The sequence below is a fragment of the Patulibacter brassicae genome (assembly GCF_033949425.1).
GTDB classification, from domain to species: domain Bacteria; phylum Actinomycetota; class Thermoleophilia; order Solirubrobacterales; family Solirubrobacteraceae; genus Patulibacter; species Patulibacter brassicae.
In genome coordinates, this window is record NZ_JAXAVX010000015.1 from 1 (window position 1) to 56,247 (window position 56,247).

At 76.0% G+C, this 56,247-nt stretch carries 50 protein-coding genes, 1 pseudogene and 1 riboswitch (1 of these 52 only partly in view); of the genes and pseudogenes, 30 read left to right on the plus strand and 21 right to left on the minus strand.

The features are described from left to right. Positions 1-584, plus strand: a pseudogene (locus SK069_RS17910) (hypothetical protein); the annotation flags it as partial. Between the two features lie 112 nt (positions 585-696). Here SK069_RS17910 and SK069_RS17915 read toward each other — a convergent pair. Then, positions 697-2,175: a P-loop NTPase family protein gene (locus SK069_RS17915; RefSeq protein WP_319955628.1), complete on the minus strand. Its 1,479-nt coding sequence runs from the start codon at positions 2,173-2,175 to the stop codon at positions 697-699. Positions 2,176-2,263: 88 nt separating this feature from the next. Between SK069_RS17915 and SK069_RS17920 the strand changes: the two genes are divergently transcribed. Both SK069_RS17920 and SK069_RS17925 read left to right on the plus strand, forming a co-directional pair. Next, entirely contained in the window at positions 2,264-3,451 is a 1,188-nt protein-coding gene (locus tag SK069_RS17920) for a glycosyltransferase family 4 protein (RefSeq protein WP_319955629.1), read from the plus strand. Next, positions 3,448-4,353 (plus strand): glycosyltransferase family 2 protein, encoded by a 906-nt coding sequence (locus SK069_RS17925; protein WP_319955630.1) that lies wholly within the window; start codon positions 3,448-3,450, stop codon positions 4,351-4,353. The genes SK069_RS17920 and SK069_RS17925 overlap by 4 nt, the downstream gene beginning before the upstream one ends. 34 nt (positions 4,354-4,387) lie before the next feature. On the opposite strand, the gene SK069_RS17930 is transcribed toward SK069_RS17925, so the two are convergent. Then, positions 4,388-5,500 carry a glycosyltransferase gene (locus SK069_RS17930; protein WP_319955631.1) on the minus strand — a complete coding sequence of 371 codons (1,113 nt, stop codon included), beginning with the start codon at positions 5,498-5,500 and terminating at the stop codon, positions 4,388-4,390. 262 nt (positions 5,501-5,762) lie between these two features. Here SK069_RS17930 and SK069_RS17935 point away from each other — a divergent pair, with 262 nt between their 5' ends. From SK069_RS17935 to SK069_RS17955, 5 genes are read left to right on the plus strand one after another with little or no spacing between them, the layout of a single operon-like run. Continuing rightward, the gene (locus tag SK069_RS17935) at positions 5,763-7,322 is read left to right on the plus strand and encodes a hypothetical protein (RefSeq protein ID WP_319955632.1); all 1,560 of its coding nucleotides are present in this window, start codon (positions 5,763-5,765) and stop codon (positions 7,320-7,322) included. 3 nt (positions 7,323-7,325) lie between these two features. Beyond that, positions 7,326-8,756 carry a hypothetical protein gene (locus SK069_RS17940; RefSeq protein WP_319955633.1) on the plus strand — a complete coding sequence of 477 codons (1,431 nt, stop codon included), beginning with the start codon at positions 7,326-7,328 and terminating at the stop codon, positions 8,754-8,756. Beyond that, complete coding sequence (locus SK069_RS17945) at positions 8,753-9,577, plus strand: class I SAM-dependent methyltransferase (RefSeq protein WP_319955634.1); 825 nt, start codon at positions 8,753-8,755, stop codon at positions 9,575-9,577. Before SK069_RS17940 ends, SK069_RS17945 begins: the two co-directional genes overlap by 4 nt. Before the next feature lie 13 nt (positions 9,578-9,590). After that, on the plus strand, positions 9,591-10,742 hold the full coding sequence (locus SK069_RS17950) for a UDP-galactopyranose mutase (RefSeq protein WP_319955635.1): 1,152 nt from the start codon (positions 9,591-9,593) through the stop codon (positions 10,740-10,742). Next, positions 10,739-11,626: a class I SAM-dependent methyltransferase gene (locus tag SK069_RS17955; protein WP_319955636.1), complete on the plus strand. Its 888-nt coding sequence runs from the start codon at positions 10,739-10,741 to the stop codon at positions 11,624-11,626. Before SK069_RS17950 ends, SK069_RS17955 begins: the two co-directional genes overlap by 4 nt. A 94-nt stretch (positions 11,627-11,720) precedes the next feature. Here the strand turns inward: SK069_RS17955 and SK069_RS17960 are convergent, their stop codons facing one another. Then, positions 11,721-12,677, minus strand: coding sequence for an LpxL/LpxP family acyltransferase (locus SK069_RS17960; protein WP_319955637.1), 957 nt, complete (start codon positions 12,675-12,677; stop codon positions 11,721-11,723). 31 nt (positions 12,678-12,708) lie between these two features. Between SK069_RS17960 and SK069_RS17965 the strand changes: the two genes are divergently transcribed. Together SK069_RS17965 and SK069_RS17970 are read left to right on the plus strand one after the other, a co-directional pair. After that, positions 12,709-13,614: a glycosyltransferase family 2 protein gene (locus tag SK069_RS17965; RefSeq protein ID WP_319955638.1), complete on the plus strand. Its 906-nt coding sequence runs from the start codon at positions 12,709-12,711 to the stop codon at positions 13,612-13,614. After that, on the plus strand, positions 13,611-14,234 hold the full coding sequence (locus SK069_RS17970; RefSeq protein ID WP_319955639.1) for a hypothetical protein: 624 nt from the start codon (positions 13,611-13,613) through the stop codon (positions 14,232-14,234). The genes SK069_RS17965 and SK069_RS17970 overlap by 4 nt, the downstream gene beginning before the upstream one ends. 52 nt (positions 14,235-14,286) lie before the next feature. On the opposite strand, the gene SK069_RS17975 is transcribed toward SK069_RS17970, so the two are convergent. The 3 genes from SK069_RS17975 to SK069_RS17985 are packed head-to-tail and all read right to left on the minus strand — an operon-like array spanning position 14,287 to position 17,556. Further along, positions 14,287-15,381 (minus strand): glycosyltransferase, encoded by a 1,095-nt coding sequence (locus tag SK069_RS17975; protein WP_319955640.1) that lies wholly within the window; start codon positions 15,379-15,381, stop codon positions 14,287-14,289. Beyond that, positions 15,378-16,637, minus strand: a complete 1,260-nt coding sequence (locus SK069_RS17980; protein WP_319955641.1) for a glycosyltransferase — start codon at positions 16,635-16,637, stop codon at positions 15,378-15,380. The genes SK069_RS17975 and SK069_RS17980 overlap by 4 nt, the downstream gene beginning before the upstream one ends. Positions 16,638-16,674: 37 nt before the next feature. Next, positions 16,675-17,556: a beta-1,6-N-acetylglucosaminyltransferase gene (locus tag SK069_RS17985; protein WP_319955642.1), complete on the minus strand. Its 882-nt coding sequence runs from the start codon at positions 17,554-17,556 to the stop codon at positions 16,675-16,677. 23 nt (positions 17,557-17,579) lie between these two features. Here SK069_RS17985 and SK069_RS17990 point away from each other — a divergent pair, with 23 nt between their 5' ends. The 3 genes from SK069_RS17990 to SK069_RS18000 are packed head-to-tail and all read left to right on the plus strand — an operon-like array spanning position 17,580 to position 20,862. Next, the gene (locus SK069_RS17990; protein ID WP_319955643.1) at positions 17,580-17,834 is read left to right on the plus strand and encodes a hypothetical protein; all 255 of its coding nucleotides are present in this window, start codon (positions 17,580-17,582) and stop codon (positions 17,832-17,834) included. Continuing rightward, positions 17,831-18,601, plus strand: a complete 771-nt coding sequence (locus SK069_RS17995) for a hypothetical protein (protein WP_319955644.1) — start codon at positions 17,831-17,833, stop codon at positions 18,599-18,601. Before SK069_RS17990 ends, SK069_RS17995 begins: the two co-directional genes overlap by 4 nt. Continuing rightward, positions 18,598-20,862: an oligosaccharide flippase family protein gene (locus SK069_RS18000; RefSeq protein ID WP_319955645.1), complete on the plus strand. Its 2,265-nt coding sequence runs from the start codon at positions 18,598-18,600 to the stop codon at positions 20,860-20,862. The genes SK069_RS17995 and SK069_RS18000 overlap by 4 nt, the downstream gene beginning before the upstream one ends. A 46-nt stretch (positions 20,863-20,908) precedes the next feature. Here the strand turns inward: SK069_RS18000 and SK069_RS18005 are convergent, their stop codons facing one another. Continuing rightward, positions 20,909-21,823 (minus strand): FkbM family methyltransferase, encoded by a 915-nt coding sequence (locus tag SK069_RS18005; protein ID WP_319955646.1) that lies wholly within the window; start codon positions 21,821-21,823, stop codon positions 20,909-20,911. A gap of 58 nt (positions 21,824-21,881) precedes the next feature. Between SK069_RS18005 and SK069_RS18010 the strand changes: the two genes are divergently transcribed. Continuing rightward, complete coding sequence (locus tag SK069_RS18010; RefSeq protein WP_319955647.1) at positions 21,882-23,150, plus strand: glycosyltransferase; 1,269 nt, start codon at positions 21,882-21,884, stop codon at positions 23,148-23,150. Between the two features lie 51 nt (positions 23,151-23,201). On the opposite strand, the gene SK069_RS18015 is transcribed toward SK069_RS18010, so the two are convergent. The 7 genes from SK069_RS18015 to SK069_RS18045 all read right to left on the minus strand — a co-directional run bounded on the left by SK069_RS18015 (position 23,202) and on the right by SK069_RS18045 (position 30,738). Continuing rightward, positions 23,202-24,125 (minus strand): class I SAM-dependent methyltransferase, encoded by a 924-nt coding sequence (locus SK069_RS18015; protein WP_319955648.1) that lies wholly within the window; start codon positions 24,123-24,125, stop codon positions 23,202-23,204. A 70-nt stretch (positions 24,126-24,195) separates the two neighbouring features. Then, a complete protein-coding gene (gene aroC / locus SK069_RS18020; RefSeq protein ID WP_319955649.1) occupies positions 24,196-25,401 on the minus strand; it encodes a chorismate synthase in 1,206 nt (401 codons plus the stop codon). A 71-nt stretch (positions 25,402-25,472) separates the two neighbouring features. Next, positions 25,473-26,375: a hypothetical protein gene (locus SK069_RS18025; protein WP_319955650.1), complete on the minus strand. Its 903-nt coding sequence runs from the start codon at positions 26,373-26,375 to the stop codon at positions 25,473-25,475. After that, positions 26,372-27,142, minus strand: coding sequence for a type II secretion system protein GspM (gene gspM / locus SK069_RS18030; RefSeq protein WP_319955651.1), 771 nt, complete (start codon positions 27,140-27,142; stop codon positions 26,372-26,374). The genes SK069_RS18025 and gspM overlap by 4 nt, the downstream gene beginning before the upstream one ends. Then, a complete protein-coding gene (locus tag SK069_RS18035) occupies positions 27,139-27,888 on the minus strand; it encodes a PilN domain-containing protein (RefSeq protein ID WP_319955652.1) in 750 nt (249 codons plus the stop codon). The genes gspM and SK069_RS18035 overlap by 4 nt, the downstream gene beginning before the upstream one ends. Before the next feature lies 1 nt (position 27,889). After that, positions 27,890-28,972 carry a pilus assembly protein PilM gene (gene pilM, locus SK069_RS18040; protein WP_319955653.1) on the minus strand — a complete coding sequence of 361 codons (1,083 nt, stop codon included), beginning with the start codon at positions 28,970-28,972 and terminating at the stop codon, positions 27,890-27,892. Positions 28,973-29,982: 1,010 nt separating this feature from the next. Then, entirely contained in the window at positions 29,983-30,738 is a 756-nt protein-coding gene (locus tag SK069_RS18045) for a prepilin peptidase (protein WP_319955654.1), read from the minus strand. Positions 30,739-31,340: 602 nt separating this feature from the next. Here SK069_RS18045 and SK069_RS18050 point away from each other — a divergent pair. Next, a complete protein-coding gene (locus tag SK069_RS18050) occupies positions 31,341-31,889 on the plus strand; it encodes a hypothetical protein (RefSeq protein ID WP_319955655.1) in 549 nt (182 codons plus the stop codon). 19 nt (positions 31,890-31,908) lie between these two features. Here SK069_RS18050 and SK069_RS18055 read toward each other — a convergent pair whose 3' ends face one another. Together SK069_RS18055 and SK069_RS18060 are read right to left on the minus strand one after the other, a co-directional pair. Next, complete coding sequence (locus SK069_RS18055; protein ID WP_319955656.1) at positions 31,909-33,297, minus strand: hypothetical protein; 1,389 nt, start codon at positions 33,295-33,297, stop codon at positions 31,909-31,911. 78 nt (positions 33,298-33,375) lie between these two features. Then, on the minus strand, positions 33,376-33,846 hold the full coding sequence (locus SK069_RS18060) for a type IV pilin protein (protein ID WP_319955688.1): 471 nt from the start codon (positions 33,844-33,846) through the stop codon (positions 33,376-33,378). Between the two features lie 93 nt (positions 33,847-33,939). Next, positions 33,940-34,021, minus strand: a riboswitch (cyclic di-GMP riboswitch). 114 nt (positions 34,022-34,135) lie between these two features. Between SK069_RS18060 and SK069_RS18065 the strand changes: the two genes are divergently transcribed. The 7 genes from SK069_RS18065 to SK069_RS18095 all read left to right on the plus strand — a co-directional run bounded on the left by SK069_RS18065 (position 34,136) and on the right by SK069_RS18095 (position 42,601). Next, entirely contained in the window at positions 34,136-35,074 is a 939-nt protein-coding gene (locus tag SK069_RS18065; RefSeq protein ID WP_319955657.1) for a prepilin-type N-terminal cleavage/methylation domain-containing protein, read from the plus strand. Continuing rightward, entirely contained in the window at positions 35,071-35,724 is a 654-nt protein-coding gene (locus SK069_RS18070) for a PulJ/GspJ family protein (protein ID WP_319955658.1), read from the plus strand. The genes SK069_RS18065 and SK069_RS18070 overlap by 4 nt, the downstream gene beginning before the upstream one ends. After that, positions 35,721-37,880 carry a hypothetical protein gene (locus SK069_RS18075; RefSeq protein WP_319955659.1) on the plus strand — a complete coding sequence of 720 codons (2,160 nt, stop codon included), beginning with the start codon at positions 35,721-35,723 and terminating at the stop codon, positions 37,878-37,880. The genes SK069_RS18070 and SK069_RS18075 overlap by 4 nt, the downstream gene beginning before the upstream one ends. A gap of 130 nt (positions 37,881-38,010) precedes the next feature. Continuing rightward, positions 38,011-39,069, plus strand: coding sequence for a type IV pilus modification PilV family protein (locus tag SK069_RS18080; RefSeq protein WP_319955660.1), 1,059 nt, complete (start codon positions 38,011-38,013; stop codon positions 39,067-39,069). Next, complete coding sequence (locus SK069_RS18085) at positions 39,066-39,743, plus strand: PulJ/GspJ family protein (protein ID WP_319955661.1); 678 nt, start codon at positions 39,066-39,068, stop codon at positions 39,741-39,743. Before SK069_RS18080 ends, SK069_RS18085 begins: the two co-directional genes overlap by 4 nt. A 26-nt stretch (positions 39,744-39,769) precedes the next feature. Further along, positions 39,770-42,016 (plus strand): hypothetical protein, encoded by a 2,247-nt coding sequence (locus tag SK069_RS18090; protein ID WP_319955662.1) that lies wholly within the window; start codon positions 39,770-39,772, stop codon positions 42,014-42,016. A gap of 102 nt (positions 42,017-42,118) precedes the next feature. Beyond that, positions 42,119-42,601: a hypothetical protein gene (locus SK069_RS18095; protein WP_319955663.1), complete on the plus strand. Its 483-nt coding sequence runs from the start codon at positions 42,119-42,121 to the stop codon at positions 42,599-42,601. 36 nt (positions 42,602-42,637) lie between these two features. Here the strand turns inward: SK069_RS18095 and SK069_RS18100 are convergent, their stop codons facing one another. Further along, positions 42,638-42,856, minus strand: coding sequence for a hypothetical protein (locus SK069_RS18100; protein ID WP_319955664.1), 219 nt, complete (start codon positions 42,854-42,856; stop codon positions 42,638-42,640). A gap of 109 nt (positions 42,857-42,965) precedes the next feature. On the opposite strand from SK069_RS18100, the gene gluQRS reads away from it, so the two are divergent. The 3 genes from gluQRS to SK069_RS18115 all read left to right on the plus strand — a co-directional run bounded on the left by gluQRS (position 42,966) and on the right by SK069_RS18115 (position 45,564). Then, the gene (gluQRS, locus tag SK069_RS18105) at positions 42,966-43,898 is read left to right on the plus strand and encodes a tRNA glutamyl-Q(34) synthetase GluQRS (RefSeq protein WP_319955665.1); all 933 of its coding nucleotides are present in this window, start codon (positions 42,966-42,968) and stop codon (positions 43,896-43,898) included. Between the two features lie 77 nt (positions 43,899-43,975). Further along, positions 43,976-44,386, plus strand: a complete 411-nt coding sequence (locus SK069_RS18110; RefSeq protein ID WP_319955666.1) for a hypothetical protein — start codon at positions 43,976-43,978, stop codon at positions 44,384-44,386. Positions 44,387-44,397: 11 nt separating this feature from the next. Next, positions 44,398-45,564: a ribonuclease D gene (locus SK069_RS18115; RefSeq protein WP_319955667.1), complete on the plus strand. Its 1,167-nt coding sequence runs from the start codon at positions 44,398-44,400 to the stop codon at positions 45,562-45,564. 139 nt (positions 45,565-45,703) lie between these two features. Here SK069_RS18115 and SK069_RS18120 read toward each other — a convergent pair whose 3' ends face one another. Together SK069_RS18120 and SK069_RS18125 are read right to left on the minus strand one after the other, a co-directional pair. After that, a complete protein-coding gene (locus SK069_RS18120; RefSeq protein ID WP_319955668.1) occupies positions 45,704-46,498 on the minus strand; it encodes a hypothetical protein in 795 nt (264 codons plus the stop codon). Between the two features lie 71 nt (positions 46,499-46,569). After that, positions 46,570-48,384, minus strand: a complete 1,815-nt coding sequence (locus tag SK069_RS18125) for a phosphatidylglycerol lysyltransferase domain-containing protein (RefSeq protein WP_319955669.1) — start codon at positions 48,382-48,384, stop codon at positions 46,570-46,572. A gap of 205 nt (positions 48,385-48,589) precedes the next feature. Here SK069_RS18125 and bioB point away from each other — a divergent pair, with 205 nt between their 5' ends. The 3 genes from bioB to bioD all read left to right on the plus strand — a co-directional run bounded on the left by bioB (position 48,590) and on the right by bioD (position 51,780). Next, on the plus strand, positions 48,590-49,792 hold the full coding sequence (gene bioB / locus SK069_RS18130) for a biotin synthase BioB (protein WP_319955670.1): 1,203 nt from the start codon (positions 48,590-48,592) through the stop codon (positions 49,790-49,792). Between the two features lie 72 nt (positions 49,793-49,864). Further along, positions 49,865-51,088 (plus strand): aminotransferase class I/II-fold pyridoxal phosphate-dependent enzyme, encoded by a 1,224-nt coding sequence (locus SK069_RS18135; protein WP_319955671.1) that lies wholly within the window; start codon positions 49,865-49,867, stop codon positions 51,086-51,088. Continuing rightward, positions 51,085-51,780: a dethiobiotin synthase gene (bioD, locus tag SK069_RS18140; RefSeq protein WP_319955672.1), complete on the plus strand. Its 696-nt coding sequence runs from the start codon at positions 51,085-51,087 to the stop codon at positions 51,778-51,780. The genes SK069_RS18135 and bioD overlap by 4 nt, the downstream gene beginning before the upstream one ends. 10 nt (positions 51,781-51,790) lie before the next feature. On the opposite strand, the gene SK069_RS18145 is transcribed toward bioD, so the two are convergent. Continuing rightward, entirely contained in the window at positions 51,791-52,432 is a 642-nt protein-coding gene (locus SK069_RS18145) for a TetR/AcrR family transcriptional regulator (RefSeq protein ID WP_319955673.1), read from the minus strand. A gap of 51 nt (positions 52,433-52,483) precedes the next feature. On the opposite strand from SK069_RS18145, the gene SK069_RS18150 reads away from it, so the two are divergent. Then, positions 52,484-53,989 (plus strand): flavin-containing monooxygenase, encoded by a 1,506-nt coding sequence (locus SK069_RS18150; protein ID WP_319955674.1) that lies wholly within the window; start codon positions 52,484-52,486, stop codon positions 53,987-53,989. Then, positions 53,986-54,906, plus strand: coding sequence for an oxygenase MpaB family protein (locus tag SK069_RS18155; protein WP_319955675.1), 921 nt, complete (start codon positions 53,986-53,988; stop codon positions 54,904-54,906). Before SK069_RS18150 ends, SK069_RS18155 begins: the two co-directional genes overlap by 4 nt. A 118-nt stretch (positions 54,907-55,024) precedes the next feature. Here the strand turns inward: SK069_RS18155 and SK069_RS18160 are convergent, their stop codons facing one another. After that, on the minus strand, positions 55,025-56,247 hold the 3' portion of the coding sequence (locus tag SK069_RS18160) for an adenosylmethionine--8-amino-7-oxononanoate transaminase (RefSeq protein WP_319955676.1). 127 nt of this gene lie beyond the right edge of the window; the window shows 1,223 of its 1,350 coding nt (coding positions 128-1,350); its start codon lies beyond the right edge, outside the window; the stop codon is at positions 55,025-55,027.

Below are 56,247 nucleotides of genomic sequence, written 5' to 3' on the forward strand. Positions count from 1 at the left end.
GCGCGCAGGCCGCCGAGGACGCGCCGACGGTGGCCGACGCCGCGGCGACGCCCGGCGACGCCTCGTCGGCCGTGTCCGGACCCTCGTCCGACGACGCGTCCCTCGGCGACGCCGTGCCGCCGGCGCCCGGCGACGGCTCGACGGCCGCGAGCGACGCCGCCCGGCCGAGCGCCGCGCCCGCCACGACGACCGGCGGGGGCGGTGACCACGCCGACCAGGCGGCCGCGGACCGCGCGACGCGCCCGTCGCCCGCGGCCTCGACCTGGCGTCCGCTCGTCGCGTCCGCCCAGGGACCCGCCACGACATCGGCCTCCGGCGACGTGGTGCCGCCCTCGGACCCGGCGCCCGCGGCGTCCACGGACCCCGCGAGCGGACCCGGCGACGCCCCGGAGGGATCCGAGCGCGCAGCCGAGCCCGTCGGCGACCGGGCCCCCGCGGCCCGCGACGGGGAGGCGCCCGGGAGCGACCGCGGTCCCGCTCCGGGACGCGCGGACGAGGCGCCGGGCGACGCGACCGCGACCGGCGACGACGCCGGTCCGGCGCCCGCCGCGGGCGGCTGGGCGCCCCTGCGCGAGGACCGCTGAGGTCCCGGGTCCGCGCGCCGATCGAGCACCGAGACCCGGGCCGCGCCCACCGACCGCTGAGGGCGCGCGCCGGTCGGCCACCGCGGCCCGGCCGCGCGCGGTCGCGCCCCGGTCAGTCCCCGCGCGGCGCCAGGCCGGCGGGGTCGCTCTCGCTCGTGACCGCGGTGGCCACGACGCCGATGCCCGTGCGCCCGTTGCGCCGCGCGAGGTCGACGGCGGCGTCGAGCGCGGCACCGGACGTCTGGCCCGGGCGGGCGCAGACGAGCACGACGTCGGCCTCGTCGAGCAGGAGCCCGGCGTCGGCCGACGTCAGGAGCGAGGGCGCGTCGGCGATCGCCAGGTCGTAGCCGTCGCGCATGAACGCGAGCATCTCGCGGACGGCGTCCAGCGCGCCGGGCGCGACCTCGGTGGTCGCGGTCCCGGCCACGACGACGACGAGGTCGCCCCCGCGCGCGGTCGCCTCGGCCGCCCGACCGGCGACGTCGTCGACCGCGACGCGCTGGAGGACCTCGGCGGGGGTCGCGTCGCCCGCCAGGTGATCGGCGAGGCCCGGTCGCTCCTGCAGGCCGAGGCGATCGGCTTGGACCGGGCGCCGCACGTCGAACTCCACGAGCACGACGCGCAGGCCCCCGCGGGCGGCGGCGAGCGCGAGCCCGGCGGCGGTCACCGACTTGCCGACCGCCGGCTCGGCGCTCGTCACGAGGACGAGGCCGGGGGTGCCCTCGACGAGGTCGTCGAGGTTCCGGCGCAGGAGGCGGAAGCCGTCGAGGTCGCGGTCGGCGAGCCGCAGCGGCGCCGAGCGCCGGCGACCGAGCTTCGGGAGGAACGGCACGGCGCCCACGAGCGGGGCCGGGAGGCCCTGCAGCTCGGGGACGGCGGTCACGATCCCGGCGTCGCGTCCGCGCCGGCGCCGGCGCGCGGTCAGGGCCACGAGCGTCCCGAGGAGCAGGCCGACGAGCGCGCCCACCGCCCCGCCGACGGCGGCGAACGTGGCGCTCGACGTGCGGTCGACCGTGCGCAGGGTGCCGAGCTCGAGGATCTGGAGCGGGACCGTGAGCCGCGCGGCCGAGCGGAGGGCCGAGATCTGCGCCCGCTGCTCGGGCGACGGGCGTCGCCCGGCCTCGGCGGCGAGGCTCTCGGCGTTGCGGCGCAGGTCGGCGCGGGTGTCGTCGATGACCTGCCGCCGCACCGCGAGCGCGAGCGCCCGCGACCAGGCCGCGGCCTGCGCCCCGCGCTCGGCGCGCGCCACGACCATCAGGACGCCGCGCCCCGCGAGGACGCGGGTGGTCACCGCCCCGTCGGGCACACGGCCGACCTGCGCCTGGACGGCGCTCAGCACCGACGCGCGCCGCGTCACGGCCGCGGCGGCCGTGGCGAGGCCGTCGGGCGTCGTGGCGCCCGTCGAGGCCGCGTCCTCGGTCGCCGCGCTCGATGGACGGGCGAGCAGCTGGGAGGTCGCCTCGTGCTCCTCCGCCCGCGACTCGCCGATGACGAGCCCGGCGGCGGCGCCCACGAGGGCCAGGACGAGGCAGGCCAGGAGCGGCGGGAGCCAGCCCCGTGAACGGGCGCCGGCGGCGGAGGTCTGAGGCATCGCGGCCGCGACGGTACCACGGGCCTCCGGCGACGAAGCACCACGCGATTCACCGTCGCGGGCGAGGACCTGGGCTACCCTCCCGCCCGTGACGAGCACGGCAGCGGCTGCGGGGCAACCACCGACGGGGCACGTGACGTTCGTCGCGTCGCACGTGGCGCCGACGGGTGGCATGGAACGCGCGGTCTACGAGATCGCCGAGCGGATGGCCGGCCGCGGGTGGCACGTGACGGTCATCGCGCGGGCCTGCGCCGTGACCCCGGGGCCGAACGTCGCCTTCCACCGGATCCGCTCCCCCTCGCGGCCCGCGACGCTCGCCCTGCCGCTGAGCTACGTCCTCGGCTCGCGGCTCGTCAAGCGCCACGCGCGGGGCGCGATCCACACCGTGAACCCCGTGATCTGGCAGCGCGCCGAGGTGCACCAGGCCCAGTTCTGCCTCGCCGCCTACCGCGCGAACGTCGGGATCCCCCGCCGGCGACGGTCGTGGATCACCCACCGGATCAACGAGTTCCTCGCCACCCGCTTCGGCCTGGCGGTGGAGCGCCGCGCCCTGCGCAGCTCCGGCGCCCACCTCGTGGCGCCCGCCTCGCGGGGGCTGCAGCGGGAGATCGAGCAGTTCTACCCGCGCCCGAGCGAGACGATGACCGTCGTCACCAACGGGGTCGACCCCGACCGCTTCAGGCCGGACGCCGACGCGCGGGCCCGCAACCGCGCCGCGCTCGGGATCGCCGACGACGCGCCGGTCGCGGTCTTCGTCGGCGGGGACTGGGGACGGAAGAACCTCGCGACGGCGATCGAGGCGGTCGGCGAGGCCCCCGACTGGCACCTGCTCGTCGTCGGCCGCGGCGACCAGCCGAGCTACGAGCGGCTCGCGGGCGAGCACGGGGCCGGCGACCGCGTGCACTTCGTCGGGCACGTCCCGGACCCGGAGGCGTGGCTCGCCGCCGGCGACGCGTTGCTGGCGCCCTCCTCCTACGAGGCGTTCTCCCTGGCGATGCTCGAGGGCGCGTCGGCCGGGCTCGTGCTGCTGACCGCGCCGATCAACGGCGCCGAGGACCTCGTCGAGCCGGACGTCAACGGCTGGCTCCTGCCGATCGAGCCGGCCGCGTTCGGCGCGCGCCTGCGCGAGCTCAGCGGCGACCGCGACCGGCTGCGGGAGATGGGCGCCGCGGCGCGTCGCACCGCCCTGACCTACAGCTGGGACCGGATCGCGGACCAGTTCGAGGCGCTGTACCGCGCCTCGGGGGCCGCCGACCGCGCGGACGCCGGCCGGTGAGCGACGCCGCGCCCGCCGGGCTGTCGGCGACGGTCGTCATCGTCACGAAGGACCGCGTCGACCAGCTCCAGACGGCGGTGGCGAGCGCCGTCGCGCAGCGCGGGCCGGTCGACGTGCTCGTGATCGACGACGGCTCCTCCGACGACACGACGGAGCGCATCCGGGCCCGGTTCCCCGAGGTCGCGGTGCACCGCCGCGACGCCTCCGCGGGCCTCGTGGCCCGCCGCAACGAGGCCGCCGAGCTCGCCACGGGCGACGTCCTCGTGTCGATCGACGACGACGCGCGGTTCTCGACCCCCGACGTCGTCGCCCAGACGCTGCGCGACTTCGCCGACCCGCGCGTGGGCGCCGTGGCGGTCCCCTACGTCGAGGCCGCGCAGGGCCCGGAGGTCCGTCAGCGCGCACCCGAGGACGACGGCGTCTGGACGACCGCCTCGTTCCGCGGCACGGCGTACGCGGTGCGCCGGGAGCTCTTCCTCGCGCTCGGGGCGTTCCGCGCGGAGATCGTGCACCAGGGCGAGGAGCCCGACTTCGCCGTGCGCCTGCTGGACGCCGGCCGCGCCATCCGCCTCGGGCGCGCGGAGCCGATCATCCACGAGGAGTCGCCGAACCGGAACATGTGGCGGATGACCCACTACGGGCGGCGCAACGAGCTGCTGCTCTGCTGGACGCGGTACCCGCGCGGGTGGGCGCTCGTGCACCAGGCGAAGTTCCTCGCCCGCGGCGTGCGGGCGGGGCACCGCGTCGGCGAGTGGCGCGCGACGTTCAGCGGCCTCGCCGCCGGCCTGGCGATCTGCTGGCGCTACCGGCACGAGCGCCGTCCGGTGTCCACGGCGGCCATGTGGCGGCTGCACCGCCTGCGCGGCGGGCGCACCGAGCGGCTGCCGGACCTGCCCGGCTGAGCCGCGCCCCCGGCCGGCGCGGTCCGGCCCGGGCTCAGCGCGGCGCGTCGCCGCCGGCCCGCGCCAGCGCCTCGACCTCCTCGCGCATCCGGCGGCGGAACGCGGTCGCCGAGAAGCGCCGGGCGTGCGCGGCGATCCGCGCGGCGTCGAAGCGGTGCAGGTCGGTCTCGCGCAGCGCCTCGGCGAGCGCGTCGACGTCGTCGGGCGGCACGAGGACGCCGGTCTCGCCGTCGCGCACCGTCTCCCGCGCGCCGCCGGCGTCCGCGGCGACGACCGGTCGGCCGGCGGCCTGCGCCTCGACCGCGGCGATGCCGAACTCCTCGACGTTCGCCATCACGAGCGCGGCGGCGCTCGCGTACTCGCGGGCCAGCTGGGCGTCGTCGACCCGGCCGAGGAAGGTCGCGTGGTCGCCGTGCAGGGCGCGCAGCCGCGGCTCGTCCGCCCCCGTCCCGACCACGCGCACGGGGACCCCGGCCCGACGTGCGGCCTCGAGCGTCACGTCCACGCGCTTGTGGCGCACGAGCTCGCAGACGACGAGCACGTGCCCCTCGGGCGTGCCCGGCGCGAACCGCTCGACCTCGACCGGGGGGTGCACGATCGGCGCCTCGCGCCCGTAGATGCGGGCGATCCGCTCCTGGGTGATCCGGCCGTTGGCGACGTAGCGGTCCACGCGCGCGGCGGCGCGCACGTCCCAGCGACGGACGGCGGCGAGCGTGGCGGCGAGCGCCGGCCGCGCCGGCGCGGGCACGGACGCGAGCGCCCGCTCGCCCTCGAACCACGCGTAGCGGAACGGCGTGTGGCAGTAGCAGAGGGTCGCGGTGCCCGGCGCGGACGGCATCCCGTGGGCGAACGCGCTGCTGCTGATGATCGCGACGTCCGCGTCGGCCGGCAGCGGCATCGCCGAGGCGGCGAGCGGGAACGCCGGGAGCAGCCAGCGGAACCACGACTGCCGCGCCCCCGTCCGGTTCAGCCGGGAGACGACGACCGGGTGCCCGGCCAGCCGGGGCCCGCAGACCGCCGGATCCCACAGCAGGGTGTGGATCGGGGCCTGCGGCCACTCGTCGGCGATCGCCGCGAACGTGCGCTCGGCGCCGCGGAGCACGAGGAGGTAGTCGTGGGCCAGCGCCACGCGGGCGGTCTCGGGCATCGGCGGAAGGGTGACAGAGCCGTCACGCGGCCTCCGACGCGGAGCGCGGACGGCGCGCGAACGCCCGTCGGGACGGGGCTTCGGCGACGTCTCCCGTGCATCGTGCAGCGACCGCCGGATTTTCCTCTACCGTGAGGGACCGTCGCGGAGCCCTCCGCGACCTTCCGATCGAGCCTCTCGCCCGTGCACCAGCCGCTTCGCCCCGACCGCCCGCCGTGTCCATCGAGCGCCCGATCGGCGCTCCACCGGTGGGAGGCCCTCCATGGCGACCGCGCCTGAGCCCCGGCAGGCGGACCTCCGAGCGGTGCTCGGCGTCCTCCGCCGCCGCGCCCTCCTCATCCTCGTCACGACCTCCGTCGTCGTGGCGGCGGCGGTCGGCCTCTCGCTCCTCCAGGAGGAGCGCTACGACAGCACGGTGACGCTCCGCTTCCGGCCCGCCGCGCTCGACGCGCAGCTGTCGGGCCTCATCGTCGACCTGCCCGGCGACGCCGATCGCGACCAGGAGACGAACGTCGGGCTCCTGAACCTGCCGGTCGTGCGGGAGCGCGCCGCGGCCCGCCTCGGGCCGCCGTACACCGCCGACGACCTCGAGTCGCGGGTGAAGATCGGGACCGAGGGCACGTCGAACCTCGCGACGATCACCGGCTCGGCCACGACCGCGCGCGAGGCGACGCGGATCGCGAACACGATGGGCAGCGAGTTCGTCGCCTACCGGCGCGACGCCGTCCGCCAGCAGGTGCGCCGAGCGATCCGCGCGCTCGAGCGACGGATCGAGGCGCTGGAGGAGGACGCGAACTCCGCCGACGAGGAGAACCGCCGCGAGCTGCGCACGCAGCAGCGCAACCTCGACAAGCTGCAGGTCCTCGACACGGTCCGCTCCGGCGACGCCGAGATCGCGCAGCCGGCCGTGGAGCCGGACTCGCCGGCCGCCCCGAAGCCGGTCACCAACGCGATCCTCGGGCTCATCCTCGGCCTCGTGCTCGGCCTCGCGTTCGCGCTGGCGGCCGAGCAGCTGGACCGGCGCTACCGGCGGCCGGAGGACCTCGCCCGCGACCTGGGCCTGCAGCTCCTCGCCACGGTGCCCCAGAGCTCGGTGCTGAAGGCCGACGACGGCTGGCGGCTCGGGCTGGACGGCGCGGAGGCCGAGGCGTTCCGCCGCCTCCGGACGACGCTGCGCCACCAGGGCGGCGGCAGCGTGCACTCCGTCCTCGTGACCTCCGCCTCCCCCACGAGCGGCAAGACGACCGTGTCGCTGCACCTCGCGCTCGCCGCGGCCGGCGTCGGGGACGACGTCCTGCTCGTGGAGACCGACCTGCGTCGCCCGCGCCTGGCGGAGGTCCTCGAGCTGCCCGCCGAGGAGGGCATCAGCACGTGGCTCGGCGCCGACGAGCCCGCGCCGGTGCCGCCCGGGGGGCGCTTCCTCCTGAAGACCGACCGGGCGGACGACCCCGACGGCGAGGACCACCCGCGCCAGCTGGACGGCAGCGTCGAGGTCCTCCTCGGCGGCGCCCCGCCGCCCAACCCGTCCGAGATGCTCGACTCGGCGCCGGTGCGCCGGATGATCGAGGAGTCCCAGGCGCACTACGACTTCGTCGTCCTCGACGCGCCGCCGGCCGGGATCGTCGCCGACCCGATCCCGCTGGCCAAGCAGGTCGACGGCGTGATCATCGTCGCGCGGCTCGGCAAGGAGAGCCGCGACGGGCTCGAGGCGCTGCGCGACGACCTGCAGGATCTCGGGATCCCGATCATCGGGGTCGTCGCGACGTTCGGCCCCCGGGTCGAGAGCTCGTACTACTCGAGCTACACCGCGTCCGCGCGCTGACCGGTGGCGTCGCCCGCGGTCCTCACCTCGCCGGCCCTGCTCACGGGTCGCGACCGCCTGATCAAGGCGGTCGCGATCCTGCTGACCGGCGGGATGTGGGGCGCCGTCATCGCGGGCGATCCGCTCTTCCTGCGGCTCCTCACCGCCGCGACGATCACCTTCGCGCTGTGGGCCTGCATCACGTGGCGGCGCAGCGTCGGCATCTTCGCCTCGCTCGGGGTCCTCATCGTCCTGGCGCTCCTGCGGCGGATCCTCATCCCCTACGCGGGATGGCAGTCCTTCGACCCGCTCGTGCTCGTCGGCCCGGCGGTCGTCTTCCTGCTCGTCGCGCAGCTCTTCGTGCTCGAGCGGCGGCGGCTGGGCGGCGACCGGCTGTCGAACCTCGTGCTGCTGCTCCTCGCGATCGAGCTCGTCCAGAGCGCGAACCCGCGCGGCGGCGGCATCTTCGCCGGCCTCGGGGGCCTCCTCTTCGTCGGCGTGCCCCTCCTCTGGTTCTTCGTCGGTCGCGAGGCGATGACCCGGGACCTCATCCGGCGCCTCACGGCGATGTTCGTGCTCGCCGGCACCGGCGTCGCCCTCTACGGCCTGGCCCAGACGCAGATCGGGTTCCTCTCGTGGGACAGCCAGTGGATCGACGTCGCGGGGTACTCGTCGATCCGGGTCGGCGACTCGATCCGCGCGTTCGGCACGTTCTCCTCGAACGCCGAGTACGCGCTCTTCATCGGCTCGGCGGCGGCGATGTGCGTCGCGCTGACCGTCGAGGGCCGCACGTGGGCGATCGCCTGCCTGCCGGTGCTGCTCGTGGCGCTCTTCTTCTCCTCGATCCGCAGCGCCACGATCACGGCGCTGCTGGCGTGCGTCCTGATCCTCGCGCTCGTGCCCCGGCGCCCGGCCCTCGCCGTCGCCCTCGTGCTCGTCGGGATCGTCGTGGCCTTCGGGGCGGTGCGCGTCGTGAGCTCCGGGCTGCAGACGTCGAGCAACGACCTCGTCTCGCGCCAGGTCGGCGGGCTCTCGGATCCGCTGAACCCCGAGAACTCGACGCTGCTGCTGCACGTCGACCTCGTGATCGAGGGGATGAAGCTCGGCTTCCGCGACCCGATCGGCCTCGGCACGGGGTCCACGAACCAGGCCGGCTCGAAGCTCTCCGGCGGCAAGGGCAAGGGCCTGCCGACCGAGATCGACATCTCGAACGCCTTCGTCGGCCTGGGCCTGCTCGGCGGGCTGACGTACCTCGCCCTCGTCATCTCCATCTTCACGACGACCATCCGGCAGCACTTCGCCGGAAGACCGGACATGCTGCCGGTGGTCGCCGTGCTCGTCGTCGGCCTCGGCCAGTGGCTGACCGGCGGGCACTACGCGTTGTCGCCCATCACCTGGTTGCTGATCGGCTTCGTCGCCGCCGGCAGCGGCCCCCTCCGGAGGTATCCGACATGACCAGTGCCTGGCGCAGCGCCGTGAAGTCCGCGCTGCCGCGACCAGTCCGCGAGGCCGTCGTCCGCCGTCGCGCCGACGCCCGCCGGGCGCGCGAGCACGTCGAGCTCTACGGCGCCAACCGCGACATCGACCTCGAGCCGCTCGCGCTCCTGCGCGACGCGCCGCTCGAGGACCTGCGCGACCCCGAGCGCCTCGCGGAGCTCCTGCCGCGCCTGGGGCTCAACGACGAGGCCGACGAGACGTGGCCCGAGGCGCTGCGCCCGTCGCTCGGTCGCGGGCTGCTGCACTGGCAGTACCCGGTGCAGTTCGCGCCCTACCTCGCCGAGCTCTCGAAGCACGGGATCGGGAACTACCTCGAGATCGGCACGCGTCACGGCGGGACGTTCGCGATCACCGTCGAGTACCTGCGGCGCTTCGGCACGATCGACTGGGCGGTCGGCCTGGACCTCATGCCCGCGCCCGGGCTCGCTCGCTACGCCGCGCAGCATCGCGAGGTCGAGCACGTCACCGCCGACAGCCGCAGCGCGACGTTCCGCAAGATCGTCGAGCAGCGCGCCCCGATCGACCTCGCGCTCATCGACGGCGACCACAGCGAGATCGGCTGCCGCGCGGACTTCGAGCTCCTCGCGCCGCACGCGCGGATCCTCGCCTTCCACGACATCGCCAACGAGATGGTCCCGGGAGTCGGCGCCGTGTGGCGCGAGATCCGGGACGGCATGGCGGACCGCTACACCTGCCTCGAGTTCATCGACCAGTACCCCGACGTCCACGCGCGGACCGGCCAGGGCCTCCTCGGCCTCGGGCTGGCCATCCGCCGCTGAGCAAGGAACGACCGTGACCCGTGCCCTCATCGTCGGCGGCGGCCTGACCGCCGCCACCCTCGCCTGGCGCCTGTCGCAGGACGGCGTCGAGTCCACCGTGCTGGAGCGCGCCGAGCAGACCGGCGGCCTCGTGCGCTCCGACCACATGGGCGGGGTGCTCTACGAGCCGCACGGCTCCCACATCTTCCACACCGAGGACGAGGAGGTGTGGAACCTCGCCAACCAGATGACGCCGTTCCGGGACTACCGGCACCGGGTCGACATCCTCATCGAGGGCAAGATCCTCAACTGGCCGATCCTCCTCTCCGACATCGACGCCCAGAGCCGCAGCGAGGAGATCAAGGCCGAGCTCGAGGCCCGTCGCGACGTCGACGCGGAGGCGCGCGCGCAGGCGGCGAACTTCGAGGAGTGGTGCCTGGAGCTCATGGGCCCCACGCTCTACGACCGCTACATCCGCCCGTACACGGAGAAGCAGTGGGGTCGCCCGGCGCGCACGCTCTCGGCGAGCTGGGCGCCGCGACGGGTCTCGGTCCGCTGGGACAACGACCCCTACCTCTTCCCGGACCCCTACCAGGGCTGGCCGGCGGGCCCCAACGGCTACACCGACCTCCTGGACGGGCTGTTCGGCGCCCCCGGCGTGACCGTGCGCACCGGCGTCGACGTCACGCTCGAGACGCTCGACCGGCACGTGCGCGAGGAGCAGGCCGACCTCGTCGTCCTCACCTGCCCCCTGGACGAGTTCTGCGGGAACGAGCTGGGCGCGCTGGAGTGGCGCGGGATCGACGTGCGATCGGTGCACATCCCCCACATCGAGTACGCGCAGGGCGCGATGGTCGTGAACTACCCGGGCGAGGGCTATCCCTTCATCCGGATCCACGAGACGAAGCACGCGTCGGGGCAGCAGATCGAGGGCACCGTCCTGGGCTTCGAGTTCACCGGGGCGCCCTCGCGGCACTATCCGATCGAGCTGCCGGAGAACCGGGCGCTGAACGACCGCTACCAGGACCACCTGCGCGGCGTCATCGGCGCCGAGCGCGTGCACTTCGCCGGGCGCCTGGCGAACTACGTCTACATCGACATGGACGACTGCATGCGCGAGGCGCTCACGACCGCCGAGCAGCTGCTCGACGGCCTGGCCCGCGACGGGGCTCCGGGGGCGGCATGAGCGATCGCGCCCCCCGGCGCAGCGACCGGCTGCGCGATCTCCTCCCCCACGGCGTCGTGCGGCGCGTCCAGCACCAGCGCGCCGTCGCCGCCAAGGAGGCCGCCGACGCCGCGCGCCAGCAGGCCCGCCTGGAGCGCCTGCGCAAGGCCGAGCAGGCCGCCGCGGCCGGTGATGCCCTGGCGTGGGACTACGAGGCGGCGGTCTCCGTCCTCATCGACCGCGGTCTCGACGAGGACGAGATCCGCGGCGGCTCGATGCCCGAGGCGTCGCTGCAGCGCTGCGACGCCGCGATCCGCGAGCTGCTCGGCGACGGCGGGCCGATCCGCGCCCTCCACGTCGGCAACTTCCTCGGCGTCTCGCTCGCGGCCGTGACCGCGACGGTCCGCGCCGTGGACCCCGGATCGGTCGTCGTGGCCGTCGACCCCGACGTCGCCCACCGCGGCATCGAGCGCCCCGCGGCCCACGCGATGGCGCTGCTGCGCTCGTTCGGGCTCGACGACGCCGTCCTGCCGATCACCGCCTACTCGCTCGGACGCAACCTCGGCAACGACGGGCTCGACGAGCACGACCACGGCGTCTCGCCGTGGCAGGCGATGGAGGAGAGCGCCGCCGCGGCGCAGGCCCTGCCCCGCCTGGCGGACCTCGCCCCCCGCGGCTTCGACCTCGTCCTGCTCGACGGCAACCACGACGCGACGTACCTCTCGGACGAGCTGACGGTCGTCGCCCGCCTGCTGCGGCCGGGCGGCGTCCTCGTGCTCGACGACGTCGACGCCGGCGCCTGGTCGGACATCCAGGCGGTCTTCGACGGCCTCGTCGCCGACGACGACGGCCCGTTCCGCCGCGTGGACGCCGACGGCCGCATCGGCGTCGCCCTGCGCGCCTGATCCCGCCGGCGCGCGGCCGGGAGCGCGCGGCGGGCGGGGCGCCGACGGTCGCGTCCCGCGAGGCCCGGCCCGCCGGCCCGTCCCGGCCGAGGGGTCAGTCCTCGAAGCCGAAGTAGCGGGCCTCCTCGGGATCGGCGGGCTTCCACCGGTCCAGAGGCCACTCGAGCGCCTCGGGCCAGGCGAGGATCGCCGGGGCGTGCGCGTCCGCGATCGCCTGCTGCAGCTGCTCCGGGTCCGGGTGCTCCTCCGGATAGAGGGGCGGGAGGAACTCGATCTTCGCCCGCCCCGGCTTGCCGATGTCGCGCGCGACGACCGGCACGATCGGCGAGCCGTACTTCAGCGAGAGCTTCGCGGCGCCCGAGGCGGCCTTCACGCGCCGGCCGAGGAAGTCCATCTCCAGCGTGCCCGGCGAGTCGGTGTTCAGGCCGACGAACCGGTTGGCCTTCAGCAGCCCGGTGAGCAGCGGGAAGCCACCCGCCGCGCTGAACGTGTGCGCGCCGCGGGCCAGGCACTTGCCGTGCTGGCGGTCGCGGTGGCCGGCGAACCCCGGCGTCGGCTCCTCGAAGTAGAACGGCGCGATCGCCGCGTAGGCGTGCACGCCGACCTTGTCGACCGACACCGTCAGGCCGACGTAGGGCCCGTGGTGCATGAAGTTCAGGATCGCGCCGTTGCCGCGGGCCAGCGCCGCCTGCGGATGCTCCACCCCGGAGACCGGCAGGTTGCCGGTGAGCCACGGTCGCCAGAGCACCTCGCTGCGGTAGGCCGTCTGCACGAGGTAGCGCTGCGCGAGCGCCTCGACCTCGTGCTTGCGCGACGAGCGCCCGACGACGAACTCCATCGACTTCAGGGCGTTGTCGCGCAGGCCCTCGTTGCGGCGCCACAGGTACTCCGCCCGGGCGCGGGCCAGGCCGAAGCCGATCGGCGCGGGCACCACGCGATGTACTCGCTCGTCCGCGTAGAGTCGCGTGCCCAGACCGACCTTCGGCAACGGCGGCAGCTGCTCCGGCGGCTTGAACCGCTCGAGCTGCGCGTCGACCGCCGCATCGTCCACCGCCGTCGGAACCCCACCACCGTCTGAAGCCATGTCCGTCGGGAAGCTAGAGACGCCGGAGCCACCGGTCAACGTCCGGGAACGGGTCTGCGCCGTCGTCGTCACGCGCGACCGACGCGCGCTGCTGCGCACGTGCCTGGAGCGGCTCGCCGCGCAGGAGCGCGCGACCGACGCCGTGCTCGTGATCGACAACCAGAGCAGCGACGGCACCGCCGACATGGTCCGCGAGGAGTTCCCCGACGTCGAGCTCGTCCGGCTCGAGGAGAACGTCGGCGGCGCCGGCGGGTTCGCCGAGGGCGTACGGCGCGCGACGGCGGCCGGGCACGACTGGATCTGGCTCATGGACGACGACACGTTCGTCGCTCCCGGGACGCTCGCGGCCCTGCTGGACGGCGCCGCACGGGCCCCGCGACGGCCCCAGGTCCTCGCCGGGCCCGTCCGGTGGCGCGACGGGCGCCTGCACCCGATGAACGAGCCGTGGTTCGCGTGGCGCCGGCGCCGCGAGGTCGCCGCGGCCGCGGCCGCCGGCCTGCTGCCGCTGCGCCACACGACGTTCGTCTCCGCGCTCGTGCACCGCGACGCCGTCGCCGCGCACGGCCTGCCGCTGGCCCACTACTTCATCTGGACCGACGACTTCGAGTACACCGGGCGGATCCTGCGCGACGGGCACGGCTACCTCGTGCCGGAGGCCGAGGTCGAGCACGCGACCGCCAAGCCGCACAACCCGGTGTCCGCGGCCGGCGACCGGTTCTTCTGGTTCGTGCGCAACTCGCTGCTGCTGCTGCGCGGGAAGGCCCTCACGACCCCCGAGCGCCTGCGCTACGCCCGGATGATGGCCGGGATGGTGCAGGAGTACCTCGGCGCGCGGCCGGAGCCCCAGCGGCTGCGGATCGTCGCGCGGGGCGCGTGGCGCGGGCTTCGGGACCCGGTCCGATGATCGTCGTCCTCGTCGATCCCGCCGTCGCCCCCACCGCCGCGGTCGAGGGCGCCGAGCTGCGCGGCGTGCCGCTCGGCGCCGCGGCGCGCGCCGGGGCCCTCGCCGACGCCGTGCGCGACGGTGCCGAGGCCGTCTGGCTGCTCGGTCCCGGCGTCGTGCCGGGCGCCGCCGCCCTGGCCGCGCTGCGGGCCGTGGGCGGCGTCCTCGCGGCCGGGCCGCTGCTCGACGCCGCGGGCGTGCCGATCGGCGCGGCGCTGCCGGACTGGGCCCGCAGCGGCCCGGACCGCCAGATCGCCGCCGCGGCCGAGCGCCGCCTGCCGATCGCGGCCGCCGGCCCGGACCACCTCCTCGTGCCGGCCTCGACCGTCGCCTCCCACGGCGTGCCGGCCCCGGCCGCGCACGGCGCGCTCGCCGTCCGCGCCTGGACGGCGCGGGTGCTGCGCGACGCGGACGAGTCGGGCTGGTTCGCGGCCGGCGCCGCGCTGCCGGCCCCCTCGGCGCTCGAGCCGCCGCCCGCCGGCGACGTGCGCCGCGCCGCGCCGGCGCTGCGGGCGGCCGGCGCCTGGGGGCGCCTCGACGTCCTCGAGCAGCTCGCTCGCCCCGCGGCCCGCCGCCGCTGAGCGACGCCGCCGCGGCGCCGACGAACGACCCCGAGGGCGTCCGCCCGCGCGCTCAGCGCGGGGCGGTCTCGTCGAGCAACGCCGCGAACGCCGCGACCATCGCGTCGACGCTGCACGTCCGGGCCCAGGCGAGCGCCGCCTCGCGCGGCTGGGGCCGCTGGAGGAACGGCCGGACGGCCGCGGCGATCGCCGCGGGCTCCGGAGCGCACAGCACGCCGCCTGCGTCGCGGACGAGCTCGTCGTAGCCGCCGTCGTCCATCCCGACGATCGGCAGCCCGGTGGCCGCAGCCTCGATGAGGACGGTCGGCAGGCCCTCGCCGCGGCCGTCGGAGGTGAAGAGGAACGCGTCGGCGGCGCGGTACACCGGGCTCGGGTCGCTCAGGGCGCCGAGCACGTGGACGCGTCCGGGGAGGCGCGACGCGGCCTCCCGGACGGCGGCGAGCTCGGTCCCGTCGCCGGCGACGAGGAGCGTCGCGTCCGGCAGCTGCTCGGCGACCCGCACCGCGAGCGCGGCGCGCTTGCTCGCGTCGACCCGGCCGGTCCAGGCCAGCACCGGGCCCTCGCCCGTGACGCCCAGCGCAGCCCGTGCCTCGCGGCGGCTCTCCGCGTCCGCCGGGCGGTAGCGGGAGAGGTCGATGCCGTTGTGGACGACGCGGGCGCGCGAGCGCGCCGGCTCCGGCAGGCTGCGCACGACGAGCGAGGACACGGCGGCGATCCCGGCGACGTGCCGGGACGCCAGCGCATACGCCCGCGCCTGGGCGAGGCCGAGGACGCCGGTGCTCGGCAGCTGGCCCTGCTCGGACCAGACGACCGGCGCTCGGCGGGCCAGGGCGCGGGTGAGCAGGACCTGCTCGCGCTTGAAGACGGTGTGGTACGCGCGGACGGGCTCCCCGGCCACGGCGTCGAGGAACGCGCGCCGGTCCGCCCGCGCCCCGCGCAGCGAGGTCCCGAGCGTCGAGCGGCTCCACTTCGGGCCGATCTCGACGGGGTGGATCGGCAGCCCCGCCTCCGCCCAGCGCGGCATGCGCCCGACGAGCAGCACGTCCTCCCCGCGGTCCGCGAGGCCGCGGTAGAGCCGCACGAGCGACTGCTCGGCGCCTCCGTCGCGGTCCGTGCTGGCCAGGAGGATCACGCGGCCGGCGCTCATGCCCGGGCCTCCGTTCGGGTCGGTGCGTCGGCGAGGCCCGCGAGCATCCGCTCGAGGTTCGCCTCCCAGCTGTGGCCGGCGGCCGCGGCGCTGCGCCGGCGGTCCTCCACCGGATCGCGGTGCGCCTGCCGCAGCGCGGCGACGAACGCCGTCGGGTCGTCGGCGAAGCGGACCGGCGGCTGCAGGTCGACCATCGCCGGCAGCGACGTGCTGACCACCGGCACGCCGGTGGCGAGGTACTCCCAGACCTTCATCGGGAAGACGCTCGCGGTGTGCTCGTTCACGGCGTACGGGACGATCGCCGCGGTCGCGGCGCGCAGGTAGTCCGGCAGCGCGGCGTGCGGCCGCGGCCCGAGCAGGTGGCAGTTCGGCAGGTCCGCCAGGCGCCGGTGGCCGTCCATCGCCTGCTCGGCGCCGACGGGGCCGATGAGCACGAGCTGCAGGTCCGGCGCCGCCCGGGCGACCGCCTCCAGCAGCGCCCAGTCGATCTTGTGGTCGCTCAGGGCGCCGGCGAAGACGATCCGCGGCTGCGGGATCGCGGCGAGGTCCTCGGGCGGCTCCCCCGGCTCGAGCGCGCGGGCGAAGAGCCCGGTGTCCGCGACGTTCGGCAGCAGCGCGACGCGGTCCCCGGCGACGGGACGCAGGCGGTCGGCGCTCGCCGGGGCCGACGCGAAGGTCGCGTCCGCGCGGTCGGCGAGGCGCGCCTCCATGTCGCGGGTGGCCGCGAACGGCACGCCGGGCACGGTCGCCAGGTCGTCGACGCAGTGGAAGAGGACCTGGTCGTAGTCGTCGACGTCGACCTCGTCGATCGCCAGCGGGCTGTAGGCCCACAGGACGCGCGGACGCGGCAGCGCCGCCACCGGCGCGGCGAGCGCGCGGCGCACGAGCCGGCGGTTCAGGCGCCGGACCCAGCGCCAGCGGTGCAGGGGCACGACGAGCGGGGCGACCACCGTCGGCCGAGCGCCCGCCGGCGCGCCGGCGGCGTGGTCCGGCGGGACGTCGGCCGCGGGGCGCCGGCCCGGGCGCAGGCGGGCGAGGATCCGCCGCAGGTCCCGCAGCGAGAGCCGCGGCTCGCGCAGGCCGAGCGACTCGACGTAGACCACCGGCACCGCGGTGCTCAGCCGGCTCATGAGGTGCTGCTTGTTCGTCCACAGCTCGGCGTCCCAGTCGGCCGTGGAGAGGCAGACGACCCCGCCGATGCGCTCGGCCGCGCGGTGCCAGCCGGCCGCGTGCGGCTCCTCGTCGGGGCGGGACATCGGCCGGGAGCATACGGGCCGCCCCGCCCGCCGCCGCTCAGACGTCGAGCAGCTCGCGCTCGACCGCGTCCAGCGCGCCCGGGTGGACGGCCTCGTCGAACTTCCGCGCCAGGAACGCCCCGGACGCGCGCAGCTCGGCGACGTCCTCGGCGCGCAGCAGGTCGGGATGCGACTGGCCGTGCGGGTGGCGCATGTGGTGCAGGTGGCGCCCCGCGACGCGGTCGCGCAGCGGCCCGCTCATGAGCAGCGACGGGATCGCGTGCTCGTCGGCGACGAACGACCCCGCCCAGAACCGCTCGAGCTCCGGCCGGCGGTCGAGCTCGTCCCGGATCCACTCCGCCGCGTCGCGGGGCATGCACCAGAACTGGGAGCCGTGGTGGGGCTCCAGGCCGGCGGGCAGGCGCCGCTCGGGCCACCAGGGGATCCGGCGGTTGGGCAGCGACCAGGCGCGCGCGGGGCGCAGGTACCGGCGCGTCAGCCGGTCCAGCCCGCCCCCGTCGGGCAGGTCCGCGACCGGCATCGGCTCCGCCTCGGTGAAGATCGCGCCGCCGCTGGCCGCCAGGTGCTCGGCGAGCCGGTCGCGCGGCGCGATCGGGTAGTCCAGGCCGCTGAGCAGGAGCAGGTGGTCGGGGCGATCGCTGCCCCGGGTCGCCGCGCGCAGCCCGGCGAGCGTCGCGGCGACGATCCCCCACCCGCCCCAGCGGCAGCGGACGCGCGGCAGCAGCTCGACCGATGAGCGCTCGGCGGCCGGTCCGAGTGCGCGGAGGAACGGGGCGATCTCGACGCGGCGATCGACGTGCAGGTAGACCCGATCGCCGCCGCGGCTGAGCCGCTCCACGAGCCGTCCGACCTGCCCCGGACGCGTGTGGGCCACGACGACGTACCCGAGGCGCAACGCGTCCTTCTCGTGATCGACCATCGGGCGCTCTACGATACGCCGCCGTGAGCGACGAGTCCTTCAAGGGCCGCCTGACCCGCCGGCTCGTGCGCGTCGCGCCCTGGCAGCGGTGCGAGGAGTGCGGCGGCCGGCTGTTCCGCGCGTGGATCTACCCCTCGCGCGGGCAGATCAAGGTGCTGGGCGCCGACGGGGATCTCGTCCCCGTCGTGCGGGCCGACTTCGAGTCGCGCACCCGGATCGGCTTCCGCCACGTCGACGCGTCGGTCTGTCGCCGCATACGGGAAGGCGGCCGCCCGTGAGCGACCGGCTGCTGAAGGTCGTCGTCAGCCACCTCGAGGCCGACGCCGTCGACGAGCACCTCGCGTACCTCGCGACGCTCTGCCCCGGCCCGATCCTCCTCTGCCACGGCGGCACCCCCGAGCGGTTCGCGGCGGTCCGCTGGCCCCGCAAGCGGTTCCTCGCCCACCCCGGGCTGCGCTCGCCGGCCGCGACCTTCCAGACCTACGACGAGGCCCTGGAGGCCGCGCACGAGGTCCTCGAGGCCGATCGGCGGATCGACGCGATCGTCGTCCTGGAGTACGACCAGGTGCCGCTGGCCCCCGGCCTCGACGAGGCCGTGCTGGCGCTGCTGGAGCAGACCGGCGCCGGGCTCGTCGGCAAGACCGCGGTCGATCGCACGGCGACGAACTGGTGGCACCGCGTCCGCTACCGCGACGATCCGGCGCTCCTCGAGCACCTGCGGCGGGTGTCGGTCCGCGAGGATCCCACGCGGATCTACGGCTGCCTCGGCACCGGCTTCGCGATGACGCGCGAGGCCCTGGCCGCGTACGTCGCCGTCGAGCACCCGGACGGGATCTACAACGAGCTCTACGTGCCGACGCTCGTGCACCACCTCGGCTTCCGCGTCGAGGACGTCGACGCGCACGGCGACCTCTACGCGCACGTCCGGTTCGAGCCGAGCTACACCCCCGCCGAGGCGCGCGCGCTGCGCGACGCCGGCGTGCTCGTCGTGCACCCCTACAAGGAGCCGCTCGCGCAGCTGGGCGACCCGGCGGCGGCGGGATGAGCCGCGCCCGCCCCGGCGGCCGCCTGCGCCGGCTCGCCGGCCACCGGATCGCCCAGAACGCCCTGGCGCTCTACGGCGTCCAGGTCGCGACGTTCCTCGTCCCGCTCCTGTCGCTGCCCTACCTCTCGCGGGTCCTCGGCGACGAGGGCTTCGGCCTCGTCGCGCTGGGACAGTCGACGGCGATCGTCCTCGGGCTCGTCGTGAGCTACGGCTTCGAGTTCACCGCGGGGCGCGACGCGTCCGTCGCCCGGCACTCGCCGCACCGGCTCGCCGAGATCGCGGCGCGGGTCCTCGGCGCGCGCCTGCTGCTGGCGGTCCTCGTCCTCGCCGCCGCGGCGGCGACCCTGCCCCTCGTCGAGAGCTTCCGCGAGCACCCGGAGGTCCTCGCGATCGCATGGGTCACCGGCGTGGTGCAGGGCATCAACCCCGGCTGGTTCTTCGTCGGGACGGAGCGCCTGCGGCTCGTGTCGTTCGTGCAGCTCGGGCTCCGCTTCGCCGGGCTCGGCGCGATCTTCGTCCTCGTCCGCGACGCCGACGACGCGACGCTCGTGCTCGTCATCAACCTCGCGACGACGATCGTCGTGGCGGGCGTCGCGATGGTGCTCATGCTGCGACGGATCCCGTGGCGCGCCCCGCGCCTGGCCACGGCGCCGAGCGAGCTGCGCGCCGCGTGGGCGGTCTTCGTCGGCACCGGGGCGATCGCCCTCTACTCCAGCGGGAACGTCGTGCTGCTGGGCTTCTTCGGCACGACCGACGAGGTCGCGCACTTCGCCGCGGCGGAGCGGATCGTCCGCGCGGTCGTCCAGCTCATGAGCCCCGTGGCGGTCGCCGTCTTCCCCCGGCTCGTCTACCTCCACGCGCAGCGCGAGCGCGAGCGCGAGCGGGCCAAGCGGCTGGCGACGATCTCGATCGGCGCGATGTCGGCGATCGGGATCTCGGCGGTCTTCGTGCTCGGCGGCGCGGCCGGCTTCCTCATCCCGCTGATCTACGGCGACGCCTTCGACGAGGCGATCGACCTGCTGCGGATCCTCGTGCTGATCCTGCCGCTGATCGGCATCACGAGCACGCTCGCCGGTGGCTGGATGATGGCCCTGCGGATGGACCGCGCGATCGTCGCCTCGGCGATCCGCGCCGGCGTCACGAACATCGTGCTGGCCTGCGTCCTCGTGCCGCGCATGGGGCCCGAGGGACTCGCCCTCTCCGTCGTGGCCGCCGAGCTCGTGGCGCTCGTGAGCTGCGTCTGGGAGATCCGCCGCGCCTCGCGCGCGCGAGCGCGGCGCCGACCGTCTGATAGGAACCGCCGGATGCGCCGCACCGCCTTGGCCCTCAGCGCGATCGCGATCGCGGCGCTGGCCGCCCTCTACGTCGTCCTCTCCCGCGACGACGAGCCGCCCGCCGACCCGACGCGGATCTTCGCCTACGACCGCGATCGCCCCCTCGACGTCACGACCGGCGCCGAGACCGACCAGGGCGGCATGCGCGTCCGGCAGCTCGCCTACGACGGCGCCGACGGGACGCGCGTCCAGGCGCTGCTCGCGGTGCCCGCCGACAGCGGCGGCTCCTACCCCTGCCTGCTCTACCAGGGCGGTCTCTCGACGAAGAAGGAGCAGGTCGACTTCCTCTACCCCGCCGCCGAGGCGCTGGGGATCGGCCTCTTCACGATCGACGTGCGCGCGGGCGGCAACGACGTCACCGACGATGAGGACACGATCGAGCGGACGCTCCGCGACCCGCGGGCGATCGCGGCGGCGCTGCGCAACACGACGATCGACCTGCGCCGGGGGCTCGACGTCCTCGCGCAGCGCGAGGAGTGCGACCCGAACCGCACGGGCTACCTCGGCGTCAGCGAGGGCGGCCTGATCGGATCGCTCCTGGCGGGCACCGACGAGCGCATCCGCGCCACGGTCCTCATGGTCACCGGCGGCGACTGGCGGACGATCCTCGGCAAGCAGTCGATCATCCTGCCCGGCATCGAGCGCGACCCGGCGGCGCTGCAGCGCGCGCTGCGGATCCTCGCCCCGTACGACCCGGCCCGCTGGGTCGGGCGGATCTCGCCGCGGCCGATCCTCCTCATGAACGGCGACCGCGACCCGTTCACCTCCGACGCGTCGGCGGAGGCGCTGCGCCGGGCGGCGCGCCAGCCGAAGCGCGAGGTCACCTACCGCGGCGGGCACGACCCGTTCGACGCCCCCGGCCGCGACCTCGTGCTGTCGCGCCTGCAGCGGTTCCTCAACGCGAACCTCGTCGCGCCGGGCACCTGAGCCCGGCGCGCGGGCGCCCGGCGGCGCCCGCCCCGCCTGCGGCGCCTCAGGCAGCCGGGCGCCAGGCCCAGAGCATCCCGACGCCGTCGTGCTCGTCGAACGGCGGGCCGGTCTCGAACCCCGCCTCGCGCAGCAGGCGCGCCGCCTCCGTGGCGGCATCGTCGCCGGGGCAGGACTGCCAGTGGAACTCGAGGACGATCGCGCGCGGGGCGGCGTCGCGCAGCCGCGGGTCCGCGAGGATCTCCCACTCCGCGCCCTCGATGTCGAGCTTCACCACGTCGGCGTCGGCGAGCACGTCGAACGCGTCGATCCTCGGGACGTCCGCGGCTTGCGGCTCGCCGTGGATCCGGCGCAGGAACGGCCAGAGGTCGGTCGTCTCGAACTCGTCGCGCTCGACGTGCGAGAGGATCGAGAAGCCGGCGATCCGGACCTCCCCGGGCGCCACGCCGACCGCGACCTCGCGCAGGTCGACCCGGTCGCCGAGGTCGTTGAGCTCGATCATGCGGCGCAGCAGCCGCGCGTTGTGGGGGTTCGGCTCGACGGCCGTGATCGACGCGTCGGGCCAGGTCTCCAGCAGCAGGAGCGTCGTGGTGCCGACGTGCGCCCCGAGGTCGAGGACGCGCGGGGGGCGCCCGAGCCCGCGCACGGCGGCGGCGACCTCCGGCGGCGGCGCGTAGGCCCCCCGCTCGAGCACCTCGTGGACGACCCAGGCGTCGGACATCGGGTGCCGCAGGACGATCCGGCGGCCGGTCCGCTTCGCGACGTAGGACCGCACGCCGTGGCGCAGCAGGAGCTCGTTGAGCGCGAAGCGCCACGGATGCGTGGTCTGGCGTCCTGCGAGGGCCATCGCCGCGCGGAGGCGCAGCTCGACCTCGCCGCCCTCGAGGGGCGCGGAGAGCGCCCGGACGGCGCCCCGGCGCAGGAGCGAGGAGGCGCGGCGTGCGAGTGGTGGGCGCGGCATCTGCGGCACGCTACCGGTGCGCCGCATCGGCGACGTCGACCGGCAGTAGAGTTGCCGCGTGCGCCTGACGCTCGCCGCCGCGGGGACCGAGGGTGACGTGCTCCCGTTCCTCGCCCTCGCGCACGCGCTGCAGGGCGCCGGGCACGCGGTCCGCGTCGCCACCCACCCCGCCTTCCAGGACGCCGTGACGTCCCGCGGGCTCGGGTTCGCGCCGCTGCCCGGCGATCCCCGGGGCGCGCTCGCGAGCCGGGCGTCCGAGATCGCCGCCGTCCGCCCGTGGAAGCCGGTCGCCCACGCCACGACGATCCGCGTCGGGATGGCCGAGCTGCTCGGCGCCGCGACCCCCGACGACCACCGCGCCGCGTGCGCGGACGCCGAGGCGGTGCTCTTCACCCTCCCCACGGCCTACGCCGGCACCGTCGCCCACGAGCTGGGCCTGCCCGCGATCGGCCTCTCGGCGACGCCGTTCCACCGCACCCGCGCCTTCGCGCACCCGGTCCTCGCGGGCGGTGCGCGGCTCGGACCGCTGCTGGCGCCCCTGACGTACCCGCCGAGCCAGAAGCTCCTCGGCGAGCCGCTCGCCGAGCCGCTGCGCCGACGCGCGCGCCGGGCGGCCGGCCTGCCCGTGGCGGCCTGGCCGTGGCGCGCCGCGCCGGCCTGGCCCCCCGTGCCGGTCCTGCACACCTACAGCCCGGCGCTGGCGCCGCGACCCGCCGACTGGCCCGCCCAGCTGCGCGTCACCGGCCACCTCCCGTCGCCGGCGGCGGAAGGCGGCCTGGCGGCGGAGGTCGAGGCCTTCCTCGACGCCGGCCCTCCCCCGGTCTACGTCGGCTTCGGCAGCATGCCGGACCCCGATCCGGCGGCGACGGCCGAGCTCGTCGTCGCCGCGGCCCGGGCCGCGGGGCGCCGCGTGATCCTCGGCTCCGGGTGGAGCGGGATCGGTGCCGGGACGGGCGCCGCCGACGACGTCCTCGTCGTGGACCACGTCCCGCACGACCTGCTCTTCCCCCGCACCGCGGGCGTCGTGCACCACGGCGGGTCGGGGACGACGGTCGCCGGCCTGCGCGCCGGCCGGCCGACGGCCGTCGCGCCGTTCGTCTTCGACCAGGCGTTCTGGGGTCGGTGCGTGCACCGCGCGGGCGCCGGCCCCGCGCCGCTGCCGCGTCGGCGCCTCACCGCGATCCGGCTGGCCCGCGTGCTGCGGCAGCTCGGCGAGGATCGCGTGCGCGCCGCCGCGGACGCGCTCGGCGCGCGGATGCGCCAGGAGGCGGGCCCGGCGACCGCGACCGCGGCGGTCGACGAGCTGCTCGCGGCCGGCGGGCGCTGAGCGACTCCGGCGCCGCCCGGCGGTGCGGCCCGCCGGCGCGGGAGGCGCCCGTCAGTCCGGGACGCGGGCGGTGACGAAGAAGGAGTTGCCGGCGTCCGCCAGCCGCGCCAGCGGGTACAGCGGCGCGTGCAGCGCCTCGTAGGCGGCGCGGATCAGCCGCCCGCGGCGTCCGTGGCCGACCCGCCCGAGCGCGATGCTCGTGCGCTGGTAGTACCACCACGGCGTCTCGTAGGTCGTCGTGCGCACGTCGACGAAGCCGAGCGCCACGAGCAGGCGCTCCATCGTGCGGGGCGAGAAGTCGTAGAGGTGGACGGGCAGCTCCGGGTACTCCCAGTGGCCGGACCAGCTGGCCAGCAGCCGCCGCGACGCGCGCGGGAACCACCCCTCGACGTTCGGCATCGCGGCGGCGAGCGTGCCGCCGGGGCGCAGCAGGTCGCGCGCGATCCCCAGCTCGACCCGCGGGTCGCGCAGGTGCTCCAGGACGTCCCAGAACGTCACCGCGTCGAACGAGCCGGCCTCGAGCGTCGAGGCGATCGCGTCCAGCGTCCCGGTGCGGACGTCGAGCCCGCGACCGCGCGCGGCCTCGGCGGTCGTCGCGCCGAGCTCGACCCCGACGCCCTGCCAGCCGGCCTCCTCCGCGATCCGCAGCCAGGAGCCGGAGGACGCGCCGACGTCGAGGAGCCGACCGCCGGGCACGACGCCGAAGGCGCGCATCCGCGCCAGCTGCTGGCGTGCCCGCTCGAGCGTCAGCTCCTCGAGCGGCCCGAGCAACTCGGCCGTCCAGGACTCCGCGTGGTAGTAGGTCTCCTCGAGCGACGCGTCCGAGGCCTGCGGGTCCTGGAAGACGAGCCGGCACTGCGGGCAGCGCACGAGGTGATGGCCGTCGCGGTCGAAGACCGGGGCGTAGGGTCCGGGTGCCCGGCAGACCAGGCAGTGCGTGGTCCGCAGGGAGGAATCCAGATGGGCGACCGCCATGGCGCGCGCCAGTCTAGTCGCGCCGCCCGCCGTCCACCGCGCGCGCAGCGGCGCGCCCGCTCGGCGTCGATCAGGCGCCGATCGGCGCGCCGACCCAGCCGATCCGCTCCTGATAGGCGGCGAGCGCGGCGCGGACGTCGTCGATGTGGTCGCCGCCGAACTTCTCGCGGTACGCCGACGCGAGGACGAACGCGATCATCGCCTCGCCGACGACGCCGGCGGCCGGCACCACGCAGTTGTCCGTGCGCTCGCGCAGCGCCTTCGCCGGCTCGCCCGTGGCGAGGTCGACGGAGCGCAGCGGCTTCGTGATCGTCGGGATCGGCTTCACGACCGCGCGCACGACGAGCGGCTGGCCGTTCGTCATGCCGCCCTCGAGGCCGCCGGCGTGGTTCGTGCGGCGGCGCACCGCGCCGGTCCGCTCGTCCCCGTCGGCCACGTCCTCGACGCCGAAGATCTCGTCCTGGGCCTGCGATCCCGGGGTGGCGGCGAGGTCGAAGCCATCGCCGAACTCGACGCCCTTGTGGGCCTGGATCGAGCAGATCGCCTGCGCGAGGCGCCCGTCGAGGCGCTCCGTCCAGGACACGTGCGAGCCGATGCCCGGCGCGAGCCCGTAGACGACGACCTCGTACGTGCCGCCGATCGACTCGTTGTTCTTCCGCTCGGCGGTGATGTGGGCGACCATCGCCTTCGACGCCTCGGCGTCCAGGCAGCGGACGGGGTCCTCGTCGACGCCCTCGAAGTCGGCGACGACCAGCGGCCGGTCGCGCTGCGGCGCCGTGACCGGGCCGATCTGGGTGACGTGCGAGCGGATCTCGACGCCGAGCGCCGAGAGGAACGCCTTGGCCAGCGCGCCGCCGGCGACGCGCGCGGCGGTCTCGCGGGCGGAGGCGCGCTCGAGGACGTTGCGGACGTCGTCGTGGCCGTACTTCCACGCGCCGACGAGGTCCGCGTGCCCGGGGCGCGGCATGTGGACCGGCGGCACGTCGGCCTCGACCGGCCACGGGTTCATCCGCTCCTCCCAGTTGGCGTAGTCGCGGTTGGCGACCTGGAGCGCGATCGGCCCGCCGAGCGTGCGGCCGTGGCGGACGCCCGCCGTCGGCTCGGCGGCGTCCTTCTCGATCTTCATCCGCCCGCCGCGGCCGTGGCCGAGCTGGCGCCGGGCCATGTCGCGGTTGATCGCCTCGCGATCGAGCTCGAGCCCGGCCGGGAGCCCTTCGACGATGGCCGTGAGGCCTGGGCCGTGGGACTCGCCGGCGGTCGTGAGCGTGAGCGACATGGACGCCCGATTCTACGGCCGCCCTTCCGCCGCCGTCCTGCGCCCCGGCGGTCCGGGGCGCGGGGACGGGATCAGGCGCCGGCGATCTTCTTGCCGCTGCGCCACACGGTGAGCACGCGCACGGCGGTGATCGTGCCCTCCCGGCCCTTGCGGCCGGGCTCCTGCAGGACGACCGTGCGCCCGGCCCGGACGCGCACGACCTTGCACGGCTTGTCGCCCAGGGCGAAGCGCTTGAGGCACGTCGTGCCGGCCGACTGCTTGCCCGGCAGCGACAGGCCCTCGGCGAGCCGCAGGGTCACGACCTTGCCGCTGTCGGACACGGACTGGATCCGCGCGAGCGCGACCCGCTTCGACGGGACGGTCGTGCCGAGGGCGAGCTTCGAGCGGGCCTGGCGTCGCGCCCCGCGGACGATCCGCAGGCTCACGCGCGTGCTCGCCCGGCGGGCGGCGGCGACGGCCTTCGCGTGGTCGGCCTCGCTGCCGCCGCCGACGGCGGCCGGGCGCTTCGGCGTCGCCGCGGGCGTCGGGGCGACCCCGGTGCTCGGGGTCGCGACCGACGCGCTGGGCGTCGCCGTCGCGGCCTTCCCGGCGGAGGACGACGCCGCCCCCGCGGTCGATGCGCGCGGCGTCGCCGAGGACCCCTCCGCCTTGCGGTTCGCCTTCGCCAGCGCCTTGCTGAACGGGTCGCGGGCGGCACCGCGCTCGCTGGCGCGCGCCGCGGCGCGGGCGACGGCGGCCGCGGAGCGCTGCGGGGCCGCGCCGATCTCGTCGGCGTCCTGGACGGCCGCGAGCGCGCGCTCCGCCGCCGGATCGGCGGCCGGGGCCGTCAGCGCCGCGGCGGGATCGCTCGCCACGGACTCCGTGTCGTGCCCCCCGCCCCAGGCGACGAGGCCGCCGCCGACGACGAGGACCCCGCCGACGGCGACCGCGAGCAGCGGGTCGACGTGGCCGGCGATGCGCTTGCTGGAGCTCACGGGGTGCCTCCCGTCGTGGTCGTGGTGCCGGTCCCGGGCGCCGGCGCGGCGGCCGTGGCGGCCTCGCGCGGCAGCAGGTACGCCTTCAGCTCGAGGCTGCCGGCGAGCGAGCGGGCGCCCTCCGCCTGGCCGACCGCGAGGTTCACGCTGTCGACGCGCAGGAGGCGGCCGCTGGCGCGGAGCTTGCCGTCGGGCGTGCGGACGAGCCCCTGGATCGCCCGGACGAACCGGGTGACCGCGGTGTAGCTCCCGCTGACCTGGACGCTCATGCCGACCGGGACCCCGGCGGGGGCGCCGGCGGCGGCCGCGTCGGTGCCGTCCGCGGCGGGCGCCGCGGTCGCCGTGGCGGCGCCGGTGGTCGTCGTCCCGCTAGCGGTGCCGTCCGCGTTGACGCCTCCCGCGGTCGGGGCGGCGGCGGGCGCCGCCGCCGACGCGGCCGCGTCGGTGACCTTCAGGACGTCGAAGCTCACGTCGAAGCGATCGGCCGTGGACTCGAGCTGGTCGATGAGCTGGGCGGCCTCGACCTTCTCCGGCACGGCGACGGCGAGGCGCTTGAGCGCCCGGACGTTCGCGTCGGCGCGGGTCCCGGCCTCCCGGGCCTGCGCGAGCTGCGTCTGGACCTGAGCGGCCTGGGCCTCGGCCTGCTGCTGGGACTCCTCGGCCGCGGCCGCGTCGTTGCGGGCCGGGCTCACGAGCAGGAGCCAGAGGAGCGCGGCGACCGCCAGGACGGCGACGCCCGCGAGGAGGTTGCGCATCGAGTCGGTCATCGGCTCGCTCCGTCGGTGGTGGTGGAGGCCTGGGTGGCGGGGTCGGCCGGCGCGTCGGCCGCGGCGGACGCGGCGGCGTCCGGGGTCGCGGCGTCGAGGACGACCGTCGGGGACAGCCCGACCGCGGCGTCGAGGGCGACGCCGTCGCAGTCGGCGGATCCGCCGGAGCCGGACGCCGCGCCCTGGGCGCGCTTCGTCTTGGCGGTCTGGTTCAGGGCGACGTCGGCGACCTGCGGCAGGGCGCGGAGCCGGCGCAGCGTGTCGGCGACCCGGGGCTGCGTGTCGGCGCAGCCGGTCAGCGCGACGCTGCCGGAGCCGCCGAGGCCGGCCGGCACGGACCCGCCGCCCGTCGCGGTGGCGCCGCCGGCCGCGGCGCTGAGCTGGGTGATGCCGACCGGGCCGGGCAGCGCACCGGCGACGGAGCGCAGGACCGCCGCCCAGTCGGTGCGGCCGGCCGCCAGCGCCAGGACCGCGGTCTCGCGGCTGCGGCGCCGCTCGTCGAGCGCCACCACCGGCTGCAGCCGGTTCACCTCGGCCTGCGTCTGCGCGGTCCGCGCCACGGCGCTGGCCTCCGCCTCGCGGGCCGTCTGGGTGTCCTGGCGCGCCATCGCCCAGACGGCGAGCAGCACGAGGACGATCACCGCGCCGCCGCCGACGATGGCGTGCAGCGGGTTGAGCTTCAGGTCCCCGGCGCCGCGGGCGGCGCCGGCGCGCTGCTCGGGCGGCAGGAGGTTGATCGCGCGCATCTCAGCTCTCCTCGACGCTCAGCCCGAGCGCCACGGGGTCGGCGCCGCCGGCGAGCGCCGCGGCGGACTGCACGGGCAGGTCGAGCGCCTCGCCGAGGACGGCGGCGGCGCCCTCCATGCCGGCGAGGGGACCGCTCGTGACGCAGGACTCCGGCGTCTCGCCGTCCTCCTGGTCGACGTGGAACTCGACCGACGTCCGGACGGTGGTGGCGATCGCGCGCAGCGTGCGGGCGACGACGTCGGTCAGCGCGTCGCGCTCGCCCTCCGCCGGCTGGCGGTCGCCGAGCAGCAGGGCCGCCGCGTCCGCCGGGTCGAGATCGAGCCGGCGGGCGAGCTCCTCGCTCGCCGACTGCACGCCGGCCGGGATGGTGCGCACGAAGCGGCAGCCGTCGGGCCCCGCGAGCGCGAGGGTCGTGATGCCGTCGAGGTCCAGCAGCAGCGTCGGCTCGATCGGCCGGACGACGCGAGCGAGGCCGAAGGCGAGCAGATCGACGCCGACGGGCTCCAGGCCCGCGGCCTGGACCGCGGCGATCTGGCCCGCGACGAGCTCGCGGCGCGCCGCGACGACGAGCGCGCGGCGGTGCGCCGGCGTGTCGCCGTCGGCGGGGACCTCGTCGAGCAGGCGGTAGTCGATCAGCGCGTCGTCGGCGGCCGTCGGGATCCGCTCCCGGGCGATGAGGCGGACGGCGGCGTCGACGTCCTCGGCGTTGCGCACCGGCGGCAGGTCGAGGACGCGCACGGCGACCTTCTGGCAGCCGACGCCGAGCCGGACCTGCTTGGCGAACCCGCTGCGGGTCTCCAGCACGTCGCGCAGCGCCTGGGCGACGGCGGCGGCGTCGATGACCTCGCCGTCGCGGACGGCGCCGGGCGGCAGCACGGCGGAGGCGGAGGCCTTCGGCGCGAGGGGGCCGCGACCGGCGTTGGCGGTCGCGACGCCGACGTGGGTGGCGCCGATCCGCACGCCGGTGACCGGCGCGGAGGGGCCGCCGCGCTTGCCCCCGGAGCGCGAGCGACCGCTGAGCGCGGTGCTGCGACCCGGGAGGCCGGAGGGCAGTCGAGGGAGGGTGAGCGATCGGCGGGCCATGGTGGGTCGCCCACCCCATCGTCGGCTCCCCCGTCCGGGCTTGAAGCGCCTTGAGCCACCTGGACGTTCGTCCGGGCGCAGATCGATCGATCGTCGGCCGCATCCGGCCGCCACGCGTCGTCCCCGGCATCGACGTCGCTGGACGCCGGGCCTCAGCGGCGTCCAGCGTCCCGCCCGTCCCGCCCGTCTCGCCCGTCTCGCCCGTCTCGCCCGTCTCGGCCGTCTCGGCCGTCTCGGCCGTCTCGGCGACGGAGCGTGCGCCTCGTTCGAGGACCACCCGGTGTCTCGTACCCGACGGCGCCGCCCCGTCGGCGGTCCGTGCCGCGCGCGTCGCTTCCGCGCGCCGTGGGTGCACGCGACGGGCACCGCACGCCGAGCGAGCGTCTCGCGAGCCCTCCGCCGTTCGGCGCGGCACGAGACGCACGGCGCACGCAGGGGCTCGGGACCTCAGGCGGCTCCGGTCGCCGGCGAGCGGTCACGGGTTGGACTGCGCAGCGAGGGCTCAGGGCCCCACCGGGGCCGGGCGGGTGCCCGCCCCTCGCGCGGATCGGCGAATCGTTCGTGCGGGACGAGGCATCGGACCCCCGGATCCTGCCTCGCTGGACGGCCGCCCCGCGATGGTGGTGGCGCGCTCGACGCCTCGGCATCGAGCGCGCCATCGAAGACGCTCAGCGCCGCGGGGGCACCCTCGGACGGGCTCCCAGCACCCCGCCGTCGCCCCCCCCCGCGGGCGAGCGCGGACCGCGCGCCCCGATGCCACGGAGACGAGCGACGTCTCCCCGGACACGTCGGCGGGGCGGGACGGGGGTCGACGCCGCGGCGCCGCGTGCACCGACGCCGCACCTCCCCGGTCGAGGGAGTCGGGCCGGTGCTCCCGCAGGCCCGGCCCGCGAGACACGCCCCGCGTTCCACCGGGTGCGGCCCCGGCACGACCGGGCACCGCTTGCGCGCACGGCGCCGATCCTCGAAGCGCTAGGAGCGCGGGAGGCCGGCCGGCTCCCGCGCCCGGCTCAGAAGGTCTTGACGTACGCGTCGATCAGCGGCTGCCCGGCGACGAGCGCCACGACGCCGCCGAGCGCGAGGTACGGCCCGAACGGGATCGTCGTCCTGCGGGCGCCGGCGACGCCCTTGCGCGCGGCGATGACCGCGCCGGCGACGCTCCCGACGACGAGCGCGACGAGGATCCCGACCGCGACCGGCGCGCCCAGGCAGAGGCCGAGGACGCCGGCGAGCTTCACGTCGCCCATCCCCATGCCGTCGGGCCGAACGATCGCCGGGACGAGGAGGAACGCGAACGCCGCGGCGCCGGCGATCAGCCGCTCGACCTGACCGGAGGGGTCCAGGGCCGTCCCGACGGCGATCGCGGCGATCGCGGTCGGCAGCGTGATGGCGTTCGGGATCCGCCGGTGGTCGAGGTCGATGAGCGTGATCGGCACGAGCGCCGTGACCATCACGATGCCGAGCACCGCCTGGGCCGTCGAGTCCGCGATCGCGGCGACGAGCGCCCAGAGGACGGCCGTGACGGCCTCCACGAGCGGGTAGCGACGCGAGATCGGCGCCGCGCAGTCGCGACAGCGACCCCGCAGGAGCAGCCAGGAGAGGACCGGGACGTTGTCGTATGCCCGGATCTGGTGGTGGCACGACGGGCACTCCGAGCGCCCCGCGGCGACCGACGTCCCCGCGGGCAGGCGGTAGGCCACGACGTTGAGGAACGACCCGATCAACAGGCCGAAGGCGGCGGCGAAGGCGATGAGCATCGGAAGCATGCGCTGGGGGTCCGGTCGGACGCTAGGGACGGATCGACGGCGGGCGGGTGGACGACGGCGCCAGGGTCGTGGCGCCTCCGTGCCGATCGCGTGTCGGTCCTCGCATGCATCGGAGCGTCCTCGTCCGGGACGTCACCCCGGCGCATCCGAGTGGACGGACGTCGGAGCGCCGTCCAGACGGCCGTCCGTGTCGGCGTGCCCGTTCCGACCGCTCCGACCCGGGTCAGGAGGCTCGACCGTCCGCCTCCTCGCGCGTGCGACCGCCGGTCCGGGGTTTCGACGGTCCACCTCCCCGGGCGGTTGACGTCGCCGTGCGGAGGCGGAAGGCTGCCGCGGTGGCCGAGACCGACGACCCCGACGCCCCCGCTCCCGGACACGACGAACGAGGGGCGTCCGCCTCGGGACCGACCGGCGGCCTCGCCGACGGCGCTGCCGACCACGAGGAGCCGGCCGACGACCGGGCCGGCCGATCGCGGGGCGACGGTACGACGGCCTCCGGTGAGGTCGTCGCGTCGCCCGGGGACGAGGCCGCGACGGCTCGTCCTGCCGACGGATCGCCCGTCGACCCGACACCGGTCGCCGAACGCGCCCCCCGGCGACGCGTGCCGTGGACCCGCGGAGCCGGCGCCGCCCCGTCGCGACGTCGCGTCCTCGTCCGTCGCCTCGTCGCGCTGCTGGTCCTCGTGGCCATCGGCGCGAGCGTCGGGCTCGCAGTGTCGGGCGGCGAGGACGACGCGCCCACTCGCACGGCCGCCGTCGACGCGACGATCACCCCGGCGACCGACCAGACCCAGGCCAACCGGGCCGCCGACCGCGAGGCGCGGACGCTGCTGCGCGGCGCGATCTCCGCCGTCGAGACGTGCTTCGGCGCCACGGGCACCTACGCGCGCTGCCGCACGCGCGAGGAGCTCACGCCGTTCGCGAGCGAGGCCCAGTTCGGCCCGTTCCTCGAGCGCGTCGTCGCCGGCTCGCCCGAGGCGACCGAGATCGCGGTCACCGCCGGCGACCGCCGCAACGTCCGGATCGTCGGCGTCTCGCGCACCCGCAACCGCTTCGCGTACGTCCGCCGCCTGCCCGGCACGGCCGTCCAGTCCTGCCGCGCCTCGGCCTTCCCGAACCCCGAGGCCTGCTCCGGCGGCCGCTGGGGCTGAGCGACCACCGACTCCCCGGTCAGCGCGCCGGCGCCCCCGCGATCCGCGCGAGCGTCGGAAGGCGGCCGACGAGCGGTCGACCGACGCGGCCTGCGAGCCCCCCGACGCGCTCGGGCGCCAGCAGCCGGGCGACCATGAGGATCCCGGCGGGCACCGCCCACGCGAGGTAGACCGCGGTGTGGCGATCCGGCGTGAACACGTCCCCCGGCAGCACGCGGAACATCACCCAGACGGCGAGCGCCAGGACGAGCCCGAGGATCGGCGGACGGCCTCGCCAGGCCTGCCAGGCGACGAGCGCCCCGACAGCGCCGAACGCGTAGTAGCTCGCGTTCCAGGAATCCAAGAGGCACCGCCACCAGCAGACGGCGGCGAGCAGGAGCAGGAGATCGTCGCCACGATCCGCCGGCGGTCGTCGTCGCAGATAGATCAGGGCCAGCACGACGGCCGCGAGCACGATCGCCGGGTGCGAGACTCGTCCGACCCAACTCGGCTCGAGGCGCTGCGCGAAGATCTTGTCCTCGGGTCGGGCGTCGTGGACCTGAACACCGCCCTGTCGCGCCTGCGGCGTCGCGCTCCACCGCGGGTTGCGCTCCCCCGCGAACCAGAACAGGTTGTCCGGCTTGAAGATCCCCGCCGTCGTCGACTGCAGCGGCGCGGCGACGTCCCGGTGCCCATGCTGCGCCGCGAGGATCGGGGCGAGCAGCGCCCCGCCGGCGACCGCGCACACGACGAGCTGTCGCAGCAGCGTCCGACGATCGGCGGTCGCGCACAGCACGACCGGGACGGCGATCAGCGCCCACGGCTTCGCCGCCGCAGCAAGGCCGACGAGGGCCGCCGCCAAGAGCGGCCGGTCGGCCGCAGCGAGCAGGACCGCCGCGAGCGCGAGCGCCACGACGAGCGCCTCCTCCGGATGCCCGGCCTCCGCGGCGAGGACCGCGACCGGCGAGCCGACCACGAGCGCGGCGGTGACGAACGCCCAGCCAGCGGCAAGAGCTCCTTCTCCGAGCCGAAGCCGCCGGACGAGAACCATCGCGAGGACCGCGGAGAGCACCAGGCCCGGGGCGGCCGACGCCCGGTACGCCGAGAGATCCTGGTGGGCGGCATAGGTGCCCTCTCCGCCGAGCGCCGCGCCCGCGAGCATCGCGGGCGCCTGCAGGAGCGTCGCTCCGCCGTACGCCGAGAGCCGCTCGAGGAAGCCGGAGAGATCCCCCGCGAGCAGCCGCTGCGCGGCGGCGAGGGTCTCGAACTCGTAGTCGTTGAACGCGTAGGAGCGCAGGCCGTACAGCACGACGGCTGCAGCGCCGACGAACGCGCCGACGAACGCGGAGAGGTGGACGCCGCCTCGGAGGTTCCACGCGGCGAGCAGGGACGCGCGACGAGCACGCGAGAACGAGAAGACCGCGGACATGTGCCAGGAACAGCGAAGGGGACGGGCAGCGCCCGTCCCCTTCGGTCACTCAGGCGCCGTGGTGGCTGGGCGTGTGGCTCAGTTGCCCGAGCCGCCGTTCGCGGTCCAGGCCTCGACGCCCGTGGCGTCGGAGCCAGCCGCGTACGTGTAGCCGCCGGGCGACGTCCCCGCCTTGGTGATCGAGTACCACGTGCCGTCGCCGGTGGTCTCGTTACCGCGAGCGTTCGCGACGACCGTGTAACCGTTGCCGTTGGCGGTGATGCTCTTGATGTTCTTGAACTGGTTCAGTTCGTCGGTGGGGTACGGGCCATCGGCGTCCGAGCCGATCGCCGTCGCAACCGACTTGCCGTCGGCGAGGGCCGACTCGATCTGCGAGATCGCGTTGCGCGCATCGCTCTTCGCGCTGGAGTCCTTCGCCTTGTCGCTCTGACCCAGGAAGGTCGGGAGGGCGATCGCGGCGAGGATGCCGATGATGAGGATCACGACGAGGAGCTCGATGAGCGTGAAGCCCTTCTCCTCGGCGGCGCGGTTGCGCGCCCGGTTGATCATGGTGGACACAGCTGAACTCCTGTGGTTGGACCTCGTGAATGGGGGCAGTCCAGCTCCGCGACTCCTGCCGCGGGGTCCACTCCAATGCACCCCGGTGGCGGCCCGGCTGCCTCGCTCGTGAGCGAGGCCCGTGGCTTTGCGTCCCACCCTCGCGGATGGTTTGCCGTTGGCACCTCGGTGCTGGCTGCTGCTCCCCCTATCGGTGCGAGGCGGCGTCGGCCCTTAGGGCAGGTGGACGTTCGTTCGAGGCGCCGGTGTCGCGCGGGACGCGCGGCCGATCACCCGGGTCGTGGAAGACCGTCGGGCATCCGGGCGCGCGGCGTCCGCGGGGTTCACGCTGGTCGAGGTCCTCGTGGCGTCGACGCTGCTGCTCGTCGGCGTCCTCGCGCTGCTGCCGCTGCTGGAGGGCGGGATGCGCACGACGTCGGAGAACCTGCGCCGCGACACGGCCAACGCCGTCGCGCGCGAGGTGGTCGAGCGGGCGCAGAGCCTCCGCTACGACGTCCTGCGCAACGACCTCACCGACGTGAGCGCGACGGCGCCGCGCACGCCGGCCGACCGGCTGTGGGCGTCGATGGACCCGGGCGCCCCGGCGTCGCGGGCCCCGGTGATCCAGGGCACCTCGACCCCGATCGCGTCCGCCACCGAGCCGTGGCGCACGACGGCCGAGTGGCGGCTGACCCGCGGGGACACGACCTTCACCGTCACCTACCGGGCCTGCACCCGCTCGGCGGCGTCGAACCACGTGCAGCTGCTCGGGCCCTACGACTGCGACCGCACCGCCACGACCCCGCCGGCCGGCACCCAGACCTCCGGGACCTGCTCGCTGGCGCTCATGAACCCGAACGCGCTGCAGCAGGTGACCGACCCCGACGACGTCGTCGCGCAGGTCCAGCTGCTGAACCTCCTCGGCGTGCAGGCCTGCGTCACCGGGACGCTCGGCGCGCTGAACCTCAGCGCGCTCGTCGCGCCGCTGTGCACGGTGCTCGGCGACGCCGGCTATGCGCTGAACACCGTCCAGGGGCTCCTTCGCGGCGCGCTCGGCGCACTGGGGTCCGACATCGCGCTCTCGGTCTGCCCGAAGCCGGACGGCACCGCGGGACCGGGCTTCGCCGACGACCTGGCGAGCTCGACCGCCGTCGTGACGACGGTCTCCTGGACGGCGCCCGGCGCCTCCTCCCCCACGCGCGTCGTCGAGCGCGCGCTCATCCGGCGGTCGGGCACGTGAGCGGTCGGCGGCACCGCGACGAGGGCTTCGCGCTCGTCGAGCTGCTCGTGACCTCGTCCCTGGCGCTCGTCGTGCTGCTCGCGATCCTCGGCGCGCTCGACGTCTTCTCCGGCACCTCGTCGGCGACGGCTCGCGCGCCGATCGCCGAGGAGACGGCGCGCGCGACCCTGCGGCAGATGGTCGACGACCTGCGCCAGGCGCGCGTGCCGACCGGCGAGACCACCCCGATCGACCACACGAGCACGGGCGCGACGGGCGACCTCGTCGCCGCCGCCTGGCTCGACGACGGCACCGCCGCCCCGCGAGCCGGGTGGCTGCGCTACTGCGTGACCGCCGACGGCCGGACGCTCGTCGCCGCCCGGCGCTACGCCGCCGCGTGGCCGGGAGCGCCCGGCACCTGCGCGACGACGAGCGCCACCGATCCGGCGCTCGGCTGGGTCGCCCGGGCGGTCGTGCCCGGCAGCCTCGTCCCCGGCGGCGTGTTCACCTTCACGTCGGACGCGTGCTTCGGCACGACCGGCTCCTGCCCGCCGGCCGCGACGGCCGTCCGGGCGATCGGCATCCGGCTGCGCCTGCAGGCCCGCGACGCCGGAGGCCGCGGCCGCACCATCGACCAGAGCGGCACCGTCGGACTACGGAACCGCCCATGAACGACCGTTGCCGCCGCCGTGCCGACCACGGCTTCGTCCTCGTCCCGGTCATGGCGTTCCTCGTCGTCTCGCTCGGCCTCGCCTTCGCGATGCTGCTGCTCGTCGAGCGCCAGATCCACGCCGCGGGCGAGCAGCGCGACCTCGACGCGACGCAGGTCCTCGCGGAGGGCGTGAAGGCCGCGACGGCGAACGTCCTCGCGCTGCCCGACGCCGACGCCTGGTGGACCGGCACCGGCTGCCACGTCGTCACGGGCGACCTCGTCACCGCCCCTGCGGCCGGGACGACCGACGACGCCCGGCTCCGCGCGGCGATCGCCCGCGAGGTCCAGCGCTCCTTCCAGGACGCGCAGGCGTCGACGACGTACGCCCGCGGCGGGCGGACGGTGGCGTGGAGCGCGACCGTCTGCCCCACGACCGACACCGGCGCCGGGACGGACGGTCCGTACACCGACGCCGTGCTCTCCCGCACCGGCGCCACCGGCACGATCAACGGCCGGCGGTCGCTCTGGGTCCGCGCGCAGGCGCGGGTCCGCGACGCGCAGGGTCGCTCGGTCCGCGTCCGCGCCGTCGCGGAGAAGGTCCGCCAAGGGGCCACGCCGTTCGTGCCTCCGACGACGTTCGCGGTCGGCACCGGCACCTTCGCCAGCGACCTCGGCACCCAGGCCGCCCAGCTCTTCCGCGACCTCAGCCGCAGCTCGATCGTGCTCGACGGCGCGATCGGCAAGGTCCTCGGCGTCAGCAACCGCCAGCTCATCGAGGACGATGCCGCCCGCATCGGCGTGCGCTGCGGGCTGCTCAACGGCCTCGAGGACACGACGAACCTGCAGATCGACCCGGCGTCGCTGAACCTCGGGCTCTGCCTCGGTGGGATGTTCTCCGGCCTCGACGGCATCGCCCAGCGCACCGGGCTCGACGCCCTGCTCGGGCCGAGCGGCCTGAACCTCGGCCTGAACCGCTTCACCGCGCTCGACACGTTCGCGATGGCGCCCTCGATCGTCCAGGACGCCTATCGCAGCACCGCGCTGCTGCCGCTGTCGGCGACCGACGCCCGGACGACGGCGTACCTCTCGCCGGTCCCCGGCTCGGGCGACCCGGCGTCGGCGCCCGAGTGCGCGGTCGACTGGAGCACCGTCACCACGAGCCGCGTGCTCTACCTCGCGCAGATCGGCGACGGCGAGCAGTACTGCCAGATCCCCGCCGGCCGCACCGTCCAGGCGAAGGCGGTCGTCGTCGCCCGTGGCCGGGTCGTCGTCCGCGGCCGGATCGAGTCGCTGCTGTACCTCCTCAACCGCAACGAGTGCGATGCGGCCCCGCGACCGTCCTCCTGCACGGTGGCGATCCGCCGAGCCTCGCGCCCGAGCGGCAAGCCGCGCGAGGTCGCCCGGATCGAGCAGCAGGGCTCCGTGCTCGGCGCCGTCTGGGCCGACGGGGCCTACAGCCAGGTCGGCCTCTACCCCGCGACCGCCGCGAACGAGGTGACCGTCGGCAACGAGATCACCCGCGTGCTCGGCAACCTCGTGCAGCGCGCGGACGCGATCGTCGACAGCCAGGTCTGCAACATCGGCAACGGCGGGGTGCCGATCGTCACGCCGCTGCTCAACGCCGTGACCGGCCTGCTGAACGGCGTGCTGCAGCTCGTCGGCTCGCTCGTCGCCGGCACCGTCTCCACGCAGATCCTCCCGGCCGGCGTCACCCCGCAGTCGAACTCCGCGGCGCCGACGACCTACGACCAGGCCTGCCGGCTCTTCAACACGGCGCTCATCACCCAGCAGGCGGCGGTGAAGCTCCTCGACGTGTCGAAGCTCGGGGGCACGGTGCCGATCACGAACGCCAAGGTCTGGGTGCGCAAGACGGCCGGACTCCTGAGCCCGGCCTACGACTGGCGCCTGGCCACCGCGCAGGAGATCGCCAGCAGCGGCGCGACGGTGCCGACCTCGTTCCAGATCCCGGCCGTCTCGAGCGTGCTCTCCTCGCTCGGCACGCTCATCGGCAACGAGCCGACGGTCGTCGATCTCCTGAACATGGTCACGAACGTCTTCAGCAACCGCACGATGGTGGAGCGCGACGCCTCGGTCATCACCCGGTCGCAGATCGACGTGCCGAACGGGCTGGTGCGCGTGCCGGGGACGTTCCGCGCCGCGCGCCCCGCCGACTGATCACGTTCCGGTCCGCGCGTTCGGCGCGGGGTCCTGCCGACGCCGCCGAGCGCTGAAGCTCGATCGTACGATCGTCCAGCGCAGGGCCTCCGTCGGGGCCGTCGAGCGGCCGCGGGTCGATGGGAACCCCGTGTCCGGCAGCCCCCCCGTCGCGCCCTCCGTCGCCCGCCGCCTGCGCAGCGAGGACGGCGGCTTCACGCTCGTCGAGGTCCTCGTCGCCGCGACGATCCTCATCGCCGGGATCTTCGCGACGCTCGCGCTCATGGACCGCGGCGCGGCCGCGACCGGCGCGTCGCTGCAGCGGGACCGCGGGGCGGCGATCGCGCGCGAGGTCGTCGAGCGCGCCACCGGCATGAAGTACCTCCGCACGACCACCACGGCGGCCGACGGCACGACGACGGCGACGGACACGAACGAGCTCGTCGGCCTCAGCAGCGCCTCCTCGACGACGCGACCCGAGGTCGAGGTCGCCACCCGGCTGCGCGCCGCGCTGGACCCGGACGGGGATGCCGGCAGCGGCCCGATCACGACGAGCGACGTGGGTGACGCGTACGTCAGGCGCTCGAGCTGGGCGCTCACGCGCGGCAACACCCGCTACACCGTCACGTACCGCGCGTGCACGACGTCGGACCGGATCAGCAACACGGTGATCCGGGGGACCCTCGACTGCGCGCGCAAGGTCAGCGAGACGGGCACGACCGTGCCGGGCGGCAGCCAGTTCGACGGCTCGACGCCCGGCGGGAAGTGCGGCCTGACGCTCTCCTCCGGGATGAACATGGCCGCGCAGGCCGCGCTGCCGCTGAACGACATCAGCGTGAACCTCCAGCTGCTCAGCGTCCTGGGCCTCGACCTCTGCGTCGACGGGCTGCTCAAGGGGCTGAACCTCCTCACCGGGCTCACGGGCCCGCTCGTCTCGTCGCTGTGCGGCGCGCTCGGGCCGGTCGGCCCGACGGTCGGCGGCGTCCTCTCGGGCGTCACCGGCCTGCTCGGGACGCTCGGCGCGAACGCCCAGATCGGCCTCTGCCCGGCCGCCGAGCTGCGCGACGAGACGCTCGACGTCGCCGCGGGGATCGCGACGACCACGAAGGTCGAGACGACCGTCCGCTGGACCGAGGCCGGCACCGGCCAGACCCGGACGATCCGGCAGACCGCCGCCGTCCGCCGCGCGACCCGGACGGTCGGGCCGTGAGCGCCGCCGTCCGGCGCGCCGCCTCGCGGCCGCGTCGCGACGAGGGGTTCACCCTCGTCGAGCTGCTCGTCACGATGGCGATCGGGACGATCGTCCTGCTGGCGATCCTCGGTGCGTCCGACGTCCTGGGCCGCACGACGAACGCGTCCAGCCGCCTGACGAACGCGCAGGAGATGGCCCGCCGCAGCGTCCGCGTCATGACGAACGACCTGCGCCAGGCGTCCACCGCCAGCGCGGGCGCGACGACGCCGCTGGTCCAGCTCAGCCGCTCCCAGCTCGTGGTGGCCACCGTGCTCGACTCCAGCAGCGGTCCGCAGAACGGCTGGGTCGTCTACTGCGTCGACGGCTCGGGGAACCTGCTGCGCGGAACGCGGACGGCGACGCCGTACGCCGCGCCGGGCAGCTGCGGCACCGGGAGCGGCTGGAGCTTCGGCCGGATGGTCGGTGGCGGCGTGACCACCGCCCCCACCCTCTTCACCTACACCGCGGACGCCGCGTACACGGCCAACGGCTGCCCGCAGCAGGCGCCGACCACGGGCACGCCGAACCCGGCGCCGTGCCTGCCGGCGCCCGAGCAGGTCCGGTCCGTCGGCTTGCGCATCGCGGTCACCGACGGCTCCCGCACCGTCGTGACCCGCGCCGCCGTGTCCCTCCGCAACGCGATCGCCCAGTGAGGTCCCCGATGCGTCCGCTGCCCCCCGTGATCCGCCGCCGCGCCACCGCCGAGGACGGCTGGGTGATGGTCCCGGTCATCGCCCTGCTGGCGATCGGCCTCGCACTGAGCTTCGCCGCGCTGCTGCTCGTCGACCGCCAGACCCAGGCCGCGCAGCAGGAGCGCGTCGGCGACGCCGCGCAGACCCTCGCCGAGGGCGTCGCCACGGCGACCGCCGGCGTCCTGGCCAGCGACGAGAGCAACGCCGTCTGGACGACGCCGATGACGAGCTGCACGGTCGTCACCGGCGACCTCGGCGGCGCGCCGAGCGGGACGAGCCGGACGCTCGAGTCGAACGTCCGCACCGCGGTCAACGCGTACTTCGACGCCAACGCCGCCAGCACCGACGGGCTCTCGGACTACGTCTCCCGCAACGGCCGCTCGACCGCCTGGCGCGTGCAGATCTGCCCCACCGACGACAGCGCGACGGTCACCGACGCCCGCTGGGACGACGCGACGAAGCTCAAGCTCGCGTCGACCGCCGCGCTCCCGACGTGGCCCGCGAGCACCGCGAAGCGCACCGGCCAGCTCGGCTCGCAGCCGACGCTCTGGGTCCGCGCCCAGGGCGATGTGCGGCGGACGTCCACCAGCGGCGGCGATCCGCAGTCGGGCGCCCGCGCCGTCGCGGCGAAGGTCCAGCGCGGTGCGACGATGTGGAATCCCGACACGTCGCTGGCGCTCGCCACCGGCAGCTTCGACAACGACCTCGGGGCCGTCACCGGGCAGGTCCTCGGCACGCTCACCTCGACCCTCGGCCAGAAGGTGCTCGGCGGCGTCGCCGGGACGAAGGGCCTGCTCGGCAAGCGCGACGACCTGATCACCGACGACCCGTCGAACCGCGCCTCGGACGGCAAGGCCGCCATCGGCGTGCGCTGCGGACTGCTCCAGGGCGCCGACGACACCGTCAAGGGGCTGCTCGGGAACGGGATCAACCTGCAGCAGCTCGATCTGAACCTCTGCCTCGGCGGGACCTTCGGCGGCCTGAACCAGCTGCTCGGGAAGACGGGCTTGAACGCCGTCACCGACCCGCTGCTCGGGACGAATCGGTACCGCAACCTCGACAACTACTCCGTCGCCCCGGCGCGCGCCGCGGAAGCCTTCAAGACCGAGGCGCAGACGGGCGACGTCGGCGGGTCCGGGCGCCTGCAGGGCGTCTACCGCAGCCAGATCGCCGGCAGCACGTACTCGCCCTCCTCCCCGAGCAGCGTCAGCGAGTGCAACCTGCCGTGGAGCCAGATCTGGGGCGGCACGACCCGCGCCGACGGCACGCGGGCGCAGGACGGCACGGTCGTCTACATCGACCAGATCGGCAACGGCGACCAGGCCTGCTCGATCGACGCCTCGCGCACCGTCGACGTCCGCGCGTTCGTCGTGAACAAGGGCCGGCTCGTCATCCGCGGCAAGGTCAATGGGATCGTCTACGCCCTCAACGGCCAGGAGTGCGCGTCGGCGGGCGCCGAGGGCTGCACGCAGCGCTACCGCGCCCAGCAGCCGACCCGCGAGGTCATCCGCGTCGAGGGGTACCGCCTCGCGGACGGCTCCTCGACCCGGGTCACCGGGGCGCTGTGGGCCGACGGCATCCGGAGCAAGGTCGGGATCTACCCCGGCGAGCAGCCGACGACGCTCGGCGGCGCCCTCGGGCCGCTGCTGAGCTCCGTGGCCGCGCCGATCGACACGACCCTCTGCAGCCTGCCGATCCTCGGGCCGCTCGTGAACGGCCTCACGAACCTCCTCGGCGGCCTGCTGAGCGTCGTCACCGGCGGCACCGCCGAGGCGCGCCTGCCGGCCGGCGTCGCCGGTCCCCCGACCGGCGACGCGTCGTCCCAGGCCTGCGGCCTCGTCAAGGCGCTGGTCGGGGGCCTGGGCAACCTCCCGGGGCTCTCGTCGCTCATCTCCGCCAACGGCGGCGGCGGCAACGTCGGCTACACCTACGACCGCTGGCAGAAGTGCATCCCCGGCGTCCTGAACCTCTTCTGCGCCGGCCAGAACATGAACTGGCACAAGGTCGGCACCGGCACCGACACCGCGACGCTGCCGGCGGGCCTGCTGCAGGACCTGCTGAACAACGGCCCGGTGGGCAACCTCCAGCAGCTGCTGAACAGCCTGGCGGGCACCACGCCGACGATGCTCGTGCGCCGCACGGACTACATCCGCGCGGCCGCCGTCCGGGTGCCGGACAACGCCGCCATCGTAGGCGGGTCGTTCCGCAACGTCGGGCCGCTGGCCGCCGACTGAGCCGGGCGGGGCGCCGGCCCGCGTCGGCCGGGTCGTCCCCGCCCGGCCCGGCCGGGCTCCGGACCGCCGCGCCCGCGAGCGCCCACCCGCCATACTGGGGTGGTGCCGGCGATCCGCCTGATCATCCTCGCGTCGGTCGTCATCGTCGTCCTGGCGACGGTCGGCGCGCTCGCCCCGACGGCCGAGCGCGAGCCGGACCGCCCGGTCGGCGCGCCGCCGTCGAGCGCCGCGGGCGACCGCCGGACGAGCACGACCGTCTCGGCGAAGCTGCCGTCGAAGGAGCCGATCGAGGCGTCCGTCGGCGACACCGTCGTGCTCGAGCTCGCGCCGCCCGAGCGCGCCGAGGTGCTCGAGATCAAGAGCCTCTTCGTCCGCGAGTACCTCTCCGCCGACCAGCCGCGGACGCTGCGCGTCCTGCCGTTCCGGCCGGGCACGTTCCGCGTGCGGCTGCTCGAGGAGGACGAGACGATCGGCCGGATCGTCGTCGGCCCGCGCCGGTCCACGCCGCCGCCCGGGCGCTCCACCCCGGACGCGACGCCCGCCCCGGGCGATCCGACGCCGGCGAGCGTCCTCCCGCTCCCCTGAACGACGGCGCCGCGCGACCCGGGCGTCCCGCGCGGGTCAGTCGGGGCGCTCGGCGGGGTTGGCCTGCGCGTCGTGGTCCGGGATCTCGGTCCCGGTGCCCTCGCACCACGGGCAGACGACCGCGTGCTGGGTGCCGCCCGCCCCGGACAGGAGCTTGCCCGTGCCGCGACAGGGTCCGCAGGTACGCGGACCGGCCTGCTCCTCCTGGGCCGGAGCCTTGCTCGCGGTCCGGCGTCGGGTGCCCTGGCCTGCCATCGGCGCCGAGGATACGCGCGCCGCCGTCGCCGCCGTCGCGTCGTGCGCGAGACGGCGCTGCCGCCGACCAGGTCACCGCCCGGCGCGACGGGCCGTAGCCTCCCCTGGGATGGGCGCGACCGACGGCCGCTACGCCCCGAGCCCGAGCGGGACCCTCCACCTCGGCAACCTGCGCACCGCGCTTCTGGCGTGGCTGCGCGCCCGCTCGACCGGCGGGGCCTTCCGCCTGCGCATCGACGACCTCGATCGGCAGCGCTCGCGCGCCGAGCACGAGGCCGGCCAGCTCGCCGACCTGCGCGCGCTCGGGATCGACTGGGACGGTCCGGTCCCGCGGCAGTCCACGCGGGACGCGGTCTACGCCGCGGCGTTCGAGCGCCTTCGCGAGGCGGACCTCGCCTACCCCTGCTGGTGCACCCGCGCGGAGATCCGCGAGGCCGCCGCCGCCCCCCACGGCCCCGGCGCCGAGGGCCGCTACCCCGGCACCTGCCGCGACCTCGACGCGGCGGGCCGCGACGCCCGCGCCGCCGCGGCCGGCGGTCGTCCTCCCGCGTGGCGCGTGCGGGCCGACGGCGCCGAGCGGACGATCGAGGACCTCGTGCTCGGGCCCGTGCACGGGATCGTCGACGACGTCGTGGTCCGCCGTGGCGACGGGACCTTCGCGTACCACCTCGCGGTCGTCCTCGACGACCACGAGCAGGGCGTGCGGGAGGTCGTCCGCGGCGCCGACCTCGCCGACAGCGCACCGACGCAGGCGTGGCTGGCGGAGCTCCTCGACGTCACCGTGCCCCGCTACGCGCACGTGCCGCTCGTCCTGGGTCCCGACGGCCGGCGCCTGGCCAAGCGCGACGGCGCGGTCACCCTGGAGGACCGACGGGCCCTCGGCGAGACCGCGGAGGACGTCCGCGCCGCGCTCCTGTCCAGCGTCGGGCTCTGCGCGCCGGACGAGCGCCCGCCGATCGCCGACCTCCTCGCCCGCTTCGACCTCGCGGCCATCCGCGGTCGAGGACCGACGCGCTGGGACCCCGCCGGCGGGCCGCTCTGAAGGCACCCACCCTCCGGACAACCCGACGCCCGGGGTCGGGGACGCCATCGCGCCCGCCCGTGCGGGAGAATGCAGGGGTGTTCTCGCCGGTCCGGATCGTCCGCTTCTGGCTCCCGCTGCTGATCTTCGCGATCGGCGCGGCGATGCTCATCATCAGCCCCGACATCGTCGGCATCGAGGGCGCGGCCCTCATGCTGGGCGGCGGCCTGGGCGTCGCGGTCTCCAACCGCCTGCACCGGATCGGGCTGAAGGGCGAGCAGGAGCGCGACCAGGAGAGCGACCAGCGCGCGTTCCTCGCCCGCTACGGCGTGTGGCCCGACGAGGCGTCCCCGGAGGTCCTGGCCCAGGCCCGGCGCGACGGCGTGCTGCCCGAGCAGGACGAGGACGACGACGAGGCGGCGATGTCGCCCGGCCAGGCGGCGGTCAGCGCCATGCGGCCCCAGTTCCGCAGCGGCGAGGTCCCGCGCCGGCGCCGCACGCGCCAGTAGGCTCGCGGGGAGTGCCCCGCCCCACCGACACCATCGTCCAGGAGCTCGCCGACGCCGCCCGCGCCAGCGGCCGGCTCGGGATCGACACCGAGTTCGTCGGCGAGGGCCGGTACCGGCCGCTGCTGTGCCTCGCCCAGGTCGCCGTCGACACGCCGTCGGGCGGCGTGCGGATCGAGCTGCTGGACCCGATCGAGGACGAGTTCGACCCGACCCCCCTCGCGGAGGTCCTCGCGGACCCGGAGGTCGAGATCGTCCTGCACGCCGCACGACAGGACGTGGCGCTGCTGAAGCGCACGTGGTCGACCGACGTGCGCAACGTCTTCGACACGCAGGTGGCCGCGGGGTTCGCCGGGCTGCGCGCGCAGATGGGCTACGACGCCCTCCTGCGGGAGGTGCTCCGCGTGAAGCTCCAGAAGTCGGCGAGCTTCACCCGCTGGGAGCAGCGGCCGCTCTCCGAGGAGCAGCGTCGCTACGCCGCCGAGGACGTCCAGCACCTGCTGCAGCTCGCCGTCGCGCTGCAGAACCGGCTCGTCGACCTCGGCCGGCTCGACTGGGCGATCGAGGAGTGCCGCCCGCTCGAGGACGTCCGCGACAGCCGCGAGCCGACCGACCTCTTCCCGCGCCTCCCGCGCGTGGACCGGCTCGATCCGGGCCAGCGGGCCGTCGCGTTCTCGCTCCTCGTGTGGCGGGAGGAGACGGCCGCCCAGGTCGACCGGCCGCCGTCGACGGTCCTCCAGGACCAGACGCTCGTCGAGCTCGCCAAGCGCCGTCCCACGTCCCGCGACCGGCTCAAGCAGATCCGCGGGCTCTCGGAGGCGACGCTCCACCGCCGCGGCGACTCGCTGCTGGAGGCGATCGCTCGCGGTCGCGAGGCCGAGCCGATCCCCGTGACGATCGAGCGCCCGCCCCGCACCGATCCGGCGGACCCGGCCCTCGTCGTCCTCGCGGAGACCCTCGTGCGCACCCGCGCGGAGGAGGAGCACCTCGCCTACGAGCTCCTCGCCTCCCGCAGCGACCTGCAGCGGATCATCACCTCGTGGCGCGACGGGCGCGAGGACGACGGCATCCGCACGCTCCAGGGCTGGCGCGGGCAGCTCGTGGGCGGCGACGTGCTCGACCTGCTCGAGGGTCGCGCGTCCCTGCGCGTCGCCGACGGACGCGTCGCCGTCGATCGCTGACCGCGTCCCGAGCGCGCGCCGGCCGTCGCGGCGACGCTCGCACGCGCTCGGACGGGTGGGCCCGAGCCGGTCGCGGCCGGTTCGCCGGCCGGCCGACGCACGGGCCGCCGCGGCCAGCGGCGACCCGGCGTGCCCGGGGCTACTCCGCGGCGGCGACCCGCGCCTCGGCGAGCTTGCGTCGCAACCGGCGGATCTCGTCTCGCGCCTCGTCGAGCGCCGCCTGGAGGACCTGTCGCTCGGCCTGCTCCGACGGCGGACCCTCGTCGCCGCCCGGCAGGGCGACCAGCCGCGCGGTGGCGCCCTGTCGCGAGGTCGCCGGCGCCGGCGGTCGACCGCCACCGGCGGCGAGACGCTCGGTCAGCGCGGCCGCGCCACGGCCACGCCGCCCACCGGCCCACCGCTCGACGCCGACGTGCTCGTCGCGGCGACGCAGCGGACGCACCGTCGCCGGCGGCCCGTCCGCGAGCCGACCGGCGAGGACCTCGAGGGCCCGCGGCCCGTAGCGCCCCGCCCGGTCGAGGATCAGCGGATGGGCGCGCGGATCGGCGCGCTCGTCGACGCCCGGCCACCAGATCCGGGCCGCGCCGCCGAAGACGCCGAGCTGCGGCGGCAGCGCCGCGGAGAGCGCCCGGCTCGCCGGGCCGGTCCGGATCGCGCGGAGGGCGACGTTGCGACCGAGCGCCTCGCGGACGCGGCGCACGTCGAACGCCGGCCGGTCCTCGCCCGGCCGCGTCGACAGGCACACGAGGACCGCGTCGCGGTCCGGGTCCAGGACCTCCTCGGCGAGGGCGAGCCCGGCCTCCTCGCTCGCGACGACCGCGATGCCGAGGTCGACGGGGCGCGGCGAGCGCGTCGCCGGGCGCCGGGACCGGCGGCCCGTCCTCGGCGGCGCGGTGGCACCGGCGGTGGGCACGTCGATCGGGTCGTGACGCATGGGGCCTCCCAGGCGGGAAGGGATGGTCGGAGCAGAGCGCCGGCGCGTTCCCGGACGCTCCGTGGCGGACCCTAGACGGTGCGCCGGTCACCAACCGCCGGACCGTGGATCCGCCGCCCTCGCGCGTCGCGCAGCCGCTCGCGCAGGGCGGTCCACGCCGCGGGCGGGCGCAGCTGGCCCTCGACGACCATCGCCGCCCACATCGTCTGCAGCTGACGGCGGCGCCCGTCGTAGAGCATGTAGCGCGGCACCCACTCGGGCCGGAACTTCTGGTTGAAGCGGTGGAGCCGCTCGATCTGGAAGAACCGGTCGAGGACGAGCACCACGCGCCCCATCACCCGCTGGAACGGCGTGGCCGGCTCGTGGATCCAGCCGCGGTAGGCCGCGAAGTTCAGCGAGACCCGCTCGAGCCCGAGCTCCGCGGCCCGCTCGATCATCCGCACGACGAGGAAGTCGACGACCCCGTTGGGCAGGCCGCGCTCGTGCGGCGTGCTGGAGAGCGACCAGCAGCGGCCCGCGGGGGTCGGCACGACGTGGACGAAGGCCCGGACCCGCCCGTCGCCGTCGCGCGCGAGGACCCCCAGCGAGCTCGAGGCCGCCGGATCGCTCAGCGGCAGCTCCATGACGAAGCCGTGCGCCGCCTTCTCGCCCCAGGCGGCGATGACGTCGGCGACCTGCCGGCGCGTCGGCGCATCGAGGTCGCCGAGGCGCGCCACCTCCGCCCGGTAGCCCGCGCGCTCGACCCGGCCGACCGCCTGGCGGACCTTCTTCATCGGCCGTCCCTCGAGCGTGAACGCGGACGGCCGCACGACCGCCTCGTCGCCGACGTACATCGCCTTCAGCGGACGGCCGGCGACGCCGCGCGCCACCGTCCGCCGCGCGAGCTCCTCCGATGCGCCGAGGATCGCCATCGGCAGCCCGTGCTGGTCGGCGACCCCGCGCAGCTCGTCGAGCAGGTCGTCGACGGCGTCGTCGGGCCCGGAGGGCGCCCCGCCGACGAAGAGCACCCCGGCGGCCACGGAGCACGTTCCCGCCGCGCGCCCGTCGACGCTGACGCGCGGGACGAGGTCGGTCCGCCGCGCGAACCCGCTCAGCGTGTCGGTGCCGTGCGCGGCGATCAGGGCGTCGGCGCGGCGACGGTCGCCGAGGGCCGCCTCGAGCGGACCACGCCGGAACGCGTTCCACAGCGCCAGGAGCAGCACGGTGACGGCGGTCAGCGAGAGCGCCTCCGGCAGCCAGGCGAGCAGGTCGGGCATCGGCAGGGCGGTCTCGCGGGTCAGCGTGAGCTGGAGGAGCGCCTCGTGGACGAGCGTGCCCAGCGAGGGCTCGAGGCCCTCGCGCCACGTCACCGCCGCCAGCACGCCGACCGTCACGACGAGCAGCGACCCGAGGGCCCCGACGACCGAGGCCACGGCGGACGTCCGCCGGCCGACCGGCTCGACGTCGAAGGCGTCGCGCGTGCCCCAGAGGACCGCGGCGATCCCGGCGGTCGCCGCGGCCGTCGCGAGGTCGAGGCCCTTGGCGACGTTCAGCGCCGCCAGCACCGTCAGCGCGCCCACCGCGAGCTCGAGCGCCCGGCGGTGGCGCCGCGCCAGGTAGCGGCCCGTCAGGACGAGCACGACCCCGGCCGGCACCGCGAGCGTCCGCGCCAGCTCGGGGACCCCGCCGCCGACGACCTCGCGCAGCAGCGCCATCCGCCCGTCGTCGGCCGGGCTCACCGCCGACGCGAGGTTCGCGATGCCCGAGAGCAGCGCCGCGCCGCCCGCCACGAGCGGGACGTGGCGCCGCCACCGCTCGCCGCGCGTGAGGCGCAGGAGCACGGCCAGGACGAGCACGAGCAGCCCGAGCGCGAGGAGGGCCGTCAGGAGGCTGGAGCGCGGAAGCACGCGCGGGAGCGTGACGGCCGTGCCTCAAGATCGCCTGCAAGTGGCCGGGCGCCAGACCGATGGACGAGCGGCCGTTCCCTCCCCCCGGTGCGACGGGGATCCACCGAACGGGCGAGGGCGACGCCGCGGACGGACGGTAGGATCACGCGCCATCGGTCGCGTCCGCGCGGCCCTCTGTCGCTCGACCTGCCGATCCGGAGACCCGATGGCGCCGTTGATCACCCGTGAAGAGGCCCTGCGCCTCGGCCAGCTCGCCACCCAGGAGGAGATCCTCGCCCTGGTCGAGCGGGCGTGGGAGGCCCGCCAGGAGCAGTTCGGCGACTCGACCGACATGTGCTCCCTCGTGAACGCGAAGTCCGGCGGCTGCGCCGAGGACTGCGGGTTCTGCGCCCAGTCGCGCTTCGCCGAGGCGGAGACCCCGATGCACGCGATGATGGAGCCCGAGCAGATGCTCGAGCACGCGCGCGCGGCCGAGGCCGCCGGCGCGCACCGCTTCTGCATGGTCACCCAGGGCCAGGGGCTCTCCAACCGCGACTTCGAGAAGCTGCTCGAGGGCGCCCGGCTCGTCACCGAGCACACGAACCTCAAGCGCTGCGCGTCCGTCGGGCACATCAACCCCAAGCGCGCCAAGCAGCTGAAGGCGGCGGGCATCAACCGCGTCCACCACAACGTGGAGACGGCCCGCTCGTACTACCCCGAGGTCTCGACGACCGTCCGCTACGAGGGGCGCATCCGCACGATCGACGCGGTTCGCGAGGCCGGGCTGGAGACGTGCGTCGGCGGCATCCTGAACCTCGGCGAGTCGCCCGAGCAGCGCGTCGAGATGGCGTTCGAGCTCGCCGAGATCGATCCCACCTCGGTGCCGATCAACCTCCTGAACCCGCGTCCGGGGACGAAGTTCGGCGACCGCGACTACATGGATCCGTGGGAGGCGATCAAGTGGGTCGCCATCTTCCGCCTGATCCTCCCCAGCGCCCTGCTGCGCCTCTGCGGCGGCCGCGCCGAGAACCTGCGCGAATGGCAGGGGCTGGCCGTGAAGGCCGGGCTCAACGGCGTGATGATGGGCAACTTCCTCACGACGCTCAACAGCGACCCCGCGGACGACCGCGCGATGTTCGGCGAGCTCGGCCTGAACATCGCCCGGCACGCCGACAACGGGGCGAACCCGCGGCCCGACAACCGGTCGGGGCGCCTCGCGGGCGAGACGCCGGACGTCGTGGAGCAGTACCTCGACACGCCGGAGCAGGCGGAGGAGGCCGGGATCACGATCCGTCGCTGGGACCCCTCGACGCAGCTGCGCTACGTCGCGAAGGACAGGCAGGTCCCGACGCGCCCCGACGGCGCGCCGAACCGCTGGCCCGAGCGCGAGCTCGAGCCGACGCCGTCGGCCCCCGGCCTGGCCGTCTGAGCGCCCTCCGTCGCGCGGCCCGCGCGCGACGGGCACCGCCATGCGCACGTCCCCGATCCCGTCCCCGTCGCGATGAGCCGTCCCGCCGACGGCGATCCCGCCCTGCGGGCCCAGCTCGCGCAGCTCGAGCGCGAGGGGCTGCGGCGCTCCCTGCGGACCGTCGAGGGACCGGTCGGCCCCCGCGCCGTCGTCGACGGCCGCGAGCTCCTGCTGCTCTGCACGAACGACTACCTCGGCCTCGCCGGCGACGCCCGGGTCCGGGCGGCCGCCGCGCGCGCGGCGATCGACCACGGCGCCGGGGCGGGCTCGTCGCGGCTGATCGCCGGCACCCTGCGCCTGCACCGCGAGCTCGAGGACGAGCTCGCGCGGTTCGAGGGCACCGGCGGCGCCGTGCTCTTCGGCGCCGGGTTCCTCGCGAACGTCGGCGTCGTCGGCGCGCTGGCGCAGCGCGGCGGGATCGTCTGCAGCGACGCGCTGAACCACGCGTCGATCATCGACGGGGTCCGCCTGAGCGGCGCCGAGCGCGTGGTCTACCGCCACGGCGACTGGGAGCACCTCGACCACGAGCTGCGGATCCGGCACGAGACCGCGAGGCCCGCGCCGCTCGTCGTCACCGACGGCGTGTTCTCGATGGACGGCGACGTCGCCCCGCTGCCGGAGCTCGTCGAGGTCTGCCGCCGGCACGGGGCCCGGCTCGTCGTCGACGAGGCGCACGCCACCGGCGTCCTCGGCCCCGGCGGGCGGGGCAGCGTGGCGGCCGCCGGACTCGAGGGCGAGGTCGACGCGATCGTCGGGACGCTCGGCAAGGCGCTCGGGTCCAGCGGGGCGTACGTCGCGGCGCACCCCGACGTCGTGGCCTGGCTCGTGAACCGCGCCCGTTCGCTCATCTTCTCCACCGCCCCCGGCCCGCCGGCGATCGGGGCGGCGCTCGGCGCGCTCGAGGTGCTGCGGGCCGAGCCGGAGCGCACCGCGCGGCTGCGGGCCAACGCCGCGCTCGTGCGCGAGGAGCTGCGCGCTGCGGGCGTGCGGACGGACGTACCCGGCATCGACCCCGGCGACGTGGACCCCGGCGTCCCGATCGTCCCGATCGTCCTCGGCGCGGCCGACCGGGCGATGGCCGTCACCGGCGAGCTGCTCGAGGCCGGGATCTACGTCCAGGCGATCCGACCGCCGACCGTGCCCGACGGGACCTCGCGCCTGCGCCTCACGGTGTCCAGCGAGCACGAGCCCGACGAGCTGCGCGACGCCGTGCGGCGCCTGGCCACCGCGATCGACCGCCAGGCCGCGCCGGCTTGAGGGCCCTGCTCGTCACCGCGACCGACACCGAGGTCGGCAAGACGGTCCTCGCCGCCGCGCTCTGCGCCCGGCTGCGCGCCGACGGCGTCGCCGTGCGCGCGCACAAGCCGGTCGTCACCGGGCTCGACGACGCGGCGCCGCCCGGTGGCCGCGACCACGAGCTGCTGGCCGCCTGCACCGGCCAGCGGCCCGAGGAGGTCGCCCCGACGACCTACGGCCCGCCGGTCTCGCCGCACCTCGCCGCCGAGTTCGCGGGCGAGCGGCTGGACCCGGCGGACCTGCGCGCCGCGGCGCGCGCCGCCGGCGACGGCGCCGAGGCACTCGTCGTCGAGGGCATCGGCGGCCTGCTCGTGCCGTTCACCCGAGCGGGCTACGACGTGCGCGCGCTCGCGGTGGACCTCGCGCTGCCGCTCGTCGTGGCGGTGCGCCCCGGCCTGGGCACGATCAACCACGCGCGGCTGACCGTCGAGGCGGCGCGCGCCGCCGGCCTCGACGTCCGCGCCGTGGTCGTCACCCCGTGGGACGGCGGCGACGCGCGGCAGGAGGACAACCGGCGCACGATCGCCGAGCTCGTGGCGCCGGTTCCGGTCCACGTCCTGCCCCGGGCGGAGCTCACCCCGGCGGAGCTCGCCGCGGCGGCCGCCGACCTGCCCGTCGCGTCGTGGCTCGCGCCACGACCCGCGACCCGCTGAGCGACGCGCCTCAGGACGCGATCGCGCCCTCGTCGGCGACGACCCCCGCGACGTGCGCGAGGACGAGCCGGGCGACGTCGGCGACGAACGCCTCCCGCGGGATCGGCGGCGCGTCGACGACGTAGCGCAGCGGCAGCGACTGGGCGAGCTCCACGACGACCCACGTCAGGCGGTCCAGGGCGTCCGGCGAGAGCTCGACGTGCTGACGCGCGAGGGTCCCGAAGACGTAGTCCGTGACCCGCTCGCGGATCGCGCGCGTGAGCTCCGCCTGGCGCTCGGGCGGGATCCGCGCGACGAGCGCCCGCAGCAGCGGCGCCTGCTGCTCGAGCGCGGCGAGCACGGCGTCGATGACGCTCGTCGTGGCCGCGACCTGGTCCTCGCGGACCGCGCGGCGCAGGGCGGGGACGAGCTGCTCCTCGAACCGCGCGACGAACCGCGCGGTGACGGCCTCCAGCAGGGCATCGCGGTCCCCGAAGTACTGGTAGAGGCTGCCGGGGCTGACGCCGGCCTCGGCCGCGATCCGGTTCGTCGACGCAGCACGGTACCCATCGCGTTCCAGGACGCGAGCTGCGGCGTCCACGATCCGCTCCACCGTCCGTCGGGAGCGGTCCTGCTGCGGCTCGCGACGGCGGTTCGGGCGCACGGAGCTCATGCGTCCGAACGCGAGTAGAAGGCGAGCATTCGCTCACTTTACTCTCGCGGCATGGTCACCACCACCCGGCGACGGATCGCGATCATCGGCGCGGGCTTCAGCGGGATCGCGGCCGCGATCGCCCTGCGGGAGGCCGGCTACGACGAGCAGGTCGTCCTCGAGCGCGCCGACGAGGTCGGCGGCGTCTGGGCGCACAACACCTACCCGGGCGCCGCGTGCGACGTCCCGTCCTACGTCTACTCCTACTCCTACGCCCAGCGCCGCGACTGGAGCCGCCCGTGCTCGCCGCAGGCCGAGATCCAGCGCTATCTGCGCGACGTCGCGCGCGACCACGGGGTCCTCGACGACGTCCGCCTGGGCGCCGAGGTCGTCGAGGCCCGCTGGGACGAGGACGAGGCGACGTGGACCCTGACGCTCGCGTCGGGCGAGGAGCACGTCGCCGACGTGCTCGTCCCCGCCTGCGGCCAGCTCACCCGACCGGCGATCCCCGAGGTCCCCGGCCGCGAGCGCTTCGCCGGGCCCGCGTTCCACTCCGCGGCGTGGGACCACGACCTCGACCTCGCCGGCCGGCGAATCGCGGTCGTCGGGACCGGCGCCAGCGCGATCCAGTTCGTGCCGGAGCTCGCAGACGTCGCCGCGCGCGTCGACGTCTACCAGCGCTCGGCGCCCTACCTCCTCCCCCGTGCGAACGCGCCGTACCCGCCGCTCGCCCGCGCCGCGATCGAGCGCGTCCCAGGCGTGCAGCGCGTGCGGCGCGAGGGCGGTCGGCTGCTGCTCGAGGGGCTGATCGCCGGCTTCACCGTCCTGCCGCCGCTGCGCCTCGCGGTCGAGCGGGCGTCGCTCGGCTTCATGGCCCTCCAGACCCCGGACCGCGAGCTGCGGGCGAAGAGCCGCCCGGACCATCCGCTCGGATGCAAGCGGATGCTCTTCTCCAGCCGCTGGCTCCCGACGCTGGGCCGCGATCACGTCGAGCTCGTCACGGACGAGATCGACCACCTGACCGAGGACGGCGTCGTCACCGCCGACGGCGTCCACCGCCCGGCCGACGTCGTCGTCTGGGGCACCGGCTTCGAGACGCGGTTCGTCGCGCCGATGCGGATCGTCGGGCGCGGCGGGCGCGAGCTCACCGAGCAGTGGGGCGACGCGCCCCGGGCGCACCACGGCATCACCGTGCCGGGCTACCCGAACCTCTTCCTCCTCTACGGCCCGAACACGAACCTCGGCGTCGGCTCGGTCGTCGAGATGCTCGAGGCGCAGGCCGGGTACGTCGCGGACGCCGTCCGGACCCTCGACGCGCGCGACGCCGTCGCGATGGACGTCGACCCCGCCGTCGCCGCCACGTCGGACGCCGCGCTGCAGGCGCGACTCGGCGGCTCGATCTGGACCCGCTGCGGGAGCTGGTACCGGTCGCAGAACGGGCGGGTCACGACGAACTGGCCCGGGTTCATGCGCGAGTACGCCCGCCGCGTGCGGCGCGTCGAGGCGGACGAGTTCGCGTTCGTCGCGCGCGTCGACCGCCGCACCCCCCAGGGCGCCCGCGAGGCGGTGGCCGGATGAGCGTCGCCGTGGACCGTCGCGCGGGGAACGCCGGGCTGCGTCCCGGTCCGTGGGATCCGCGCGTGGGCGATCGCGGGTTGACGGCGGACGAGCTCGACGAGCTCGGCTTGCCGCTCGGGCCCGGCTCGCTGACCTGGGACCTGCTCGGCGACGTCCGCTCGATCCTCCTCGCGCAGCGCGCCGGGATCCTCCAGAACCTCCATCCGGTGATCTCGCAGGCGCTGGTGGACCAGTCGAACGTCTGGCGCGACCCGCTCGGCCGCCTCATGCGCTCGGCCGGCCCGATCCTCGGCGTGGTCTACGACGCCGAGGGCGCCGACACCGGGGGCACGGTGCGCGACGTCCATCGCGGCGTGCGCGGTCGGGATCCGGCGGGCCGGAGCTACCACGCGCTGGACCCGGAGGCGTTCTACTGGGCGCACGCGACGTTCTTCGAGAGCCAGATCGCCACGCAGCGCCTGTTCGGCACGCCGCTGAGCGTCGAGCAGGAGGAGCAGCTCTATCGCGAGTCGATCACCTGGTATGCCCGCTACGGGCTGAGCCTGCGTCCCGTGCCCCGGACGTACGAGGCGTTCCGCGTGTACTGGGCGGCGATGTTCGAGCGCGTTCTGCAGGCGACCCCGGTCGCGCGCTACGGGCTGCGGCCGATCCCGCACCAGCCCTCTCCGGAGGGGCTGCTGCCCGATCCGCTCTGGTGGCTCACGCGTCCCGCCGTCGTGCACGCCGTGCCGTGGCTCGGCCGCGTGACGCTGCCGCGCGAGGCGCGGCGCCTGCTGGGCGTACGGCGCTCGCCCGGCGACCTCGTGGCCCTCCACGCGCTGCGCGCGTCGGTCCGCCGGTCGTGGCCGCTCGTCCCCGAGCCCCAGCGGCGGGCGGCCCGGGCGCGCGCCGCGGACCGGCGCCTCGGCCTCGCCTGAGCGTCGCACCACCGAGCGCCGGCCGGCGCGGGATCGCGGGCGCCGTGCGGCCGCGCCGCGCACCCGACGACGCCCGCGAGCGTCGCCCACCGGGTCGCGACGATGGCGGGCCGGCGGCTCAGGCGACCGCCGCGGCGGCGCAGACGGCGGCGCAGATCGTCGCCAGGTCCTCGTCGTCGGTCGCGTAGGGCGGCATGACGTAGACGAGGTCCCGGAAGGGCCGGATCCACACGCCGCGCTCCAGCGCCGCCGCGGTCGCCGCCGCGACGTCGACGGGGTGGTCGAGCTGGACGACCCCGATCGCCCCGAGCACGCGGAGGTCGGCGACGCCGGGGAGCGCGCGCGCCGGCTCGAGCGCGGCCCGCAGCCCGGCCGCGATCCGCGCCACGTCCGCCGCCCAGTCGCGCTCGAGCAGCAGGTCGATCGAGGCGCAGGCGATCGACGCGGCGAGCGGGTTGGCCATGAACGTCGGCCCGTGCATGAGCACGCCGGCCTCGCCGCGGCCGATCTCCTCGGCGACCCGGTCGGTGCAGAGGACGGCCGCCATGGTGCAGTAGCCGCCGGTCAGCGCCTTGCCGACCGCCAGGACGTCGGGGACGACGCCGGCGTGCTCGCAGGCGAAGAGGGCGCCGGTGCGACCGAACCCCGTGGCGATCTCGTCGAGGACCAGCAGCAGGTCGTGCTCGTCGCAGAGCTCGCGCAGCACCCGCAGGTAGCCCGGCGCGTGGAACCGCATGCCGCCGGCCCCCTGCACGACCGGCTCGACCACGATCGCCGCGAGCTCGTCCGCGTGGCGGGCGACGGCGGCCCGCAGCGTCGAGACGTAGCCCTCGTCGAGGGGCGCGTCGACGCCGGGCGGCGGGGCGTCGACGAAGACGTGCTCGGGCAGCACCGGCGCGAACAGGTGGTGCATGCCGCCGACGGGGTCGCAGACGGCCATCGCCCCGAACGTGTCGCCGTGGTAGCCGCCGCGCCAGGTGAGCAGCCGGTGCCGGCCCGGCCGGCCGCGCGAGAGCTGGCGCTGGAGGGCGACCTTGATCGCGACCTCCATCGCCACCGACCCCGAGTCGGCGAGGAAGACGCGGCGCAGCGGATCGGGCGCGAGGTCGACGAGTCGCGCGGCGAGGCGCACGGCCGGCTCGTGGGTGAGCCCGCCGAACATGACGTGCGCCATCCGGTCCAGCTGGCCACGCGCCGCCGCGTCGAGCTGCGGCACGCGGTAGCCGTGGATCGCCGCCCACCACGACGACATCCCGTCGATCACCGTGCGGCCGTCGGCGAGCGTCAGCCGCACGCCCTGCGCGGCCGCGACGACCGGCAGCGCGGCGTCGCGCTCGGGCG

Excerpts from the sequence above, each read along its gene's own strand:
- SK069_RS17915 (WP_319955628.1), bottom strand. The coding sequence starts at position 2,175 with ATGCCTCAGACCTCCGCCGCCGGCGCCCGTTCACGGGGCTGGCTCCCG.
- SK069_RS18145 (WP_319955673.1), bottom strand. The coding sequence starts at position 52,432 with ATGAGCTCCGTGCGCCCGAACCGCCGTCGCGAGCCGCAGCAGGACCGC.
- SK069_RS18120 (WP_319955668.1), bottom strand. The coding sequence starts at position 46,498 with ATGCGTCACGACCCGATCGACGTGCCCACCGCCGGTGCCACCGCGCCG.
- SK069_RS18045 (WP_319955654.1), bottom strand. The coding sequence starts at position 30,738 with ATGCTTCCGATGCTCATCGCCTTCGCCGCCGCCTTCGGCCTGTTGATC.
- SK069_RS18060 (WP_319955688.1), bottom strand. The coding sequence starts at position 33,846 with ATGATCAACCGGGCGCGCAACCGCGCCGCCGAGGAGAAGGGCTTCACG.
- SK069_RS17935 (WP_319955632.1), top strand. The coding sequence starts at position 5,763 with ATGGCGACCGCGCCTGAGCCCCGGCAGGCGGACCTCCGAGCGGTGCTC.
- SK069_RS17930 (WP_319955631.1), bottom strand. The coding sequence starts at position 5,500 with ATGCCCGAGACCGCCCGCGTGGCGCTGGCCCACGACTACCTCCTCGTG.
- SK069_RS18135 (WP_319955671.1), top strand. The coding sequence starts at position 49,865 with ATGAGCCGTCCCGCCGACGGCGATCCCGCCCTGCGGGCCCAGCTCGCG.
- SK069_RS17965 (WP_319955638.1), top strand. The coding sequence starts at position 12,709 with ATGTCCGTCGGGAAGCTAGAGACGCCGGAGCCACCGGTCAACGTCCGG.
- pilM (WP_319955653.1), bottom strand. The coding sequence starts at position 28,972 with ATGGCCCGCCGATCGCTCACCCTCCCTCGACTGCCCTCCGGCCTCCCG.
- aroC (WP_319955649.1), bottom strand. The coding sequence starts at position 25,401 with ATGTCGCTCACGCTCACGACCGCCGGCGAGTCCCACGGCCCAGGCCTC.
- SK069_RS17980 (WP_319955641.1), bottom strand. The coding sequence starts at position 16,637 with ATGTCCCGCCCCGACGAGGAGCCGCACGCGGCCGGCTGGCACCGCGCG.
- SK069_RS18015 (WP_319955648.1), bottom strand. The coding sequence starts at position 24,125 with ATGGCGGTCGCCCATCTGGATTCCTCCCTGCGGACCACGCACTGCCTG.
- SK069_RS17985 (WP_319955642.1), bottom strand. The coding sequence starts at position 17,556 with ATGGTCGATCACGAGAAGGACGCGTTGCGCCTCGGGTACGTCGTCGTG.
- SK069_RS18075 (WP_319955659.1), top strand. The coding sequence starts at position 35,721 with ATGAACGACCGTTGCCGCCGCCGTGCCGACCACGGCTTCGTCCTCGTC.
- SK069_RS17975 (WP_319955640.1), bottom strand. The coding sequence starts at position 15,381 with ATGAGCGCCGGCCGCGTGATCCTCCTGGCCAGCACGGACCGCGACGGA.
- SK069_RS18100 (WP_319955664.1), bottom strand. The coding sequence starts at position 42,856 with ATGGCAGGCCAGGGCACCCGACGCCGGACCGCGAGCAAGGCTCCGGCC.
- SK069_RS18155 (WP_319955675.1), top strand. The coding sequence starts at position 53,986 with ATGAGCGTCGCCGTGGACCGTCGCGCGGGGAACGCCGGGCTGCGTCCC.
- gluQRS (WP_319955665.1), top strand. The coding sequence starts at position 42,966 with ATGGGCGCGACCGACGGCCGCTACGCCCCGAGCCCGAGCGGGACCCTC.
- SK069_RS18005 (WP_319955646.1), bottom strand. The coding sequence starts at position 21,823 with ATGCCGCGCCCACCACTCGCACGCCGCGCCTCCTCGCTCCTGCGCCGG.
- SK069_RS18035 (WP_319955652.1), bottom strand. The coding sequence starts at position 27,888 with ATGCGCGCGATCAACCTCCTGCCGCCCGAGCAGCGCGCCGGCGCCGCC.
- SK069_RS18055 (WP_319955656.1), bottom strand. The coding sequence starts at position 33,297 with ATGTCCGCGGTCTTCTCGTTCTCGCGTGCTCGTCGCGCGTCCCTGCTC.
- SK069_RS17970 (WP_319955639.1), top strand. The coding sequence starts at position 13,611 with ATGATCGTCGTCCTCGTCGATCCCGCCGTCGCCCCCACCGCCGCGGTC.
- SK069_RS18000 (WP_319955645.1), top strand. The coding sequence starts at position 18,598 with ATGAGCCGCGCCCGCCCCGGCGGCCGCCTGCGCCGGCTCGCCGGCCAC.
- SK069_RS18150 (WP_319955674.1), top strand. The coding sequence starts at position 52,484 with ATGGTCACCACCACCCGGCGACGGATCGCGATCATCGGCGCGGGCTTC.
- SK069_RS17945 (WP_319955634.1), top strand. The coding sequence starts at position 8,753 with ATGACCAGTGCCTGGCGCAGCGCCGTGAAGTCCGCGCTGCCGCGACCA.
- SK069_RS17955 (WP_319955636.1), top strand. The coding sequence starts at position 10,739 with ATGAGCGATCGCGCCCCCCGGCGCAGCGACCGGCTGCGCGATCTCCTC.
- gspM (WP_319955651.1), bottom strand. The coding sequence starts at position 27,142 with ATGACCGACTCGATGCGCAACCTCCTCGCGGGCGTCGCCGTCCTGGCG.
- bioB (WP_319955670.1), top strand. The coding sequence starts at position 48,590 with ATGGCGCCGTTGATCACCCGTGAAGAGGCCCTGCGCCTCGGCCAGCTC.